The organism is Streptomyces sp. TRM68367, assembly GCF_014495685.1.
Taxonomy (GTDB): Bacteria; Actinomycetota; Actinomycetes; order Streptomycetales; family Streptomycetaceae; genus Streptomyces.
On sequence record NZ_JACTVI010000019.1, the window covers coordinates 1 to 57,671 of the forward strand.

46 protein-coding genes and 4 pseudogenes (1 of these 50 running past the window's edge) are annotated in these 57,671 nt (G+C 72.9%); 25 read left to right on the forward strand and 25 right to left on the reverse strand.

The window, feature by feature from the left end:
- Positions 1 to 62 precede the first annotated feature (62 nt).
- Positions 63 to 1,865 carry a S8 family serine peptidase gene (locus H8R17_RS15265; RefSeq protein ID WP_187823807.1) on the reverse strand — a complete coding sequence of 601 codons (1,803 nt, stop codon included), beginning with the start codon at positions 1,863 to 1,865 and terminating at the stop codon, positions 63 to 65.
- Positions 1,866 to 2,427: 562 nt separating this feature from the next.
- On the opposite strand from H8R17_RS15265, the pseudogene H8R17_RS49210 reads away from it, so the two are divergent.
- Positions 2,428 to 2,878: pseudogene (locus H8R17_RS49210) on the forward strand (lytic polysaccharide monooxygenase); the annotation flags it as partial.
- Here H8R17_RS49210 and H8R17_RS15275 read toward each other — a convergent pair.
- Positions 2,871 to 3,518 carry a Tat pathway signal sequence domain protein gene (locus H8R17_RS15275; protein ID WP_187823735.1) on the reverse strand — a complete coding sequence of 216 codons (648 nt, stop codon included), beginning with the start codon at positions 3,516 to 3,518 and terminating at the stop codon, positions 2,871 to 2,873. The pseudogene H8R17_RS49210 and the gene H8R17_RS15275 sit on opposite strands and share 8 nt — an antisense overlap.
- 658 nt (positions 3,519 to 4,176) lie before the next feature.
- On the opposite strand from H8R17_RS15275, the gene H8R17_RS15280 reads away from it, so the two are divergent.
- Together H8R17_RS15280 and H8R17_RS15285 are read left to right on the forward strand one after the other, a co-directional pair.
- On the forward strand, positions 4,177 to 4,896 hold the full coding sequence (locus H8R17_RS15280) for a DUF6230 family protein (protein ID WP_187823736.1): 720 nt from the start codon (positions 4,177 to 4,179) through the stop codon (positions 4,894 to 4,896).
- Complete coding sequence (locus H8R17_RS15285) at positions 4,896 to 5,381, forward strand: DUF6114 domain-containing protein (protein ID WP_223125068.1); 486 nt, start codon at positions 4,896 to 4,898, stop codon at positions 5,379 to 5,381. The genes H8R17_RS15280 and H8R17_RS15285 overlap by 1 nt, the downstream gene beginning before the upstream one ends.
- A 66-nt stretch (positions 5,382 to 5,447) precedes the next feature.
- Here the strand turns inward: H8R17_RS15285 and tatA are convergent, their stop codons facing one another.
- Positions 5,448 to 5,660: a Sec-independent protein translocase subunit TatA gene (tatA, locus tag H8R17_RS15290; RefSeq protein WP_187823737.1), complete on the reverse strand. Its 213-nt coding sequence runs from the start codon at positions 5,658 to 5,660 to the stop codon at positions 5,448 to 5,450.
- A gap of 76 nt (positions 5,661 to 5,736) precedes the next feature.
- Between tatA and H8R17_RS15295 the strand changes: the two genes are divergently transcribed.
- Positions 5,737 to 7,272: an LCP family protein gene (locus tag H8R17_RS15295; RefSeq protein WP_187823738.1), complete on the forward strand. Its 1,536-nt coding sequence runs from the start codon at positions 5,737 to 5,739 to the stop codon at positions 7,270 to 7,272.
- Here the strand turns inward: H8R17_RS15295 and H8R17_RS15300 are convergent.
- Positions 7,259 to 9,940: an HAD-IC family P-type ATPase gene (locus H8R17_RS15300; protein ID WP_187823739.1), complete on the reverse strand. Its 2,682-nt coding sequence runs from the start codon at positions 9,938 to 9,940 to the stop codon at positions 7,259 to 7,261. The genes H8R17_RS15295 and H8R17_RS15300 overlap by 14 nt on opposite strands.
- Positions 9,930 to 10,283, reverse strand: coding sequence for a metalloregulator ArsR/SmtB family transcription factor (locus H8R17_RS15305; protein ID WP_187823740.1), 354 nt, complete (start codon positions 10,281 to 10,283; stop codon positions 9,930 to 9,932). Before H8R17_RS15305 ends, H8R17_RS15300 begins: the two co-directional genes overlap by 11 nt.
- Positions 10,284 to 10,911: 628 nt before the next feature.
- Between H8R17_RS15305 and H8R17_RS15310 the strand changes: the two genes are divergently transcribed.
- The 5 genes from H8R17_RS15310 (at position 10,912) to H8R17_RS15330 (ending at position 15,953) form a co-directional block, all read left to right on the forward strand.
- A complete protein-coding gene (locus H8R17_RS15310; RefSeq protein WP_187823741.1) occupies positions 10,912 to 11,922 on the forward strand; it encodes a substrate-binding domain-containing protein in 1,011 nt (336 codons plus the stop codon).
- Positions 11,923 to 12,133: 211 nt separating this feature from the next.
- Entirely contained in the window at positions 12,134 to 14,527 is a 2,394-nt protein-coding gene (locus H8R17_RS15315; protein ID WP_187823742.1) for a nitrate- and nitrite sensing domain-containing protein, read from the forward strand.
- Between the two features lie 14 nt (positions 14,528 to 14,541).
- On the forward strand, positions 14,542 to 14,973 hold the full coding sequence (locus H8R17_RS15320; RefSeq protein WP_187823743.1) for a roadblock/LC7 domain-containing protein: 432 nt from the start codon (positions 14,542 to 14,544) through the stop codon (positions 14,971 to 14,973).
- 1 nt (position 14,974) lies between these two features.
- The gene (locus tag H8R17_RS15325; protein WP_187823744.1) at positions 14,975 to 15,331 is read left to right on the forward strand and encodes a DUF742 domain-containing protein; all 357 of its coding nucleotides are present in this window, start codon (positions 14,975 to 14,977) and stop codon (positions 15,329 to 15,331) included.
- On the forward strand, positions 15,318 to 15,953 hold the full coding sequence (locus tag H8R17_RS15330) for an ATP/GTP-binding protein (RefSeq protein ID WP_187823745.1): 636 nt from the start codon (positions 15,318 to 15,320) through the stop codon (positions 15,951 to 15,953). Before H8R17_RS15325 ends, H8R17_RS15330 begins: the two co-directional genes overlap by 14 nt.
- Before the next feature lie 73 nt (positions 15,954 to 16,026).
- On the opposite strand, the gene H8R17_RS15335 is transcribed toward H8R17_RS15330, so the two are convergent.
- From H8R17_RS15335 to H8R17_RS15360, 6 genes are all read right to left on the reverse strand, one after another.
- The gene (locus H8R17_RS15335; protein ID WP_316959406.1) at positions 16,027 to 17,004 is read right to left on the reverse strand and encodes an ABC transporter substrate-binding protein; all 978 of its coding nucleotides are present in this window, start codon (positions 17,002 to 17,004) and stop codon (positions 16,027 to 16,029) included.
- Positions 17,005 to 17,113: 109 nt separating this feature from the next.
- A complete protein-coding gene (locus H8R17_RS15340) occupies positions 17,114 to 17,779 on the reverse strand; it encodes an ABC transporter permease (RefSeq protein WP_187823746.1) in 666 nt (221 codons plus the stop codon).
- A complete protein-coding gene (locus H8R17_RS15345; RefSeq protein ID WP_187823747.1) occupies positions 17,776 to 18,483 on the reverse strand; it encodes an ABC transporter permease in 708 nt (235 codons plus the stop codon). Before H8R17_RS15345 ends, H8R17_RS15340 begins: the two co-directional genes overlap by 4 nt.
- The gene (locus H8R17_RS15350; protein WP_187823748.1) at positions 18,480 to 19,607 is read right to left on the reverse strand and encodes an ABC transporter ATP-binding protein; all 1,128 of its coding nucleotides are present in this window, start codon (positions 19,605 to 19,607) and stop codon (positions 18,480 to 18,482) included. The genes H8R17_RS15345 and H8R17_RS15350 overlap by 4 nt, the downstream gene beginning before the upstream one ends.
- Positions 19,608 to 20,178: 571 nt before the next feature.
- Positions 20,179 to 21,615: a HAMP domain-containing sensor histidine kinase gene (locus H8R17_RS15355; protein WP_223125077.1), complete on the reverse strand. Its 1,437-nt coding sequence runs from the start codon at positions 21,613 to 21,615 to the stop codon at positions 20,179 to 20,181.
- 29 nt (positions 21,616 to 21,644) lie between these two features.
- Positions 21,645 to 22,343, reverse strand: a complete 699-nt coding sequence (locus H8R17_RS15360; RefSeq protein ID WP_316959407.1) for a response regulator transcription factor — start codon at positions 22,341 to 22,343, stop codon at positions 21,645 to 21,647.
- A gap of 196 nt (positions 22,344 to 22,539) precedes the next feature.
- Between H8R17_RS15360 and H8R17_RS15365 the strand changes: the two genes are divergently transcribed.
- The 3 genes and pseudogenes from H8R17_RS15365 (at position 22,540) to H8R17_RS15375 (ending at position 24,715) form a co-directional block, all read left to right on the forward strand.
- On the forward strand, positions 22,540 to 22,935 hold the full coding sequence (locus tag H8R17_RS15365; protein ID WP_187823809.1) for an FMN-binding protein: 396 nt from the start codon (positions 22,540 to 22,542) through the stop codon (positions 22,933 to 22,935).
- Between the two features lies 1 nt (position 22,936).
- A pseudogene (locus H8R17_RS15370) lies at positions 22,937 to 23,660 on the forward strand (FAD:protein FMN transferase).
- Between the two features lie 53 nt (positions 23,661 to 23,713).
- On the forward strand, positions 23,714 to 24,715 hold the full coding sequence (locus H8R17_RS15375; protein WP_187823751.1) for an NAD(P)-dependent oxidoreductase: 1,002 nt from the start codon (positions 23,714 to 23,716) through the stop codon (positions 24,713 to 24,715).
- A gap of 93 nt (positions 24,716 to 24,808) precedes the next feature.
- Here H8R17_RS15375 and H8R17_RS15380 read toward each other — a convergent pair whose 3' ends face one another.
- Both H8R17_RS15380 and H8R17_RS15385 read right to left on the reverse strand, forming a co-directional pair.
- A complete protein-coding gene (locus tag H8R17_RS15380; RefSeq protein WP_187823752.1) occupies positions 24,809 to 25,921 on the reverse strand; it encodes a sensor histidine kinase KdpD in 1,113 nt (370 codons plus the stop codon).
- Positions 25,922 to 25,926: 5 nt separating this feature from the next.
- Positions 25,927 to 26,646 carry a response regulator transcription factor gene (locus H8R17_RS15385; RefSeq protein ID WP_187823753.1) on the reverse strand — a complete coding sequence of 240 codons (720 nt, stop codon included), beginning with the start codon at positions 26,644 to 26,646 and terminating at the stop codon, positions 25,927 to 25,929.
- 103 nt (positions 26,647 to 26,749) lie between these two features.
- Here H8R17_RS15385 and H8R17_RS15390 point away from each other — a divergent pair.
- The 3 genes and pseudogenes from H8R17_RS15390 to H8R17_RS49215 form a co-directional block, all read left to right on the forward strand.
- A pseudogene (locus tag H8R17_RS15390) lies at positions 26,750 to 27,472 on the forward strand (glycosyltransferase family 2 protein); the annotation flags it as partial.
- Positions 27,473 to 27,681: 209 nt separating this feature from the next.
- A complete protein-coding gene (locus H8R17_RS15395; protein WP_187823754.1) occupies positions 27,682 to 28,302 on the forward strand; it encodes a DUF2064 domain-containing protein in 621 nt (206 codons plus the stop codon).
- Positions 28,299 to 29,030: pseudogene (locus H8R17_RS49215) on the forward strand (methyltransferase domain-containing protein); the annotation flags it as partial. The gene H8R17_RS15395 and the pseudogene H8R17_RS49215, both read left to right, overlap by 4 nt.
- Positions 29,031 to 29,176: 146 nt before the next feature.
- On the opposite strand, the gene H8R17_RS15405 reads toward H8R17_RS49215, so the two are convergent.
- Both H8R17_RS15405 and H8R17_RS15410 read right to left on the reverse strand, forming a co-directional pair.
- Positions 29,177 to 29,719 (reverse strand): hypothetical protein, encoded by a 543-nt coding sequence (locus H8R17_RS15405; protein ID WP_399476757.1) that lies wholly within the window; start codon positions 29,717 to 29,719, stop codon positions 29,177 to 29,179.
- Positions 29,716 to 30,978: a molybdopterin-dependent oxidoreductase gene (locus tag H8R17_RS15410; RefSeq protein ID WP_187823755.1), complete on the reverse strand. Its 1,263-nt coding sequence runs from the start codon at positions 30,976 to 30,978 to the stop codon at positions 29,716 to 29,718. Before H8R17_RS15410 ends, H8R17_RS15405 begins: the two co-directional genes overlap by 4 nt.
- A gap of 113 nt (positions 30,979 to 31,091) precedes the next feature.
- On the opposite strand from H8R17_RS15410, the gene H8R17_RS15415 reads away from it, so the two are divergent.
- The gene (locus tag H8R17_RS15415; RefSeq protein WP_399476759.1) at positions 31,092 to 32,534 is read left to right on the forward strand and encodes a hypothetical protein; all 1,443 of its coding nucleotides are present in this window, start codon (positions 31,092 to 31,094) and stop codon (positions 32,532 to 32,534) included.
- Here the strand turns inward: H8R17_RS15415 and H8R17_RS15420 are convergent.
- The 3 genes from H8R17_RS15420 to H8R17_RS15435 form a co-directional block, all read right to left on the reverse strand.
- A complete protein-coding gene (locus tag H8R17_RS15420) occupies positions 32,415 to 32,810 on the reverse strand; it encodes a Beta-galactosidase C-terminal domain (protein ID WP_187823812.1) in 396 nt (131 codons plus the stop codon). The genes H8R17_RS15415 and H8R17_RS15420 overlap by 120 nt on opposite strands.
- A gap of 120 nt (positions 32,811 to 32,930) precedes the next feature.
- Complete coding sequence (locus H8R17_RS46720; protein ID WP_316959408.1) at positions 32,931 to 36,284, reverse strand: SpoIIE family protein phosphatase; 3,354 nt, start codon at positions 36,282 to 36,284, stop codon at positions 32,931 to 32,933.
- A 354-nt stretch (positions 36,285 to 36,638) separates the two neighbouring features.
- Positions 36,639 to 37,403 (reverse strand): sugar isomerase domain-containing protein, encoded by a 765-nt coding sequence (locus H8R17_RS15435; RefSeq protein ID WP_187823756.1) that lies wholly within the window; start codon positions 37,401 to 37,403, stop codon positions 36,639 to 36,641.
- 173 nt (positions 37,404 to 37,576) lie between these two features.
- On the opposite strand from H8R17_RS15435, the gene H8R17_RS15440 reads away from it, so the two are divergent.
- The 6 genes from H8R17_RS15440 (at position 37,577) to H8R17_RS15465 (ending at position 47,084) form a co-directional block, all read left to right on the forward strand.
- Positions 37,577 to 38,467, forward strand: a complete 891-nt coding sequence (locus H8R17_RS15440; RefSeq protein ID WP_187823757.1) for a MurR/RpiR family transcriptional regulator — start codon at positions 37,577 to 37,579, stop codon at positions 38,465 to 38,467.
- 103 nt (positions 38,468 to 38,570) lie between these two features.
- Positions 38,571 to 42,878 carry an NEW3 domain-containing protein gene (locus H8R17_RS15445; protein ID WP_187823758.1) on the forward strand — a complete coding sequence of 1,436 codons (4,308 nt, stop codon included), beginning with the start codon at positions 38,571 to 38,573 and terminating at the stop codon, positions 42,876 to 42,878.
- Positions 42,875 to 43,642: a peptidyl-prolyl cis-trans isomerase gene (locus tag H8R17_RS15450; protein WP_187823759.1), complete on the forward strand. Its 768-nt coding sequence runs from the start codon at positions 42,875 to 42,877 to the stop codon at positions 43,640 to 43,642. Before H8R17_RS15445 ends, H8R17_RS15450 begins: the two co-directional genes overlap by 4 nt.
- Before the next feature lie 165 nt (positions 43,643 to 43,807).
- Entirely contained in the window at positions 43,808 to 45,184 is a 1,377-nt protein-coding gene (locus tag H8R17_RS15455; RefSeq protein WP_187823760.1) for an extracellular solute-binding protein, read from the forward strand.
- A 26-nt stretch (positions 45,185 to 45,210) separates the two neighbouring features.
- Positions 45,211 to 46,206, forward strand: a complete 996-nt coding sequence (locus tag H8R17_RS15460; protein ID WP_316959415.1) for a sugar ABC transporter permease — start codon at positions 45,211 to 45,213, stop codon at positions 46,204 to 46,206.
- The gene (locus H8R17_RS15465) at positions 46,203 to 47,084 is read left to right on the forward strand and encodes a carbohydrate ABC transporter permease (protein ID WP_187823761.1); all 882 of its coding nucleotides are present in this window, start codon (positions 46,203 to 46,205) and stop codon (positions 47,082 to 47,084) included. The genes H8R17_RS15460 and H8R17_RS15465 overlap by 4 nt, the downstream gene beginning before the upstream one ends.
- Here the strand turns inward: H8R17_RS15465 and H8R17_RS15470 are convergent.
- Positions 47,048 to 49,255, reverse strand: a complete 2,208-nt coding sequence (locus H8R17_RS15470) for a glycoside hydrolase family 3 N-terminal domain-containing protein (RefSeq protein ID WP_187823815.1) — start codon at positions 49,253 to 49,255, stop codon at positions 47,048 to 47,050. The genes H8R17_RS15465 and H8R17_RS15470 overlap by 37 nt on opposite strands.
- A gap of 116 nt (positions 49,256 to 49,371) precedes the next feature.
- Positions 49,372 to 50,361, reverse strand: a complete 990-nt coding sequence (locus H8R17_RS15475; protein ID WP_187823762.1) for an N-acetylglucosamine kinase — start codon at positions 50,359 to 50,361, stop codon at positions 49,372 to 49,374.
- Between the two features lie 54 nt (positions 50,362 to 50,415).
- Between H8R17_RS15475 and H8R17_RS15480 the strand changes: the two genes are divergently transcribed.
- Positions 50,416 to 51,681 (forward strand): glycosyl hydrolase, encoded by a 1,266-nt coding sequence (locus H8R17_RS15480; protein ID WP_187823763.1) that lies wholly within the window; start codon positions 50,416 to 50,418, stop codon positions 51,679 to 51,681.
- A 33-nt stretch (positions 51,682 to 51,714) separates the two neighbouring features.
- Here the strand turns inward: H8R17_RS15480 and H8R17_RS15485 are convergent, their stop codons facing one another.
- A complete protein-coding gene (locus H8R17_RS15485) occupies positions 51,715 to 53,178 on the reverse strand; it encodes a glycoside hydrolase family 3 N-terminal domain-containing protein (RefSeq protein ID WP_316959409.1) in 1,464 nt (487 codons plus the stop codon).
- 437 nt (positions 53,179 to 53,615) lie between these two features.
- Between H8R17_RS15485 and H8R17_RS15490 the strand changes: the two genes are divergently transcribed.
- Positions 53,616 to 54,188, forward strand: coding sequence for a hypothetical protein (locus tag H8R17_RS15490; protein ID WP_316959410.1), 573 nt, complete (start codon positions 53,616 to 53,618; stop codon positions 54,186 to 54,188).
- A 187-nt stretch (positions 54,189 to 54,375) separates the two neighbouring features.
- Here H8R17_RS15490 and H8R17_RS15495 read toward each other — a convergent pair whose 3' ends face one another.
- Both H8R17_RS15495 and H8R17_RS15500 read right to left on the reverse strand, forming a co-directional pair.
- Entirely contained in the window at positions 54,376 to 55,029 is a 654-nt protein-coding gene (locus H8R17_RS15495; RefSeq protein WP_187823765.1) for a DM13 domain-containing protein, read from the reverse strand.
- 339 nt (positions 55,030 to 55,368) lie between these two features.
- Positions 55,369 to 55,923 (reverse strand): hypothetical protein, encoded by a 555-nt coding sequence (locus tag H8R17_RS15500; protein WP_316959411.1) that lies wholly within the window; start codon positions 55,921 to 55,923, stop codon positions 55,369 to 55,371.
- Between the two features lie 238 nt (positions 55,924 to 56,161).
- Between H8R17_RS15500 and H8R17_RS15505 the strand changes: the two genes are divergently transcribed.
- Complete coding sequence (locus tag H8R17_RS15505; protein WP_187823767.1) at positions 56,162 to 56,911, forward strand: DUF4142 domain-containing protein; 750 nt, start codon at positions 56,162 to 56,164, stop codon at positions 56,909 to 56,911.
- Here H8R17_RS15505 and H8R17_RS15510 read toward each other — a convergent pair whose 3' ends face one another.
- Positions 56,912 to 57,082: a hypothetical protein gene (locus H8R17_RS15510; RefSeq protein WP_187823768.1), complete on the reverse strand. Its 171-nt coding sequence runs from the start codon at positions 57,080 to 57,082 to the stop codon at positions 56,912 to 56,914. It abuts the gene before it with no gap.
- Positions 57,083 to 57,112: 30 nt separating this feature from the next.
- Positions 57,113 to 57,671: the 3' portion of a PP2C family serine/threonine-protein phosphatase gene (locus tag H8R17_RS15515; protein ID WP_187823769.1), read on the reverse strand. Its footprint extends 191 nt past the window's final position; the window shows 559 of its 750 coding nt (coding positions 192-750); its start codon lies off the right edge, out of view; it ends in the stop codon at positions 57,113 to 57,115.

The window sequence follows — 57,671 nt, forward strand, 5'->3', positions numbered from 1 at the left end:
CGGCCGGTGCCGATGAGGCACCGGCCGGCCCGCCCGCTGTTGGCCGCTGGAATCCGGTCGGCTCAGAAGGTGAGCTTCCAGCCGTTGAGCGTGCCCGTGTCCTGGGCCGCGGTGTCCTGGACACGCAGCTTCCAGGTGCCGTTCGCACTCTCGCCGGAGGCGTTGACCGTGTAGGTGGTGTTCACGTTGTCCGCGGAGTCCCAGGAGGCGGACTTCAGGCGGTACGCCGAACCGTCCGGCGCGACCAGGTCGATGACCAGGTCACCGCGGTAGGTGTGGGTGATGTCCACGCCGACCTGAAGCGCCGAGGGCGCGTTGCCGCTGCGGCCGCTGACGGTGACCGGGGACTCGACCGCCGGGCCGTCGTCCGGGATGGCGACGGCGGCGGTGCTGGAGAACGTGGTCCCCGTGCTCGCCCCGCCCTTGACGGCCTGGACCGTCTTCGCGGCGTCCGCGAGGCCCGCGCCGCAGCCGCCGGAGCAGGTGCCGGGCAGGGGACGCGCGTTGGACTTGATCGCCGATTCGATCTGGGCCGGGGTCAGGGCAAAGTTCGCCGACTTCGCGAGCGCGGCCAGGCCCGCGATGTGCGGGGCGGCCATGCTGGTGCCCTGGTAGTAGGAGTAGTTCTCGGTGGCCGGGGTCCGGGTGCCGGAGTTCAGCGTGGACAGGATGCCGTTGGAGGTGGTGGTCCGGGTCTCACCGCCCGGGGCGGCGATGTCCACGGCCGAGCCGTAGTTGGAGTAGAACGCGCGGCTGCCGGCACGGTTGGTCGCGGCGACGGTGACGACGTTGTTGCAGTTCGCCGGGGAGGAGTTGGCGGCGTCCTGGTTCGCGTTGCCGGCCGCGACGACGACCGTCGTGCCGCGGTTCACGGCGGCGTTGATGGCGTTCTGGGTCGCGGTGGAGCAGGCGCCGCCCCCGCCGAGGCTCATGTTGATGACCTTGGCGACGTCGGTGTTGGCGGGCACGCCGGAGACTGTGCCGCCGGACGCCCAGGTGATGGCGTCGATGATGTCGGAGTCGTAGCCGCCGCACTTGCCGAGGACGCGCACCGGGGAGATCTTCGCGTTGTACGCGATACCGGCGACGCCCTTGTTGTTGTTGGTGACGGCGGCGATGGTGCCCGCGACGTGGGTGCCGTGCCAGGAGGAGTCGCTGGCGGGGATGCCCGGACCGCACTCGTTGGCGTTGTACCAGTCGCCCGGGTCGGCCGGGTCGCTGTCGCGGCCGTTGCCGTCGACGGCGACGCCGGCGTCGGAGATGAAGTCGTACCCGCCGACAATGTTCGCGGCGAGGTCGGAGTGGGTGACGTAGCCGGTGTCGATGACGGCGACGGTCACGCCGGTGCCGGTGGCGACGTCCCAGGCGCCCGGCACCCGCATACCGGCCGTGGCCTCGGACAGGTCCCACTGCTTGGCGTACTCGGTGTCGTTCGGCGTGGCCAACGGCTTGTTCAGTCGGTCCGGTACGACGTAGGCGACCTGCGGGTCGGCCTCGTACTCGGCGACGACGCCGGCTACAGCCTTCCGGCTGAGGTTCTCGCCGAGGCCGACGAGGGCGGCGCCGGTGCCGAGGCGGCGCTGGAAGTCGACGTTCTCGCCGGCCCCCTTGCCCTTGGTCTCGGCGTCGTCGGCGGCGGCCTTGTTCGACCTGGCCTCGGCGGCACCGGACTTGTAGCCGACGATGAGCCGCTCGGCCGGGGTGCCGGGGGCGGCCTCGGCCTGGGCCGTCGGGACGGCGGCCTCCCGGGTCGCGGTGTCCTGGGCGACGGCGACCTGGGCGGTGGCGGCGGTCAGCAGGGCCGCGGAGACCGCGGCGGCGGATATGAGCTTCCGTCTGGAAGGGGTGCTCGGGGAATTGGAGATACGCAAGGGCTTGCCTTTCGTGCCGTACTCCGGACAGCGGGCAGCGCGGAGTGGCGGGGAAACGCTTCGTCGTCGAAGCGGCGGGGGGTGGTGCGAAAAGCGGCGCGGCGGCCGGCCATGCGCGAGCTGCGACCCGTTCGGGGTTACCTGTGGGTCAGCTGTGCTCGAACAATAGGCAAAGAGGAGGTCATAGGGGTATGGGGGGAAACCCTCTATCTGGTCGGGAACCGCCGCTGCGCGCAGGGCGGTTGACCGGGAATGGTCCGTTTTCGAGCGGGTCGCCGGGCACTGAACGTGCCGCACCGTTCGTCCCTGTGGGACGGGTGCCCACCGTTCCCGTCCCGCCGAGGAGACGTTCCCGATGACCGTGCACCGCGTCGCCCTCGTGGCCGCCCTCGTGACCCCGGCCCTGCTGCCGCTGTGGGCGGCGGCACCGGCGCACGCGCACGGCGCGCTGACCCGGTGAGCCGGGTGTACGCCTGCTCGCCCGAGCGCGGCGCCGGCGCGCTCGGCGGCCTGCCGGGCGGTCGTCGCCGCGAACGGCGCTCCCTTCACGGCGTGGGACAACCTGCGGGTGGCGAACGTGAACGGGCGGGACCGGCGGGTGATCCCCGACGGGCAGCTGCGCGGCGGACGGCTGCCCGCGCACCGGGGCCTCGACGATCCCGCACACTGGCACGTTCCGGATGTACCTGACCAACCCCGGCTACGACCCGCCGCGGCCGCTCACCTGGTCCGACCTGCCGGAGCAGTCGTCCGCCGAGGTGACGGACCCGGCCCTGACGGACCGCGCGTACCGGATGAGGGCGACGGCCCGGCCGCGTACGGCGCAGCAGGCGTCGCCGCCCGGAGACGACAGCACCCCGGAAGCCGCCGCCACGGACGACACCGGCTGGGGACCGTCCGCGCCAGCACCGCGGCGGCGCCGCCGCGGTGCTGGCGCTCACCCGCGGCGCCGCCCTGGTGGTGCATCTGCGTCGGCGATGAACTGCCTTCGTCAGTCGGTCAGTTGACGTTGACGGCCGCGCCCGCGGCGGTCACCGGCGCGTACTTGGCGGTGAAGAAGGCGTTGCTGAAGCACAGCGACGAGCCGGACGTCTTGGTGAACTGCTGGTTGGAGAAGGCGATGCTGTGGTCGGCGTTGCTCGCTGTGCCGGACAGGCTGGGCGCCTGGTAGACGCAGGTGATGGTGCCGAGCAGGGTGCGCAGTCTGACCGTGGACTGGATGGCGGAGCCCGTGGCCGGGGTCACGGTCACGGTGCCGTCGGAGGACACGCTGGTGGTGTAGGGCAGGTTGTCGACCGTGATGCCGCTGACGCCGAGCACCCCGGTGACGTTGGCGGTGCAGCCGCTGGTGTCGAACGTGTGCGAGGCCAGCGACTCGGTCGCGGTGCCGGGAGCGGTGGGGTTGTCGGTGACGGTGGCGGAGAACGCCGACGAGGTGCAGGAGATGCCGCTGGTGCCGGTCGCGCTGGAGTAGAACGTCGCGGCGGTGCCACTGGCCAGGGAGGCGTTGAGGACGTCGCCGACCGCGACGGCGGTGCCGTCGGCGGTGGTCAGCACCGGGGTGTCGGCGGCGGAGGCGGGGACGGCGGCCGGGAGGGTGAGGGCGGCGGCGGAGGCGGCGAGCGTGAGGAGGGTGCGAGTGCGCATGCGGGTGTACCTCTTTCTTTGGGCGTCTTGCGGAGTGGGGCGACGGGCGCGGTGCCCCGGGGGTGGTCGAGTGGATGCCGTTGCCGGCCCGTGACGCCTTCTCCGTACGTGACGGACCGGCAACGGCAGGCCGGTGAGCGGCCGGAGGCCCCGGGGAGAGACCTCCGGCCGGACCGGTCGGGGGTGGCCGGGGCCCGGTTCGAGGGGGAAGCGTCGTGCCGGAGCCGTGGAGGGTCGGGCGTGCGGGGTCGGACTCTGACGGTGAAGAACCCGTGCGGAACGACGGGCGGTCCGGGAGGACGCGGACGGTGCCGCGGGACGGATCCGGCGCCACGGATCCGGTGAGACCAGGGAGAGTTGTAGGCCGGAGAGAGATTCAACGTCAAGGTGTTGCAAGGAAGTTGCTGGTATCAGTGAGGCTTTGGTGAGGCCCGGATGACGGACGGGTCACAGCTGACGCACAACCAACACTTTTTGTTCACACTTCCCTTGACCCTTGGTTGTAACCACCGGTAACTTCCTCGGCGGCTACTGCGGCGTAACGAGAAACCCCTTAAAACCGCCGGGAGTTGCGAGCCGGCGTGCCCGCAGCCGGTGTCCGCGCCAGGACAGCCTGCTATCAGAGCCCGACCAGCGTTTCTATGCACCTGGAGCAGACATGGCTTCATCCTCGGACCTCAGCCCGCCCGCCGGCCACACCCCCGGGCATCCGGAAAGCGATTCCGCGCACGCGGAGACCTCGCAGACCCATGCCACCCCCGAGACCCCCGATGGCTCGCAAAGACGCGGGCGGGTGCGGATGCGGCGGGCCGCGGTGCCGGCGGTGCCGGCCGCCGCGATCACCGCGGGGCTCGCGATCCTCACCGCGCAGGGGGCGCTGGGCGTGCAGTTCGCGATCTCCGGCATGCCCTTCACGGTCACCGCGACCGAGCTCAAGGGCACCGGCTTCGCGCAGTTCGGCGGGCTCGACAACATGGCCGAGGGCAGCCCGAACGCGGGTGACACCGGTGGGCAGGTGCTGGTCGTCACCTCCGTGATCAAGGACGCGACGCTCACCAAGCTGTGCCAGAGCGTGGACCTCGGCGGCACCAACCTGGTGATCAGGGCGGGCGGCGGGGCGCAGAAGGTGAGGGCGAACGACCTGGTCACCGACTCGACGGAGCTGTCCGGCAACGCCGCGTTCACCGACATCGAGATCGGCAACGACGCCAGCGAACTGAACAAGGCCGGGCCGCTGGGCCGCGGCCCGAAGGGCGTGTTCAGCCAGCAGTCCGACACCGTGCGCATCGCCAACCTGCGGCAGACCAACTACGCCACTACGGCTGGCGTGTTCAAGCTTCCGGGTCTGAAACTCCGCTTCAGCGAGTCGGGTTGCTGATGCCGGACCGGCCACGACAAGGAGTGCGGTCCGCCTTCCGCGGGTGGCGGGCCGCCCGGCCGTTCTGGGGCGGGCTGCTGCTCGCGCTGGGCGGGGCGGAGATCCTGCTCACACAGAAGGCGTCGCTGAGGGTGGTGCTGCACGTCGGCATGCAGGGTCTGGCGGGCTATCTGCTGCCGGCCCTGATGGTGCTGTGCGGGCTGCTGGTCCTCTTCAACCCCGCGCAGCGCCTGTTCTACTCGATCACCGGTGTCCTGGTCTCCCTCGGGACCTGGATCACCTCGAACGTGGGCGGCTTCTTCCTCGGCCTCCTCCTGGGCTGCGTCGGCAGCTGCCTGGCCTTCGGCTGGCTCCCGAACCAGGAGCCGCGCGTGAGCCGGCGGCAGCGGCGCAAGCGGGCGCGGGCGGCGCGGGACGTAGCGGGGTCGGTGGAGTCACGGGCCGTACCGGGATCGGTGGAGCGGGGCGCGAGCGGCGCGGCCTGAATCCGGGCGCTGGGCGCCTCCCCTGCATGCCGGTGCGCGTCCACGTCCTGGGCGCGCACTGCGCCGTCATCCCCTTGTGGCGGGCGGCGGCTCCACCGGCGTCGGCGCCGTGTCCTCCGTGCCGGTCTCCTCCTTCATCGCCTTCGCCTCGCTCTTGAGGATGCGCATCGAGCGGCCGAGTGCCCGGGCCGTGTCCGGGAGCTTCTTGGAGCCGAACAGGACGATCACAACGATCGCCAGGACCAGCAGGTGCCAGGGTTCCAGTCCGTTACGCAGCATGCCCGCGCCCTCCTCTTGCCCACAGTTGCTACATTGCGCAACTGTACAACGAAAGCGAGACAGCAAGAGGGCGCCCATGACCGTCACCAGCAGCCGCAGGTCAGCACACCCGCGGCATCGGAGCGGCGGCGAGGGCCGCGGCAGGCGGTCCGCCGCCCGGGACCGTCGGCGGCGGCGCGGTCGCCGGATACGCGTCGGGCTCACCATCTGCCTGGCACTGCTGGTGCTGGCGGGGGCGGGGGCCGGCTGGCTGTACTTCAAGCTCGACGGCAACATCAGCACGTTCGACGCGGGCGGCCTGTCCGACCACCGCCCGGACGCCGGCTCGTCGAAGGGCGAGAACGTCCTGGTCATCGGCTCCGACACGCGCACCGACGGCAACAACAAGCTGGGCGGCGGCGACAAGAACGACGTGGGCCGCTCCGACACGACGTTCCTGCTGCACATCTACGCCGACCACCAACACGCCCTCGCCGTCTCCATCCCGCGCGACACCCTGGTCACGATCCCGCCCTGCAAGCTCCCCGACGGCACCTGGACGAAGGCGCAGCCGCAGACGATGTTCAACGCGGCCTACTCCGTCGGACAGACGGCCAAGGGCAACCCGGCCTGCACGCAGAACACCGTCGAGCAGCTCACCGGGCTGCGGGTCGATCACACCGTCGTCGTCGACTTCAAGGGCTTCGCCCGGCTGACGGAGGTGGTGGGCGGCGTCAAGGTGTGCCTGCCGCAGAACGTGTACGAGAACGATCTCAACCCGCACCTCACCTCGCCGGGCCGGCTGCTGTTCCGCAAGGGCGAGCAGACCGTCTCCGGGCAGCGGGCCCTGGACTACGTCCGCATCCGGCACGGTATCGGCGACGGCTCCGACATCGGCCGTATCAAGCGCCAGCAGGCGTTCGTGGCCAGCCTGTTGAAGGAGGTGAAGAGCAACGGCTTCACCCCGGCGAAGCTGCTGCCGCTGGCCGAGGCCGCCACGAAGTCGCTGACCGTGGACCCGGGCCTCGGTTCGGCCGGGAAGCTCATCTCCTTCGCGATGTCGCTGAAGGACATCGACCTGCACAACACGAAGTTCGTCACGCTGCCGTGGCGGTACGAGGGGTCGCGCGTGGCGGTGGTGCAGCCGGACGCCGACGCGCTCTTCGCCGCGCTGAAGGACGACCGCACGATCGACGGCAAGTACGCCGGGGGCAAGAAGCACGGGACGGCAAAGCCCGCTCCGTCCGCCACGGCCGTCTCCGGTGCCGGCATCGACGTGGCCGTCTACAACGGCACCACCGCCACCGGCCTCGCCGCCCGCGGCGCCGCCCAGCTCACCGCCGACGGCTTCACCGTCACCGGCACGGCGACCGCGAGCGCCCAGGACCACACCACCACGCTCGTCGAGTACGGCCCCGGCCTGGAGGACAAGGCCCGCACGGTCGCCCGGGTGTTCCCCGGCGCCGAACTCCAGCCGGTGACCGGCACCGGGATCAACGTCGTCCTCGGCCAGTCGTACGCCGCCACACCCGCGGCCTCCGCGTCCCCGGCCCCGGCCGCCGTGCCCTCGGCGGTCGCCGAAGGGGCGCGCTCGGCGGACGACAACCCCTGCTCGAACCTCACCTACGGCTGAGCCTGCGGCCGAGCCGGGCGCGTGCCGCCGTCAGGGCGAGCGCGTACAGGCCGAGGACGGCGGCGAGCAGCGCGTAGTACGCGGCGGGCAGGGGCGTCATGCCGAGCGGGGCGCCCAGCGGGCTCGGCGGCAGCAGCAGGCCGACGACGGCGAGGCCGGTGGCAGCCCGGCCGACGGGTCCCGGCCCCCTGCCCTCGGCGAGCCGGCGGCCGCTGCGCAGGAGCAGCATCACCAGGGCCTGGGTGAGCAGGTTCTCGGTGAACCACGCCGCGTGGAACAGGGACTGGTCGCGTACGGCGTCGCCGGCGCCGTCGAGGGCGAGGCCGAGGACGGCGAAGGTGGCGAGGTCGGCGACCGCGTTGAGCAGGCCGAAGCCGGTGATGAAGCGCAGGAAGGAGCGCGGGCGCAGCACGGCCGGGCGGCGCAGCGCCGCCGCGTCGGGGCGGTCGTGGGCGAAGGCGAGCTGGGCCGCGTCGAAGCACAGGTTCTGCACCAGCACCTGGGCCGGGAGCATCGGCAGGAACGGCAGCAGCAGGCCGGCGGCGAGCATGGCGATGACGTTGCCGAGGTTCGAGGAGAGCGTGACCCGCAGGTAGGAGGCGATGTTGCCGCTCGCGTGCCGGCCGGCGGTGACGGCGTGCCCGATCGCCGTGAGGTCCTTGTCGGCGAGCACGACGTCGGCGCTCTCCCGCGCCACGTCCACGGCGGACCGCGGCGCGATCCCGACGTCCGCGGCCCGCAGCGCGGGCACGTCGTTGACCCCGTCCCCAAGAAACCCGACGGTGTGCCCGGCGGCCCGCAGCGCTGCGACGACCCGGGCCTTGTCCTCGGGTGTGCAGCGGGCGACGACGGTGGTGCGGCCGAGGCCGTCACCGGCGGGGGTGGTCCCGGCCGCCGGCGCGCGGCGGCCCCGGGCGCTTTCCGTGCGGCTGTCCAGGACGGCTCCGGTACGACCGTCCCGCGCGGCCTCCGCGAATCCCTCGCCCGCCACCCTTACGTCCCCGAGTTCCAGCCCCAGTTCCCGGCACACGCGGGCCGCCGTCGACGGGTGGTCGCCCGTGAGGACCTTGACGGTGATGCCGCTGGCGGTCAGGGCACGCAGGGCCTCGGTGGCGGTCGGGGTGAGGGTGTCGCGGAAGGTGACCAGGCCGCGGAAGGTCAGGCCGCGTGCGTCGGCGGGGCCGCCGGTGCGGGTGCCGCCGGGGCGGTCGGCGCAGGCGATGGGGGTCCCCCCGCGCGAGTGGGTTCGAGCGTGGGGGAGGTCGGTGGTGGCGACGGCCAGGAGGCGCAGGCCGGTGTCCGCCTCGCGGGCGGCGAGGGAGAGGAGTCGCTCGCGTTCGCCGGGCTCCAGTGCGCAGCGGTCCAGGACGGCCTCGACGGCGCCCTTGACGACGTGGATGTGCCGTCCGAGGGAGCCGCGCAGGACGGCGGTGGCGAGGCGCCGTTCCGGGTCGAAGGGTGCGGCGTCGACGCCGTCGTACTCCTCGCCGACCGAGCCCGCCGCCTCCAGCAGGGCCTCGTCGAGGGCGTCCGGTGCGGGCAGTTCGGCGAGCTGGAGGGTCCACCAGGCGGCGACGGCGGCCCAGTGCAGCGCCTCCGGGTCGTCCCGTCCGGCCGCGTCGAGGGAGCGTTCGACGACGGGCCGGTCCTGGGTGAGGGTGCCGGTCTTGTCGACGCACAGCACGTCGACCGCGCCGAGGTCGTGCAGTGCGGGCAGCCGGGTGACGATCACGCCGTGGGCGCGGGCGAGGAGCGCGGCGCCGCGGGCCAGACAGGTGGTGACGATCACCGGAAGCATCTCGGGGGTCAGCCCGACGGCGACCGCGACGGCGAACGGCAGCGTCTCCAGGCCGCGCCCGCGCAGGGCGGCGCCCGCCATGAGGACCAGCGGCGGCGTCAGCAGCATGAACCGGATGAGCACCCAGGAGATGCCGTGCACGGACCGGTCGAAGGCGCCGGGCTCGCGCCGCGCGGGCGGTCCGTGGGCGGCGGCGAGCCGGGTCCGCACGCCCGTCGCGAGCACCACCGCGCTGGCGCTGCCGGAGGCGACCGCGCTGCCCTGGAAGCAGAGATGGGGCTGGGCGAAGGGGTCCTCGCCGGCCGTGCCGGGTTCCTCGACGGCGTCCTTGGGGACCGGCGTGGACTCACCGGTCAGCGCGGCCTGGTGCACGGTGAGGCCGCGGGCGCGCAGCAGCCGTACGTCCGCGGGTACGAGGTCCCCCGGCCCGAGCCGCAGCACGTCGCCCGGCACCAGCTCGGCGACCGGTACCTCGCGGGCGCGCGGCGGCTCGCCGTCCCCCGCGCGGCGCAGCACGGTCGCCGTGCCCGCGACCAGCTCGCGCAGCGCGGCCATGGACCGGTCGGCGCGGTGCTCCCCGCTCGCGCGCAGCACGCAACTGACGGCGACGAGGGCAAGGATGACGGCGGCCGTGCCCCAGGAGGCGACGGCCGCGGAGACCAGGCCCAGACACAGCAGGACGGCCGTGAACGGGTCCCGCAGCCCCCGCACGCACCGGCGGGCCCAGGAGGGCGTACGGCGCTGCGGCAGCGTGTTCTCGCCCGCCGCCGTCAGCCGCCGCCGGGCCTCGTCCTCGGTGAGTCCGCTCGGGCCGGTGTCCAGCCGCCGCAGCACCTGCAGCCAGGTGCCGTCGGCGGTCTCAGAGGCCATGGAGGCGGCGCGCGGGGGCCGCGCGGTCGCCGAGCCGGTCCACCATCAGCCGCACCACGTCCACCACGGCCGCCTGCTCGTGGGCGTCGACGTAGTACACCTGGCGGCGGCCCTCGCGGCGGGAGCGGACGAGCCCGGCGAGCTTGAGCTTGGTCAGGTGCTGGCTGACCGCGGGCAGCGCGCCGCCGACCCGCTCGGCGAGCCCGGTCACGTCGCTCTCACCGCGGATCAGCGCCCACACAATGTGCAGCCGGGCAGGCGAGGCGAGCAGCCCGAAGGCCGCGGCCGCCTCGGTGAACACCTCGACGGACGGATCCTCGAAGCCACCACCGGCTGCCGCCACCGTCGCCGCCTCCTGTCCAGGGCGCCGCAACGCCGTCCCGCCGCACGCCACGCCGTACGAACCGGACCAGTGTAGGTGTTCCGTCCCGAGTGGTTGCTGAGGCGGTCGGCGGGTGGGGACCGCCGGCGGGCGGTGTGGTCGGGGGATGGTCGCAGCCGGTGCGGCCGGGGGCGGGGTGGCGCGGGAGGGCCGGCCGGGGATCCGCGGGAGGGTGGCGGAGGCTCGATATCTGTTGGGAGGAGCCGGGAGCCTGCCGGAGATACGCGCCCCGCCACTGGCATCCGGACGGCACCGGCACCGAGGTGATCCGGGATGAGGACACCGCGATGTACGGGCGATGGCGCGGAAGCCGTGATCCCCCGGCAGCCGTAACTCCCCCCGGGCAGCCGCAATACCCCGGTCAGCGAGCCGTAACACCGGCGAGCCACCGCTTCGTTCGACCCGTCGGACGGATCATCACGATGCGGCAGCATCAACTCACTGCAGGTGGTCGCTCACTTGACGACCACAGGCAACACGCGATTGGCTCCCGCTCAGCGAGAGTCACCAGGTCGGTGCACGTCACGCGGCTCCGCCCCGCGCTCTCCCCATGCTCTTGCTCGGCCGCTCAGCGAGGTACCGCACCCTCATGACCCCCTCTCCTCCGCCTCACCGCTTCCCAAGACTCCCCCGTGCCGCGGCGCTCGCCGCCGCCGTCTGTCTGCTGATGTCCGGCTGCTCCGCCCTGCGCACGGCCGACGACGCGTCGGGCCCGGAGCCGGCGGGCCGGGCCGGCGGCGGGTTGCGGGTCGCCATGGTCACCCACGGCGGCAAGGGCGACGCGTTCTGGGACCTGGTGAAGAAGGGCGCCGAGGACGCGGCCGCCAAGGACGACATCGCCCTGACGTACACCAGCGACGCCGACGCGACGGGGCAGGCCGACCTGGTGCGGGACGCCGTACGAGACAAGGTGGACGGCCTCGCGGTGACCCTGGCCAAACCGCTGGAGATGAGAGGCCCGGTCGCCCGGGCCCAGGCGGCGGGCATACCGGTGGTCGGCCTGAACTCCGGCATGGACGCCTGGAAGCCCGCGGGGCTCCTGGAGTACTTCGGCCAGGACGAGAGCCTCGCCGGCCAGGCGGTCGGCGACAAGCTCAACGCCCTGCGCGCCAGGCACGCGCTGTGCGTGATCCACGAACGGGGCAACGTCTCCCTGGAGGCCCGCTGCGCCGGGGTGAAGAAGGCCTTCCGCGGCGACACCGACAACCTCTACGTGCGGGGCACCGACATGGACATGGTGAACGCCCAGATCACGTCCCGACTGCGGCAGGACCCGTCCATCGACGAAGTGGTCACACTGGGCGCGCAGTTCGCGCTGGCCGCGGTCAACTCCGTGAAGCAGGCGGGCAGCAAGGCCAAGGTCGCGACGTTCGACCTCAACAAGGACATGGTCGGGGCGGTGGAGCGGGCAGACGTGCAGTTCGCCGTGGACCAGCAGCCCTACCTGCAGGGGTATCTCGCCGTCGACGCGCTGTGGCTGTACAGGACGAACGGCAACATCAGCGGAGGCGGGACGGCTCCCGTGCTGACCGGTCCCGCGTTCGTGACCCGGGAGAACATCGCCTCGGTCGCGAAGCTCGCCGCGAAGGGAACCCGCTGAGCGGACACTTCGTGCGCCGATGTCCTCAAAGATTCCGTTACCCACCGTCCCGTGCGGTCACTTGTCCGGATAGCATCCTCCGCATCCCCTGTGCCGTACCGGACGCGCAGTCACCCCCACCGCTCGTCCCCCGCCCGCCCCCGCCTCTCCGAACCGCCCGTTCGCCCGCTCCCCTCCGCTCAGCTGCCCCGTAGATCGCCCTAGGATGACGATGTCTCCACGGACAGGTGCCCGGCGCCGCCGTTTCGGCTCCATACGTCTCTCCCTGATCCTCCTGGCCCTGGTCACCAGCATCACCCTCGCCGCCATGTGGAGCGTGACGACCATCCAGATGTTCTCGGAGGGGCTGCGGCTGCGCTCCCAGACGGAGCTCAGCCGGTCGACCGGGGCCATGGGCACCGACGCGACGCTCGCGCTGCAACGTGAGCGCAGCCTGTCGGCCGCCTGGCTGGCCTCGCCGAACGGCTCCCGGGCCGCCCTGGACGCGCAGCGCCAGAAGACCGACGTGGAGGTCGCGAAGCTGGTCCGGCAGTCGGACGCGATCCAGAAGGCCCCCGCTCGCATCTCGGACCGGCTGTACTCGGTCCTCGGATCGCTGGGCAGCCTGGAGTACTACCGCGGCCAGGTGGACGACCCTTCCGAGATCACCTCCGAGCAGGCGCTGGGCCAGTACACGTCGATCATCGACGACCAGATCCACGCCTTCCAGGAGCTGTCCCAGGTCGACGACGGTGACCTCACCTCGCAGGCCGGCCCGCTGGTGGCCCTGGAGCACGCGGCGGAGCTGGTCTCCCAGGAGGACGCCCGGCTCACCCTGGCCTGGCCGTCCGGCCGGCTGGACGACAAGGCCTGGACCGAGTTCGCAGAGCTGGTCAACTCCCGCCGCTGGCTCGTGCAGGACCAGGTCCTGCCGATGCTGCGCGGCAGCGCGAAGACCCAGACCGAGCGGATCATGGCGAGCCCTCAGTGGAAGACCCTGGTGTCCATCGAGGACCGGGTGCTCGCGGCCCGCGCCTCGGACAGCGGCGGCACGATCCGCCTGCCGGACGCGCAGAAGCAGTGGAACGCGTCCCTGAACGAGGTGTCCGACCAGTACTCGACGATGATCCGGCAGCAGACCTCGGGACTGCTCGACCAGAGCGGCGCCGAAGCCGACAACCTGCTGTTCAAGGCCGGGTCGCTCAGCGCGGGCGGGCTGGTCGCGCTGCTGCTGTGCGTCGGCATGTCCTGGCGGATCACCCGCTCCCTGTCCCGGCGGCTGCGGGGCCTCAGGGAGGCCACGCTCAGCCTCGCGCAGGAGCGGCTGCCCGAGGTGGTGGCGCAGCTGGACCGGGGCGAGAAGGTCGACGTGGAGTCGGCGACCCCGCCGCTGGACTACGGCCGCGACGAACTGGGCCAGGTGGCCACGGCGTTCAACACCGCGCAGCGCACCGCGGTGCACACGGCGGTCGAACTCGCCGACACCCGGCGCGGCTTCCAGAAGGTGATCCTGGGCATCGCGCGGCAGAGCCAGAACCTGGTCAACCTCCAGCTCAGCAAGCTGGACGCGCTGGAGCGCCAGCACTCCGACCCGGACGTGCTCAAGGGCCTGTACGAACTGGACTCCACGGCCAGCCAGTTGCGCCGCTACGAGGAGAACCTCGTCATCGTCAGCGGTGAGCGGCCCGGTCGCAGCTGGTCCGAGCCGGTCGCGCTGATCGACATCCTGCGCAGCGCCGTCGGCGAGGTCGCCGAGTACCAGCGGGTGGAGGTGCACACCGACGAGGAGGTGTACCTGGCGCCGCCCGCGGTGGCGGACGTGATCCATCTGCTGGCCGAGCTGATCGACAACGCGACCTCGTACTCGCCGGCGCCGAGCCCGGTCGGGGTGCGCGCCGCGATGGTGGCCAAGGGCCTGGCCGTGGAGATCGAGGACCGCGGCCTGGGCATGTCCGAGGAGGACTACCTCGCCTTCAACGCCCAGCTGGGCGTGGACCCGCAGTTCGACGTGGTGGCGCTCGCCGACGACCTGCGGCTCGGCATGTTCGTGGTCGCGCAGCTCGCCCACCGGCACGGCATCGCGGTCACGCTGCGCTCCTCGCCGTACGGCGGGACCACGGCGATCGTGCTGATCCCGCACGACATCGTGGTGCTGGAGGTCCCCGCCACGGGCGACGCGGATCCCAAGGACCCGAAGGACCCGAAGGACGCGGCGAACGCCGGGTGCGCCGAGGGGGCCGGGCAGACCGTGGAGACCGAGCACGCGCGCGGCACCGAGGCCGCGGAGCCCACCCGGCAGCCGCGGCCCGTCGTCCCGGTCCGCTCCGCCGTCGTACCGGCCCCCAAGCCCCGCCGGGACGGGCTCGCCCCGCTGCCCCGCCGGGTGCCGCAGACCAGCCTCGCCGCCGAACTGCGGGAGGAGGCCCCGCCCGCCGAGGACGCCGCCCGCCCCGAGGACTACACCGCAGAGGCCGCCGCCTCCTCGCTGGCCGGATTCCAGCGCGGCACGTTCCGCGCGCGAGACGACGACGCCGAGGCTCCGTACGACCTGGCGGCCGCAGCCGTACCGGAGGGCCCCGCCGACGCGGACACCCCCAAGCTCTCGACTCCGCCCGCCGACCGCTGACGAAGGACACCGCAATGACAGGCCCCATCCCCGCCACGCACACCCAGCTGGACCAGTTGCTGACCGGACTCGTGGAGCGGGTCGCCGACGTGAACCAGGCCGTGGTGCTCTCCGACGACGGTCTGGTCGTCTCCAAGTCCACCGGGTTCCTTCGCGACGACGCCGAACGGCTGGCCGCGACCGCCTCCGGGCTGATGAGCCTCAGCAAGGGCGTCAGCATGGACTTCCGCGGCGGCCCGGTACGGCAGGCGCTGATCGAGATGGCCAACAGCTATCTGATCCTGACCTCGGCGGGGCCCGGCGCCCACCTCGTCGTGCTGACCGGGCCGGGCGCGGACGTCGGCGTGGTGGCGTATCAGATGAACATGCTGGTCAAGAAGATCGGCGAGCATCTGAGCGCCGCGCCGCGGGGCGCCGGCGGTCCGCTGCCCGGCTCCGGCGCGTGAGGTGAGCGGAGGCGACACGGCCGGCCGGCTCGTACGGCCCTTCGCCCTGACCGGCGGACGGACCCGGCCCAGCCGCGCCGACTTCACGCTCATCACGACCGTGACCGCGGTCGATCCGCAGCCCGACGCGGTCACCCGGCCGCAGCCCGAGCAGACCCGGATCCTCCGGCTGTGCACGGAGCCGGTCGCGGTGGCGGAGGTCGCGGCGCACCTCGACCTGCCGGTGAGTGTGGTCGTCATCATGCTGTGCGACCTGCTGGAGGCGGGGCGGATCACCGTCCACCCCCCACACCCCGTCTGCGGAATTGCGGACCTGGACCTGCTGCAGAAAGTGAGGGACGGCCTTGGCCGGCTCTGACACCGCCTCCGAAACGGCTTCCCCCCACGCGGTTTCGGCACCCGACACCGTCAAGATCCTCATCGCCGGTGGTTTCGGCGTCGGCAAGACCACGCTGGTCGGCTCGGTCAGCGAGATCGTCCCGCTGCGCACCGAGGAACCCCTGACCATGGCGAGTCTCGGCGTCGACGACCTCGAGGGCATCGAGGAGAAGCGGGCCACCACGGTGGCCCTGGACTTCGGCCGGATCACCATCAGCCAGGACCTGGTGCTGTATCTGTTCGGCACGCCCGGACAGCAGCGGTTCTGGTTCATGTGGAACGACCTCGCCGTCGGCGCCCTGGGCGCCGTGGTACTGGTCGACGTGCGCAGACCCGAGTCCAGCTTCGCCGCGATCGACTTCTTCGAGCGCCGCCGCATCCCATTCGTCGTCGGCGTCAACGGCTTCTACGGCGAGCATCCCTACCCGGCGGAGGACATCCGGGACGCGCTCGCGCTGCCGGAGGGCGTGCCGGTGCTGCTGTGCGACGCGCGGGAGCGGGAGTCGTGCCGAGACGTACTGATCGCGCTGATCGACCAGTTGATCGCGGAGGTGGCCCAGGCGGGAGGCAAGTCGGCCCGGCTGGCTCGCCCGGGCCGCTGAGTGGCCGGCGCGGCTGTGGCCCGGGCATCAGCCCGGGCCCGTAGTCAGTCGGCCGCGGTCAGGACCGCCGGTTTCAGCCCAGGCCCGCCGACTTCAGCCACGTCCTGGCCACGTCCAGCGGGTCCTTCTTCTCCAGCTGCACCTGGGCGTCCAGGTCGAGCAGCGTCTTCGTGTCCAGCTTGGCGGAGACGGCGTTGAGCGCGTCGACGCCCTTCTGGGGCAGCCCGTCCTTGTGGACCAGGGGCTGGACGTTCTGGAAGCCGAACAGGTTCTTGGTGTCCTTGAGGACGACGAACTTCTCCTGGGCGATGGTCGGATCCGTGGTGAAGACGTCCGCGGCCTGCACGGTGTTCTTCTTCAGCGCCGTCTGGGTCAGCGGGCCGCCCGCGTCGAGAGCCTTGAACGACTTGAACTCCAGCCCGTACAGCGACTTCAGGCCCACCAGGCCCTGCTGCCGGGTCTGGAACTCCGGAGAGCCGCCGAAGACCAGGTCCGGGGCGGCGTCCTTGAGGTCGGCGATGCTGGACTGGGCGGTGAGGCCGTACTTCTTCGCGGTCTCGGCGTTGACGGTGACCGAGTCCTTGTTCTGTGCGGACGACGGTTCGAGCAGCGTCAGCTTGGGATCGAGCTTCGCCTCGATGGCGGTGGTCGTCTCCGCCACCGTCTTCGGCGGCGTGCCCTTGGCGTCCAGGTAGGCCAGCAGCGACCCGTTGTACTCGGGAAGCACGGTGACCGAGCCGTTCTTCATCAGGCCGTACGTCGTCTCGCGGCTGCCGATGTTGGGCTTGTAGGTGACCTTGATGTCCTTGGCCTTGAGAGCCTCGCCGTAGATGTCGGCGAGCAGGATGCTCTCGGCGAAGTTGTTCGAGCCGACGACGACGGTGTCACCGTCCCCGCCGCCCTCCGCGAGCGGGTCGGACGTGTCGCCGCCGGAGCCGCAGCCCGCGAGCAGCGCCGCCATCGCGGCGAACGCGACGGCGGACACGGCCGTACGCCTCGTCTTCGTCCGGCTCGTCCTGGTACGGCTGCTGCTCTTCACGGAAGTAGTCACCCACCGATCCAAGCCAGCCACTTCTCGATCAGTCAAGTGCGACCTGGTCACCAATTGGCGTCGAAGTCGGACCGCTTGCGGTTGCGTGACGGACCGTCAGCCACCGGGCTCACCGCCTGCGTACTCCCGGCGACACCGTGAGCCGCCCCACCGCCCAGAACGCCGCGAGCGTGACCAGCGCCATCACGGCGACCAGCGTGGCGCCGCCCACCACCTTCTCGTAGTTGCGCTGGTAGAGGCCGTCCACGATGTACCGGCCGAGGCCGCCGAGGCTGACGTACGCGGCGATGGTGGCCGTCGACACGATCTGGATCGCCGCCGAGCGCAGGCCGCTCAGGATCAGCGGCAGGGCGACGGGCAGTTCGACCTGGAAGAGGATGCGCGACTCGCGCATGCCCATGCCGCGGGCGGCGTCCACCGGCGAGGGGTCGACGGAGCGCACCGCCTCGTACGTGGTCACCAGGATCGGCGGGATCGCGAGCACCACGAGCGGGATCATCACCGGCAGCAGGCCCAGGTCGAACAGCACGAACATCAGCACCAGCAGGCCGAAGCTGGGCAGCGCGCGGGCCGCCGTGGCGATGAACGCGAGCGCGTTGCCGCCGCGCCCGGTGTGCCCGGTCAGCAGGCCGACCGGCAGCCCGATGGCGGCGGCGACGGCGAGGGCCAGCAGCGAGTACTGGACGTGCTCGAACAGGCGCTGCGGGATCCCGTCGTAGCCCCGCCAGTGCGCGCTGTCGCTGAAGAACGCGTTGATGAAGTGCAGTAAGTTCACCGGGCCGTGTCCTCCAGGGCGAGAGCGGCCGCGTCGGGCTGCTCGGCCTTCGGCGCGCGGCGGGTGCGGCGCGGCACCCACGGGGTCAGCAGGACGCGGACGAGGACCAGCAGCGCGTCGCACAGGATCGCCAGGACCGCCGTGGTGATCACGGAGTTCCAGGCCAGTACGGGCCGATGGTAGATCAGCGCGTCCGTGAGCAGGTTGCCGAGGGCGCCCTGGTTGCCGATCAGCGCGCCGACGCTGACAAGGGAAATGCTCGACACGGTCGCCACCCTGAGCCCGGCGATGATGGCGGGCACCGCGATCGGCAGCTGCACCTGGACGTAGCGCCGTACGGGCCCGAGGCCCATGGCGGTGGCCGCGGCCAGCGTCTCCGGCGGCACCGAGCGGACCCCGTCGACGATCGCCGGGACCAGCACCACCAGGCTGTATACGGCCAGCGGGATCATCACGGTCAGCTCGGTCTGGCCGGTGTAGTCGATCAGGACGACGAAGAACGCCAGCGACGGGATGGCGTACAGCACGGTCGTCACCCCGAGCACGGGCGGGTACAGCCAGCGGAACCGTACGCACAGCTGGGCCAGCGGCAGTGCGAGCACCAGCCCCGCGAGGACGGGCAGCAGGGCCTCCCTCAGGTGGAGCCCGATCAGCCCGAAGTAGGTGTTCTGGAGGTCGCTGGGGATGTCGAAGAAGCCGTTCATGTCGCGACCTTCTGGTCTTCTTCCTCGTGCCCCCGGGCGTGGGCGGCGCGGATCGCCTCGCCGATGGTCTGCTGCGAGACGACGCCGGTGACCGTGCCGGACGCGTCCACGGCGACGGCCCAGCCGGTGGGCGAGAGCACGGCGCCGTCGAGGGCGTCGCGCAGCGAGTCGGTGCCGGGGACGAAGGGCCGCCCGTACGACAGCAGCCCGTCCGGGTCGCTGTCCCCGGCGGTCAGGTCCTGCGGCTCGGCCCAGCCGAGCGGCCTGCCGTCCGCGTCGGTCACCAGCAGGTACGGAGCGTCGGGCGCGGCGATCTGCTCCGCGGTGGCGTCGGCCGCCATCACCGGGGCCATGGTCAGCTCCAGCTCGGTGGACGGGAAGAAGGACAGCCGCCGGATGCCGCGGTCCGCGCCGAGGAAGTCCTCGACGAAGGAGTCCGCGGGGCCGGACAGCAGCTCGGCGGGCGGTGCGTACTGGGCGAGGTGACCGCCCTCGCGCATCACGGCGACCATCGTGCCCAGCTTGATCGCCTCGTCGATGTCGTGCGTGACGAAGACGATGGTCTTGCCCAATTCGGCCTGGATCCGCAGCAGTTCGTCCTGCAGGCCTTTGCGTACCACCGGGTCGACGGCCGAGAACGGCTCGTCCATGAGCAGCACCGGCGGGTCCGCGGCCAGCGCCCGGGCCACGCCGACGCGCTGCTGCTGGCCGCCGGACAGCTGGTAGGGGTACCGCTTGGCGAGGGCGGCGTCGAGCCCCACGCGCTCCATCAGCTCCGCCGCCCGGGCGCGGGCGCGCTGCTTGCCCCAGCCGAGCATGCGGGGCACGGTGGCGATGTTGTCGACGATCGTGCGGTGCTGGAAGAGGCCGGCGTTCTGGATGACGTACCCCATGGACCGGCGCAGGGTGTTGACGGGCTGCTGCTGGATGTCCACGCCGTCGAGCAGGATGGCACCCTCGCTCGGCTCGACCATTCTGTTGATCATGCGCAGGGTGGTGGTCTTGCCGCAGCCGGAGGGGCCGACGAGCACGGTGATCGAGTGGTCGGGTATCTCCAGGGACAGCCGGTCGACCGCCACCGTGCCGTCCGGGTACCGCTTGGTGACTGAATCCATCCGTATCAAGACGCCGAGCACCCTTCGGGTTGGCGGAAGCTTCTGGCCAGGGGTCGTACGGGCTGTTGCCGGTCGAGTCTAGTGCCCCGACAGGCAACGTTTGCCGTCAAGAAGCGGCGTCCAGCCCGTGCGGAGGTCTGTCGCCAGTAGGGCGAGCAGTGCGCGTAGGAGGGGGGCCGTGATCTCCCGGCCCCGGTGGGAGACCGACGCCAGCAGGGTCAACTCCCTGAGGCGAATGCTGTCGGCGGGTTCGGGAGGAGGCCGCTGGGAAAAGGAACAGCTCCGCTGTCACCTCGCCCGGCGGCCCGCCTCACGCTGGAGGGACCGGATCAAGGGGCCGTCGCATCGCAGTTCGACGTAGCCGACGACCCCCGCGATCATGAATGTTTGTGACGACGTACCAGACAGGTCACAACTTATGGCGGCCCCCGTCCCGGTGGGGGACCGGGACGGGCAATGCCCCCAACCGCGAGCCTGACTCTCGCGGTTGGGGGCATTGCCCACCCATCACCCGACTCGGGTCGGCCAAGAAACTGGACTCGAGAAGACCCGGAAAGACCCGTGACTCCCTCGGCCCTGCCTACCGGCCCGCAGCAGCCTCCCGCGCCCGGTCCACCGCCAGCGGAATCGTGACCGTGAACTCCGTCGCCCCCGGCCCGCTGCTCAGCTCGATCTCGCCGCTGTGGGCCCGGATCAGTGACCGTGCGACCGCCAGGCCCAGCCCGCTGCCGCCCCGGTCGCGGCTGCGGGCCTTGTCGACGCGGTAGAAGCGGTCGAAGACCCGCTCGCGGTCGCCGGGCGGGATGCCGGGGCCCGCGTCCGCGACCTGCACCCGGGCCGTGCCGTGCGCGACGGACACCGCCACGGAGACCTTCGTGCCGGCCGGGGTGTGCACGGCCGCGTTGGTGAGCAGGTTGTCCAGGACCTGACGGATGCGCTGCGGGTCCAGGCAAAGCTTCAGGAACCCGGGGCCGGGCGCCACCGTCAGCGGGTGGTCCGGGTGGCTGACCCGGAAGGCGTCCGCCGCCTGCTCGACCAGCTCCACCAGGTCCGCCTCGCTCGCCCGCAGCGGCGCCTCCACCTCGGCCGCGTCCAGGCGGGCGAGCAGCAGCAGGTCGTCCAGGAGCACCCCCATCCGGGCGGCCTCGGCGCGCAGCCGCGCCAGGTGCTTGTCCCGCTCCTCGGGCGCGTTGGCGGCGGCGTACTGGAAGAGGTCCGCGTAGCCCCGTACGGACATCAGCGGCGTGCGCAGTTCGTGCGAGGCATCCGCGACGAACCGGCGCAGCCGCTGTTCCGCCTCCGCGCGCACGGCGAGCGAGTCGTCGATGTGCTCCAGCATGGTGTTGAAGGCCGTACGGAGTTCCTCGACCTCCTGCCCGCCGTCCCGGCCGTCGGCGCGCAGCGGCAGCCGGGACGCCGACTCGGTCAGGTCGTGCGAGGCGATGCCGTTCGCCGTGTACGCCATGTCGCTCAGCGGCTGCAGCCCGCGCCGCAGCATCCTGCGGCCGAAGAACACCAGCGCCGCCAGCGCCAGCACGAACGTGACGGCCTGGATCGTGATCAGCCGCCTGACGGTCTCCTCGATGTCGTCCATGGGCGCGGCGCTCACCAGCACCACCCCCGGTTCGACTTCGCAGGCGCGCAGCCGGTAAGTGCCCGCGCCCTTGAGGTGATCGGTGTGCAGCAGCTCGTCGGGCGACGTGATCTGCGCCCGGGCCAGGGCGGTGAAGTCGTCCACGTCCTTCGGCAGGTCGCCGGGGTCCTCGGGCCTGCGCAGCTCGGCGTCGCCGCCCCTGACGTCGTACACGGCGTAGTACCAGCGGTAGTACTTCTTCCCCTGGAGCGTGCCGTGGTCCGCGATGCTCTTGGACTGGGCGAGCTGGGCGAGCTTCAGCTGATCGTCGAGCTGGTTCGACAGGTAGTCCCGCATGTATGTCGTCAGGGCCGTGCCGACCACCGCGAACACCACCAGCGCCAGCACCCCGAGCCCGAGCGCCAGCCGGGTGCCCAGCCGCATCCGCCGGTACGACGACTTCAGGTGCCGGATCACTCTCCGGCCTGCCGGATCACGTACCCGAACCCGCGCACGGTGTGGATCAGCGGCACCCTGCCGTCATCGGACTCGTCCAGCTTGCGGCGCAGCCGGCTGATGACCAGCTCGACGACGTTGGAGCGGCCCCCGAAGCCGTACTCCCACACGTGGTCCAGGATCTGCGCCTTGGTCAGAACGGTCGGCGACTTGCGCATCAGATAGCGCAGCACCTCGTACTCGGTCGGGGTGAGCGACAGCAGCTTCTCGCCGCGCCGCACCTCGCGGGTGTCCTCGTCCATCGTCAGGTCCGCCACCCGCAGCACCGAGCGCTGGAACCCTGGCCCCGCGCTGCGCCGCAGCACGGTCCGCAGCCGGGCCATCAGCTCCTCCACCGCGAACGGCTTGACCAGGTAGTCGTCGCCGCCCCGGGTCAGCCCCGCCACCCGGTCGGCGACACCGTCCCGGGCGGTGAGGAACACCACCGGCACCATCGTCCCGGACCGCCGCAGCCGGTCCAGCACGCCGAAGCCGTCGATGTCCGGCAGCATCAGGTCGAGCACGACGATGTCCGGGGGGAACTCGGCGGCGCGGCGCAGCGCCTCGTCACCGGAGTACGCCGTGACCGCCTCCCAGCCCTCGTAGCGGGCGACCGTCGCGATGAGGTCGGCGATGGGCGGGTCGTCGTCCACGACGAGAAGTCGTACTTTTTCCACGCCCTCATAGTGCTGCACCGGCCGCGCGGCGCATGGCCGCCCGCCCCCCTGGTCGTAGATCGATAAAAACCTGAAAGATGGGCGACAGGTCTTCGACAGCTCCCTGCGGACAAGCTCGGTGTCCCAGGCGTGACGGCCGTCGTCCCCGAGAGCGACAACGTCGTCTCCGTCTACGTCACCGGCCGCGAAGCGAGCCATACCCGTCCTCGTCCTGAGCGTCGCGGGCCTGATCCCGGTCTTCCGCTACGAGCCCTCGCTGGGCGGCACGCCGTCGGCGGAAGCAGCCGTGCAGCCCGCCCCGACGACCCCGTCCGTCTCCTCCTCCGGCTCCTCCAAGGTGGTGGCGGGCCCCACCGTCGACACCGAGAAGGGCCCCGTGCGGGTGGAGGTCACCTTCGACGGCGACACGATCGCGTCCGTCCGGATGCTCCAGCAGCCGAACCACCCCCAGACGACGGCCGCCGTCCCGAAGCTCATCGAGGAGACCCTCCAGGCGCAGAGCGCCGACATCGACACGGTCTCCGGCGCCACCATCACCAGCGACGGCTACAAGGAGTCCCTCCAGGCCGCCATCGACGCGAAGGGCACCTGACATGCGCCGGGTCGAGCACGTGATGGGCTTCCCGGTGTCCGTCCGCATCGACGACACCGGGGACTACGCCCAAGCCGTGGACGCCCTGTTCGCCTGGCTGCACGAGGTCGACGCCCGCTTCAGCCCCTTCAGACCGGACAGCGAGGTGTCCGCCTGGACCGGGGTGAGATCACCGGCATCAGCGAGGACTTGCGCGAGATCCTGGCCGTCTACGACCACTACCGCGCCTCGACCGGCGGCGCCTTCGACGTACGACTGCCCGGCCGGTGCCTGGACCCCTGTGCGGTCGTGAAGGGCTGGTTCATCCAGAAGGCGGCCGACCTGCTGACGGCGGCCGGCGCCACCCGCTTCTGCCTCAACGCCGGCGGCGACGTCGTGACCGCCGGCGGCCCCTGGCGCGCGGGCATCCGCCACCCCGAACACGCCGACCGCCTCTGCACGGTCCTGGAACTCACCGACACCGCGGTCGCCACCTCCGCGAGCTACGAACGCGGCGCCCACATCCTCGACGCCCGCACCGGCCGCCCGCCGACCGGACTGCTGAGCATGACGATCGTGGCCCCTTTGCTGACGGACGCGGACACCATCGCCACGGCGGCGTTCGCACTGGGCGCGGAGGGCGTCGAGTGGGCGGCGGCGCAGAGGGGTGCGAGGTGTACGCGGTGCTGGAGGACCGACGGTTGTTCCGGACGGCGGGGTTGCCGGTGGGTCTTACGGACCAGTGACATGACCGGCGCCGTACAACCGGAACCCCGGCCGACCGCCCTAGCGTGGACACATGCGCGTACTGGTCACCGGCGGTGCCGGCTTCATCGGGTCCCATGTCGTCGAGGCGCTCACCGCGCACGGTCACGAACCCGTGGTCTATGACGTCCGCACCGACCCGGGCGCGGACGTACGCAACCCGGACGCCGTGCACCGCGCCCTGGACGGCGTGCACGCCGTGTGCCACCAGGCGGCGATGGTCGGCCTGGGCACCGGCTTCGGCGATGCGGCGGAGTACGTCTCCCACAACGACCTGGGCACGGCCGTACTGCTGGCCGCGATGACCGACGCGGGCGTACGGCACCTGGTGCTGGCCGGGTCGATGGTGGTGTACGGCGAGGGCCGGTACACCTGCGCCCGGCACGGAACCGTCCGGCCGGGACCGCGCGCCGTGGCCGACCTGAACGCCGGCCGCTTCGAGCCGACGTGCCCGGACTGCAGGGCGGAACTGGCGCCCGGCCTGGTCGGCGAGGACGCGCCGGCGGATCCGCGCAACGTGTACGCGACGACCAAGCTGGCCCAGGAGCACCTGGCCGCGTCCTGGGCGAGGTCGACGGGCGGCTCTGCGGTGTCGCTGCGCTACCACAACGTCTACGGCCCCCGCATGCCCCGCGACACCCCGTACGCCGGCGTCGCCTCCTTCTTCCGCTCCGCGCTCGCCCGCGGCGAGGCCCCGCGCGTGTTCGAGGACGGCCGCCAGCGGCGGGACTTCGTGCACGTCAGGGACGTGGCCGCGGCCAATGTGGCGGCGCTGGAGGCGGACGCGGCGCGGGGTGGGCTGACCGCGTACAACACCGGCAGCGGCGACCCCCGCACGGTCGGCGAGATGGCCCGCGTCCTCGCCTTCGCGTACGGCGGCCCGGACCCGGTCGTCACCGCCGAGTACCGCCTCGGCGACGTCCGCCACATCACCGCCGACTCGTCCCGTCTGCGGACCGAGCTGAGCTGGAAGCCGGAGGTCGGCTTCGAGGAGGGGATGCGGGAGTTCGCGGGGGCCGGGTTGCGGGAGGAGTGAGCGGGCCGCGTCGGCTCCGGGGCGGCGCCGCGCCCTCGTGACAGCCGCGTGGTCCCTGTCGTACCCGGCCCCGTGCGCTGCGTGGCACCAGGTTCAGATGTCGGCCAGCGGCAGGATCACCTCGAAGCGGCAGCCGCCCGTGACGTTGCGGACGGTGGCGTGCCCGCGGTGGGCCTCGACGATGCCACGGACGATGGCGAGGCCGAGGCCGGCGCCCGCGGGCGGGGTGCGGGCGTGGGTACCGCGCCAGCCGGTGTCGAAGACGCGGGGCAGGTCCTCATCGGGGATGCCGCCGCAGCTGTCGGTCACGGAGAGGACCACGCCCTCGGGCCTGCGCTCGGCGGCCACCGCGACCGTGCCGTCGGCCGGGGTACGGCGGATCGCGTTCACCAGGAGGTTGCCGAGGACCCGGCTCATCTCCTTGCCGTCCACCTCGACCGGCACCGGTTCGACGTGGTCGCCGACGAGCCGTACGCCGTTCTCGCTGGCCAGCGGATAGGCGCCCGCGAGGGCGTCGCCGATCAGGTCGTACAGGGACATCCGGGACAGCGACAGGGTGAGGGTGCCCGCGTGGATGCGGGACAGCTCGAAGAGGTCGCCGACCATGCCGTTGAGGCGTTCCACCTCGGTGCGGATCTGCCGGAGGTAGCGGCCGGGGTCGGCGGCCATGCCGTCCTCCAGCGCCTCGGCCATGGCGCGCAGTCCGGCCAGCGGGGTGCGCAGGTCGTGCGAGATCCAGGCGACGAGTTCGCGCCGGGAGGACTCCAGGGCGCGTTCGCGGTCGCGGGACTCGGCGAGCTTGCTGCTGGTCATCTCCAACTCGCGGCTGAGCGCGGAGAGTTCGGCGGTGGACGGCCCGGCGGGGGCGGAGTAGGCACCGCCGTCGCCGAAGGAGCGGGCGGCGAGGGCGAGGGCACGGCTGCGGGCCACGACCCAGCGGCCCAGCAGGAGTGCGGTGGCCAGGGAGACGACCGCGGCCATGGCGACGACCGTCGTCACCACCGTCAGGTCGTGCGCGGACAGGAACATCGCCTGGGCGACCGCCAGCGTGCCCGCGAGCATCGCGGTGACGGCGACGGCGGCGACCACGGTGAGCGAGGCGACGAGGGACCGGCGCCGGATCAGCAGCAGCACGAGCGCGCCGAGCAGGCCAGCCCCGGTGGCGCCGAGCAAGGCGAACAGGGCGATGAGCAGGGTGTCGCGCACGGCCGTCACTCCTCTCCGGCGCCGGCGGGTTCGAAGCGGTAGCCGACGCCCCACACGGTCTGGATGAGCCGGGGCCGCGCCGGGTCGTCCTCGACCTTGCCGCGCAGCCGGCGGACGTGGACGGTGACGGTCGACAGGTCACCGAAGTCCCAGCCCCACACCTCGCGCATCAGCTCCTCCCGGCTGTAGGCGCGGCCGGGGTTGCGCAGCAGGAAGGCAAGGAGGTCGAACTCGCGGATGGTGAGGGCGAGTTCGGAGCCGCTCTTGGTGGCGCGACGGGCCGCCGGGTCGACCGCGAGACCGGCGGCGTGCAGGAGGCCGGCCGGGGCGCGGGCGGGGCGGGCGCGGCGCAGCACGGACTCGACGCGCAGGACGAGTTCGCGGGGGCTGAAGGGTTTGGTGACGTAGTCGTCGGCGCCGACCTCCAGGCCGAGGATGCGGTCGTCCTCGTCGCCGCGGGCGGTCAGCATGATGACCGGCACGGGTCCGTGCCCGCGCATCCGGCGGCACACCTCCAGGCCGTCCATGCCGGGCAGCATCAGGTCCAGGACGACCAGGTCCGGCCAGTGGGCGGCGGCCCGGGCAAGGGCGTCGGGGCCGTCGCCGGCCCGGTCCACGACGTATCCGGCCCGGTCGAGGTATCCGGTGACGATCTCCGCGACGGTCGGGTCGTCGTCGACGACGAGGACCCGGGTGCCGGCCTGTGCGTGCGGCTGCTGCTCCATGCCGCCAGCCTCGCATCACGCGCGCGCGTACGCCCCCGTCGGCGGCTGATGTCCTTGTTTCGTAAGGAGCGGGAGTCCGTTTTGCCCTTTTCGTGTTCGTAGGGTGAAAGCTGTGACGACCTCTTCCGCAAGCCATGGTGAACCGGACGCGGCGTCCGTGGACGTCGTACTCCCCTGTCTCGACGAGGCCGAGGCGCTGCCCTGGGTGCTGGAGCGCATCCCGCCCGGCTGGCGCGCGCTCGTCGTGGACAACGGCTCCACGGACGGCTCGGCCCGCATCGCCCGCGACCTCGGCGCGACCGTCGTGCACGAGGAGCGGCGCGGTTTCGGCGCCGCCTGCCACGCGGGGCTGACCGCCGCCACGGCCGACATCGTGTGCTTCTGCGACTGCGACGCCTCCCTGGACCCCGGCGAACTGGTGCCGTTCGTCCGGGAGGTCCAAGGCGGCCGGGCCGACCTGGTACTGGGCCGGCGCCGCCCGCAGGGCCGGGGCGCGTGGCCGCCGCACGCCCGGGCGGGCAACCTGGCGCTGGCCCGCATGCTGCGCCGCCGTACGGGCCTTCGCCTGCACGACCTCGGCCCCCTGCGCGCTGCCCGCCGTGCCGGCCTGCTCTCCCTCGACCTGACCGACCGCCGCAGCGGCTACCCGCTCCAGATGGTGGTCCGCGCCGCCGACGCCGGCTGGCGCGTCACCGAACACGACGTCCCGTACCGCCCCCGCACCGGCGCCTCCAAGGTCACCGGCACGTGGCGCGGCACGTGGCATGCGGTACGGGACATGAGCCGGGTGCTGGCCGAGACGAGACCGGATCCCGGCCACGGCGCCGCGGCACCGCCGACCGGGCCGGGCGCGGCTGGGAAGCCGCCGACGGGGCCCGGCAGGGGCGCGAAAAAAACACCGGCCTCGTCCGGCGCAGGCGCGAAATCACCGACCGCCTCCCGCACGGCCCCGAAGCCACCGGACCCGTCCGCGAAGTCCGCTGACGCCCCGTTCGACGCCCCGCTCGACGCCCCCGCCCGGAAGGAAGCACGCCGGTGACGACACCCGGGACCACTCTCCTCGTGATCGCCAAGGAGCCCCGCCCTGGCCGGGTGAAGACCCGGCTGACGCCGCCGTTCACACCGCAGGAAGCGGCCCAGCTGGCGCAGGCCGCGCTCGTGGACACCCTGGACGTGGTGGCGCGGACACCCGGGCGGCGCCGGGTGCTGGTGCTGGACGGCGAGCCCGGGCCCTGGCTGCCGCGCGGCTTCGAGGTCGTACCGCAGTGCGCGGGCGGGCTCGACGAACGGCTGGCGGCGGCCTTCGCGGGCTGCGACGGGCCGGCTCTGCTCATCGGCATGGACACCCCGCAGGTGACGCCGGAGCTGCTCACCGTGGACTTCGCGGACTGCGACGCGTACTTCGGCCCGGCCGAGGACGGCGGCTTCTGGGCGCTGGGCCTGGCCGAGCCCGACCCCGGCCTGCTGCGCGGGGTCCCGATGTCCACGGCGCACACCGGTGCCGCCCAGCGGGCTCGGCTCGCGCATCTGCGGGTACGGGAGCTGCCGCGGCTGCGGGACGTGGACACGGGGTACGACGCCGGCCTGGTCGCCGGCGCGGCGCCCGGCGGGCGGTTCGCCGCACGGCTGGCGTCCCTGACGGCGGCGACCCGATGAGCGGCGGCGTACGGGAGGCGACGGCACGGATCGTGCGCCGGCGGACCACCGACTCCCTGCCCACCGACCTCGACAGCCCGCGCCCGACGACCGGCTCCCTCTCCACAGACGTCGACACCCCGCGCCCGGCCACCGGCACCGACACCCAGCCCCTGGACTCCACCGTCAACCCCGGCCCCCGACCACCGAGCAGCCCTGCCGACCTCGGTACCCACGCCCGGCCCCGAGGCGGCACCGTCGCCCCCGGCGTCCGGTCACCGCACCCCACGGACACCGGCCCCGAGGCGCACGCCTGGTCCGCCGACCCCTACTCCGACGCCCTGCGCACCGGGCAGGGTCCACTGTTCCTGCGGCGCTCCGACGGGTGGCTGCTGCCGTTGGACGTGGAGCGCTGGTGTGCGGGCGCCGACGCGGCGGACCTGGAGGTGCTGCGGCGGTGCGAGGGCGCGGTGCTGGACGTCGGCTGCGGGCCGGGGCGGCTCGTGGCGGCGCTCGCCGCGCAGGGGCGCCGTGTCCTCGGCATCGACGTGAGCGCGGCGGCCGTCGCGCGCACCGAGCGGTACGGCGGGCAGGCCCTGCGCCGCTCCGTCTTCGAGCGGCTGCCCGGCGAGGGCCGCTGGGACACCGCCCTGCTCATGGACGGCAACGTCGGCATCGGCGGCGACCCGCGCGCCCTGCTCGACCGGATGACCCAACTCCTCACCTCCGGAGGGCTGTTGATCGCCGAGACGGTGCCCCACGTGGATGTCGACGAGCGGGTGCTGGTGCATGTCACCGACGCGCGCGGCGCGGCCGGCCACCCCTTCCCGTGGGCGCGGCTCGGCACACCGGCCCTGCTGGGGCACGCGGACCGCGCGGGCTGGCGCGGCGAGGGTCAGTGGTCGGCGGGCGGGCGCTCCTTCGTCGCCCTGCGCAGCCTCCCCCACTCTCGAATTCGCTCGAGCGGGGGGACCCGCAGTACGAACAGCACCGCCGAGCCCCCGAACAGCGCGGCCGTCAGCAGCAGCCAGCGGGCCAGGAAGCCGTCCGCGGACAGGCCGGCGGACCCGGCGTAGCGGTCCGCGACGCGCCCGCTGATCAGCGGGAACCAGACCAGCAGGAGCAGCCCGGACAGGGCGGCGGGCGCCCTGACGTACGCCGCCCACGCGCGGCGGCGGCCCGCGACCCGCACGAGGGCCCGGTCCGCCGCCGCGTACAGCGGCAGCAGCACCAGGTCGTGCAGGAGCGCGGCGCCGACGAACCACAGCGTCACCCCGAACCAGTCCCCGTCCAGCAGCCGCACCCCGGCATAGCCGACGAGGGCGAACGAGCAGGCGAGCAGAAGCAGTTGCGGCGGGCTGCCCATCGCGCTCCGGACGCGCCGCCCGATCGGGGGACGCTTCACAGCCGGGGTACGCTTCACGGCCGGGGTGCTCATGGCAGGTCTCCGAAGGTCAGCCCGGCCACCCACTTGGTGCACAGCACACCGGGCGCGGCCGGCACGATGATCCGTGCCGGGTGGCCGTGGTCGGGGGTCAGTTCCTCGCCGTTGACGAACAGGGCGAGCAGCGAGCGCGGGTCGGCGACCTGGTTGTCCCGCAGGGCGGCCCGCCGGAAGGCGCCGCGGCGTTGCAGCGACTCCACGAACACGTCGGCCGGCTCGTCGTACCCGACGAGCGCCGCGAGATCGCGCAACCGTACACCCCGCCACCACTGGTCGGAGGTCGACCAGCCCTCCACGCACGCGATGGGCAACGCCGCGCTGTGCAGCGGCAGTTCGAGCAGGTCGGCGCGGCTGAGCCGGACGGTTCCGGTGCGTCCGGCGACGGTCAGCCGCCAGGCCTCGTCGCCGGTCTCGGCCGGGCGGATGCCGACGTACGCGGCCGTCTTGTTGATCTGGAAGCCGCCCGGCCCCGAGCCGGGTTCGGGCCCGCCGTGCGGGGTGAGGACGGCGGTCTGCCGCAGCGGTCCGTCGAAGCTGCGCCCGGCCGAGGTGGCGAACAGCAGCAGCGAGCCGCCGCCCACCAGACCGAGGGCCCCGCGCCGCGAGACGGTCGGCTCGGCGGGGCGCGGCGACACCAGCTCGTCCCTCTCCTCGGTGGCACCGACGCCGTCCTCCTCCCGGCCCTTCTCCGCCCGCATCGCCCGCAGGTTCCGCAGCGCCACCGGCATCTTCAGCGCCACGTGCGCCACGAAAGCGGCGAAGAACACCCACGCCCCGTAGAAGTGCAGGGGGTAGAACGAGCCGGGGAAGATGTAGTCCAGCTGGACGTTGAGCACCCCGGTCACGAACTCGAACAGCGCGCCCCCGACCAGGAGCAGCAGCGAGATCCGCTCCAGGGCGTGGGCGAGGGAGCGGGCCGGGGGCAGGGTGAACAGCTTCGGGATCACCGACCACAGCTTGGCGAGCAGGACCGGGACGAGCGTGATGCCGAGGGTGACGTGGACGCCCTGGTTGAGCCGGTACAGCCATTGCGGGTTCGTCGGCCAGGCGAAGAGGTAGAAGCCGAGGATCCCCTTGTCCGGGGTCTTGTCGTTCACCGGCGACAGGTCCGGGTTGTAGGCCGCGTACGAGACGAGCCCGGTGACGAACAGCACCGTGATCCCGCCGAGCAGGACGACGCCGAGCACCGACGTGAACCGGGGTCCGCGCAGAGGGCTGCGCCAGAAGGCGGGTGAGAAGGGAGTCCGTGCCATGCCTCGACGGTAGGCGCGCGGCTGCCCGAAGAGGCTCCGCCAACCATGACGAAACGCTGACATTCACGCACGTCGGGGGCCCGCGGCGGCCTCCCGCGGCCTAGCGTGCGAGCGTGAACCCAGTCCTTCCCCGCGCCGTGTGCCGCGACCGCCCCGATCCCGACTCCGTCCGTTCCCCTTCCTCCGCCTCCCCGTGCCGCCGTGACCGGTGCCGCGACCTGTACGCGGCCGCCTGCGCCGCCCTGCTCGTGGTGGCCGCCATCGTCGTCGGCCAGGTGATCGAACGCCGTGACGGCACGCTCCGCGTCGACTGGCCGCCGCTGCTGGCCAGCTGGGAGCCACACGTCGGCCCCGGTACCCCGGCCGCGCTCGCCGTGGCGGTCGCGGTGGTGGCGTACGGCCCCGCCCTCGCCGCCCGCCTGCCCTGGCGACCACTGCTGGTCACGGCCTGGGCGACGGGCATGGCCTGGACGTTCTCACTCGCCCTCATCGACGGCTGGCACCGCGGCATCGCCGAGCAGTTGACCACCACGCACGAGTATCTGCGGGCCATCGGCCGCTTCCACGACATCCCGGCCGCCCTGCGCGGTTTCACCGGGCACATCCTGCTCGAATCCCCGGACAACTGGGGGGCGCACGTCGCCGGGCACCCCCCGGCGGCCACCGTCACGTTCGTGCTGCTGGACCGGATCGGGCTGGGCGGCGGGGGCTGGGCCGGCGTCTTCTGCATCACCGTCGGCACGACCGCGGCGGTCGCGGCCCTGGTCGCCGTACGGACCCTGGCCGACGAGGCGCTCGCCCGCCGCGCCGCGCCCTTCCTGGTGCTGGCCCCGGCCGCGGTGTGGGTGGGCACGTCGGCCGACGGGTACTTCTCGGCGGTCGCGGCCTGGGCGGTGGCGTTCCTCGCCCTCGCCGTGACGGGACACCGGCCGGCGTGGACGGGCCTCGCGTCAGGGCTGCTGTTCGGGCTGACCTTCTACCTGTCGTACGGCCTGACCCTGATCGCCGTGATCGGCGCCGCCGTCGTCCTGCTGGGCGGCCACCGCACCCGGCCGCTGCCCTTCCTGCTGGCCGGGGTCGCCGTCGTCCCGGCGGTGTTCACGGCGCTCGGCTTCGACTGGTGGGAGGCGTACCGGCTGCTGGTCACCCGCTACCACCAGGGCGCGGGCGGCGTCCGGCCGTACCAGTACTGGGTGTGGGCGAACCTGGCGTGCACAGTCCTGATCGCGGGCCCGGCGACGGTGGCGGGGCTGCGCAGGTGCGGCGCGAGCCTCCCAAGGCCCCGGGTCGCGGGCTTCCCGAGGCTCAAGGGCACCGGCCTTTCCAGCCCCACGGCCCCCGCGCCCCGCCTCGTCCTGCTCGTGGCCTGCGCGCTGCTCGCCCTCCTGATCGCCGACCTGTCCGGGATGAGCAAGGCGGAGACGGAGCGGATCTGGCTACCGTTCGTGGTGTGGCTGCTGCCGGCCTGCGCCTTCCTGACCGGCCCGCGGGCCTGGCTGGCCGGTCAGGCCGGGCTCGCCCTGCTGATCAACCACCTCCTGGTGACCGGCTGGTGAACCGCCACAAGCCCGCTGAGAGCGCAGCACCTTCACGTCCCGCGGCCCGAGCGGGACCGCCTCCTCGTACGCCTCGCCCGACAGCGCGTCCCGCAGCGGCTCGGGCACCGGCACGGTGACCGGCCCCCACGACCAGTTGTGCAGGAAGCGGACCCGGTGGCCGTCCCGGTTGACGGCCGAGGTCGCGGTGACGCCGGGGTGGGCGGGGCGCCAGGTGTCCGCCGGGGCGGCCCAGGTCAGCAGGGCGCGGGCCTCCGGCGGGACTCGGCTACGCAGTCAACGACGGCACGCGCACGAGCTTAACCGCCATGACCACGTAGTCACGCAAGTGACGGGACGTCGGGACCGCGTCTACGCTCTGGACGGCATCGAGAAAGTTGCGAACGCGTACGGACCTCAGGGCAGGGGCTGTTCCGCCCAGATGACTTTGCCGTAGGGGGTGTAACGGGTGCCCCAGCGTTCGGTGAGCTGGGCGACCAGGAACAGTCCGCGGCCGCCCTCGTCCTCGGTGCGGGCGCGGCGCAGCCGGGGCGAGGTGCTGCTGCCGTCGGAGACCTCGCAGATCAGGGCGCGGTCGCGGAGCAGGCGGAGCTGGACCGGGCCGTGGGCGTGGCGGATGGCGTTGGTGACCAGTTCGCTGGCGACGAGTTCGGTGGTGAAGGCCAGTTCGTCCATGCCCCAGGCGGCGAGCTGTTCGGTGACGGCCGCGCGGGAGCGGGAGACGACCGCCGGGTCGCTGGGCAGCTCCCACTGGGCGACGTGCTCGGAGCCCAGCGCGTGCGTACGGGCGACCAGCAGGGCCACGTCGTCGCACGGGCGGGCCGGCAGCAACGCGTCCAGAACCGCCTCGCAGGTCTCCTCCGGCGCCCGGTCGGGGCAGGCCAGCACGGAGCGCAGCACGTCAAGGCCGGTGTCGATGTCCCGCATCCGGTCCTCGATCAGCCCGTCGGTGTACAGCACGAGTTGGCTGCCCTCGGCCAGCTCCAGCTCGGCGGTCTCGTAGGGCATGCCGCCGAGGCCGAGTGGCGGCCCGGAGGGCAGGTCGATGAACTCCACGGTGCCGTTGGGCGCGACGACCGCGGGGCTGGGGTGCCCGGCGCGGGTGAGGGTGCAGCGCCGGGACACCGGATCGTAGACGGCGTAGAGGCACGTGGCTCCGACGATGCCGGAGTCGGGGCTGTTCTCCGCCGCCCAGCCCTCGCCCCGGTCGAGGCGGCCGACCAGGTCGTCGAGGTGGGTCAGGAGGTCGTCGGGGGGCAGGTCCAGGGAGCAGAAGTTGTGTACGGCGGTGCGCAGCCGGCCCATGGTGGCGGCGGCGTGCAGCCCGTGGCCGACGACGTCGCCGACGACCAGCGCCACCCGGGCACCGGACAGCGGGATCACGTCGAACCAGTCACCGCCGACCCCGCCGGACGCCGGCAGGTAGCGGTAGGCGACCTCGACGGCGGACTGCTCGGGGCGGCCCCTGGGCAGCAGGCTGCGCTGGAGGGCGAGGGCGGTGTTGTGCTCGCGCGTGTAGCGGCGGGCGTTGTCGATGCAGATCGCGGCGCGGCCGACCAGCTCCTGGGCCAGGGACAGGTCGTCGTCCTCGAACGGCGTGGGCTTCTCGGAGCGGTAGAAGCTGACCACGCCGAGGGTGGTGCCGCGCGCCCGCAGCGGCACGGTGATCAGGGAGTGGATGCCGACCGCGAGTGCGCGTTCCAGCCGGGGCGGGTCCTGCGCGAGCCAGCCGCCGGCCTCGGCGAGTACGGGTTCGAGCACCGACCGCCGTGTCTCCAGGCAGCGTGCCTGCGGCGTGGACGGCACGTACTGGAGCAGGTCGCCGACGCCGTACAGCTGCGACTCCTCGTGCACGGCGCCCAGGGCGACCCGGCGCATCGGGGTGTCCACGCCGAGCGGTCCCGGCTCCTCGCCCCGCAGCACCGTGTCGGGCAGGTCGACGGCGGCGAAGTCCGCGAACCGGGGGACGGTGACCTCGGCCAGCTCCTCGGCTGTTCGCGTCACGTCGAGGCTGGTGCCGATGCGGACGCCGGCGTCGTGCAGCAGTTCCAGGCGCCGGCGCGCGAGGACGGCGAGCCGCCCGACTCCGGGCTCACCGACGAGCAACAGCCCCTCGCCTGCGGCTTCGCCGTCACCGTCGGCACCGGGGGCCGCGGGCTCCGGCAGCTCGGAGACGGACGCGTCCGGCCCGAACGGCCAGGAAGGCTCGGACGGCTCCGAGGACACCGGCCGCTGCGACGGATCCGAGGGCGCCGCGGGCTCCGCGGCAGGGGGCTCCGGCTGCTGCTCCGACGGCCGGGGTTCCGTGGACTCCGGCGTCTTCGGTCCGTTCTCCGGGGATGCCGGTACGACGGTGCGCAGGGCGGCGGGGGGTGCGTCGGCGGACGAGCCCGGCGCGGTCGTCACGGACGGCGATGCGGTGGCGGGCGGCGCCGGCGGGGGCGCGGGCGGGACGGTGGCAGGCGGCGCGTCGACGACAGCCGTGGCCATCGGCGCGGTGGCGGTCGGGGGGGTCGGCTGTGTGGGGGCAGTTCCGTTCGGTGCCGTTCCCTCCAGTGCCGTTCCCTCCGGTGCCGTTCCCTCCGGTGCGGTCCCGTCCTGCACGGTCCTGTCCGGCACGGTCCCATCCGCGGAACCCGGCGAAGACCCCAGCACCGAACCACCCACGGACCCCGGCAGGGGCCCGCCCACGGAACCACCCGGCTCCGCCCTCGACGTGACCCCACCAGGCACCCGCCTCGCCGCGCCCCCGGCCGAACCGGCCGACGAAAGACCCGACGCCTCCGGCACCGCCGCTCCCGCTCCCGGCCCCGCAGACCGCATGTGCCGCAGCCGCGGGCCGCCCATGATCCGCGCCTCGACCGCCACGCCGAGTTCGCCGTCCGGGCCGATGACCGGGCGGCGCAGCAGCGTGGCGACCCGGCCGCCGGGGAGCGCGACCTCGTCGAGGGTGCGGTGCGGTGAGGCCAGGAGTTCCTCGGCCTTCTCGCGCAGCACGGCCAGGTCGATCCGGCCGAGGCCGCTGCCCTCGCCGACCGCCGGATGCGCGGGCTGGCGCGGCCAGCCGCCCATGCCCGCGCCGCCGGCCCGCCGGTACGCGGACAGCAGCGCCCGCTCCCGCTGCGTGGACTGCTCCAGCAGCCGCGCCTCGATGCTCTGCGCGGCCTCGCGCACCAGCCGCACCATGGCCGGGTCGCCGTCGCCGCGCAGGCAGGTCAGGTCGAGGATGGCCTCGATGCGCCCGCTGAGCGGATCGCGGACCGGCGCTCCGGCGCAGGCGAAGGGCTGCAGGCAGTCGGCGAAGTGCTCGCGCCCGGCGACGTAGACGGGGCCGCGCTCGGCGAGCGCCGTGCCGACGCCGTTGGTGCCCACGGCGCGTTCGGAGGCGTCGAAGCCGGGCGCGAAGTTCACGTCGTCGAGGCTGACGCGCAGGGACCGGCCGCCGCCGAGCCGCTGGACCATACGGCCCTGCGCATCGCACAGCGCGATGGTCATGCCGACGCCGGTGAGGGAGACGGACAGCTGCTTCAGCACGGGGTCGGCCGCGCGCAGGAACCGGTCGTCCAGGGCGAGATCCGGGGTGTAGCGGACCAGCAGCTGGTGCGGCTCCACACCCACCAGCCTGCACCGCTTCCAGGAGTCCAGCACCGGACCCCGTACGTCGGCGTCGACGCGCGCCCCGGCCAGAAAACGTTCGTGGGCAGCGACGAGCCCGCCGATGTCGTCCCAGGCGACGGACAACGGGATCACTTCCCTCACCTGGAGGCGGGCCCGGTAGCGCGCCGCCACTCGGCTCGCCCTCCGGCGGACCCTCCAAGTGATCCCCACAGTAGCCCTCATGTGATGCGAATCACAATATCGGACCTCGGAGGTCCTTCCCGAAGGCGACGGCCGCCACCGCACCGGCGCTGCCCGGGTGTGGCCGGCACCCAAGAACCTGCACACGGGCCCCGCCCGGTTCACGGCCCCGGACCGGGTCGTGGAAGCCGCGGCTACGTCGTGGCATCCGGCCGGCGCGACGGCAGTACCGGTCTCGCCCTGTCCGGCGCCGACACCACCGGCGCCTTCCACGCCGCCTGACGCCCGTACCCGTGGAGTGACCGCTCAGCTCGCGGTGCGGCGGATCCGGCCCTCGTACCGCTTCTCCAGCTCCAGGTTGCCCTCGAAGCCGCCGGGCACGTTGGCCGAGACGTACACCGGCGGGCGCTCACCGGCGGCGACCAGCCGGGCGGCGGCCTCGGCGACGGTCATCTGGACGAGCATGACGCCGGTGAGCGTGGACAGGGCGCACACCGCGCCGCCGCCGGGCAGGTCGAGGAGGGCGTCGCCGCGCGGGGCGGCGTTGTCGAGGACGACGTCGGCGATGTCGGCCAGTTTCTTCCCGCTGGGGTGACCGGCGGGGACGGCGCGGGTGTGGGTGAGGGAGGTGATGGCCAGGACGCGGTGGCCGCGTTCCTTGGCGTGCTGGGCCATCTCGACGATCACGTTGTTGACGCCGGAGTTGGAGATGATGACGAAGAGGTCCTGGGGGCGGGGCGCGGCGAGGTCGTAGATCCGCGCCGCCACCCCGGGCTCGCGCTCCAGCAGCGGGTCGTCCAGGGCGCTTGGGGCGGCGGCGCCGTACAGTACGAGGTCGGCGATGCTGAGCCTGTTGGTGGGCACGAAGCCGCCCGCGCGGCCCGCGAGTTCCAGGACGATGGCCTGGGAGTGACCGGTGCCGAAGGCCTGGACGACACCGTCCGAGCGCACGCATTCGGCGATCAGCTCGGCGGCGCGCGCCACGTCGTCGCGGGCGGACTCGGTGACGCGGTGCAGGACGGCCAGGCTCTCGCGCGCGAATCCCTCGGCGCTCACGGACTCTGCGGACACGGGACACTCCCCACTGGTGGATTGAACCACCTCACATACATCAGTCGGTGAATCAATAAATCATAGGGGGCCGGCCGCGAGCAATGCGCGTGCGGTCTACGGGCCGCTGGCGTGGCGAATTTCGGTCCTGGTATTCACATCGGCCGGTAAAGGGTGGCTGGTACCTTCTTGCCATGCCTCCGACCGACGTGACCACCCTGATCCGCACCGAGCTCCCCCGGCTGGCCGGCTCGCTGCGGAAGGTCGGCGAGCTGATCCTGGAGGATCCGGCCGCCGTCACCCACTGTTCGGCCGCCGAGCTGGGCCGCCGCACCGGTACCTCCCAGGCGACGGTGACCCGTTTCTGCCGCGCGATCGGGCTCGACTCCTACCAGCACCTGCTGATCGAGCTGGCCCAGGAGCGGGGCCGCGGCGAGGCCTCCGACTGGGGCAGCGCCGAGATCGGCCCGGACATCTCCCCGGACGACGACCTCGAGCGGGTCGTCCAGGTCGTGGGCAGCGCCGACCTGCGCGCGGTGCAGCAGACCATCGACCGGATCGACCTCGACGCGATCGAGCGGGCGGCCCAGGCCACGGCCCGCGCCCGGCGCATCGACGTCTACGGCGTCGGCGGCAGCGGTGCGGTGGCCCAGGAGACCGAGACCCGGCTGTTCCGGATCGGCTGCGCGGTGCGCGGCTGGACCGAGGTGCACGGCGCGACCACCTCCGCGGCCCTGCTCACCCCGGCGGACGTCGCCATCGGCATCTCGCACTCGGGCGCCACCCGCGAGACCATCGAGCCGTTCGAGCTCGCCGAGGAACGCGGGGCCACGACGGTGGCGATCACCTCCGATCCGCGCTCGGCGCTCGCCAAGGCCGCCGACATCCGGCTCATCTCCACCTCCTCGGAGACCATCTTCCCCGCCCGCACCGGCAGCATCGGCGGCCGGCACTCGGTGCTGGTACTCCTCGACTGCCTGTACGTCCGGGTAGCCCAGATCTCCTACCAGCGCGCGAGTGCCTCACTGGCCCTCACCGACCACATCACCCCGCAGCACGCGGTGAGGTCGCGCCGCGGACGGTAAGCCCCTGGCAGGGATGGTTGAATCACCCGCATAACGAAGACATGGTTGTTTGAATCATCTCAGCGATGCCAGGATGTGGCTCCCCAGCACTCGTAGGAGCCCCATGCGTGTCACCTCTGTCGAGTCGACCGAGCTGTTCACCGGTACCGAGGCACAGCCGCACCAGGTGGTGGTCGCCGAGATCAGCCATGTCCCCGGCCGGACGGTCCGGCTCACCGCCGAGGGTCCGGGCGTGCGCGGCGGGGCCGTCACGGCCACGGGCGAGGACGGCATCGCGCGCGCCGAGATACCGGTGACCACCGACCTGGCCCCCGGCGACCACACACACGTCCGGGTCACCGCCGAGGACACCGGCGACCCGGCACTCACAGCCGAGCACACCGCCGCGTTCACGGCCGCCGAGCCCGGCTGGACCATGTTCATGGTCAGCCACTTCCACTACGACCCCGTCTGGTGGAACACCCAGGCCGCCTACACCGAGACCTGGGACGTCGCCGACGACCCGGCGTCGACCGGACTGCCCGCCCGCACCTTCGACTCGCGCGGCCAGTCCGGGATGAGCCTGGTGCGGGCCCACTGCGATCTGGCGCGGCGCGACCCGGCGTACACCTTCGTGCTCGCCGAGGTCGACTACCTCAAGCCCTACTGGGACGCCTTCCCGGAGGAGCGCGCCTTCCTGCGCCAGCTGATCCGCACCGGCCGCGTGGAGATCATGGGCGGCACCTACAACGAGCCCAACACCAACCTCACCGGCGCCGAGGCGACCGTCCGCAACGCCCTGTACGGCGACGGCTTCCAGCGCGGGATCATCGGCGCGTCCCCGCAGACCGCCTGGCAGCTGGACGCGTTCGGGCACGACCCGCAGTTCCCCGGTCTGATGGCGGACGCGGGCGTCAGCTCCAGCTCGTGGGCGCGCGGGCCGTTCCACCAGTGGGGGCCGACGCTGTCCGTGTTCGGCGAGGAGCCGCGCGACCCCAAGCGGATGCAGTTCCCGGCGGAGTTCTCGTGGATCGCCCCGTCCGGGCGCGGGCTGCTGACCGCGTACATGGTCAACCACTACGGCGCGGGCTGGGCGATCGACAACGCACCGACCCTGCCCGAGGCGGAGGCCGCCGCCCTCAAGTTGTTCAAGGGCCTCAAGCAGGTCGCGCTCACTCGCAACGTGCTGCTCCCGGTCGGGGGTGACTACGCGCCGCCGTGCCGCTGGGTGATGGACATCCACCGGGACTGGAACGCCCGGTACGTCTGGCCGCGCTTCATCAGTGCGATCCCGCGGGACTTCTTCGCGGCCGTGCGGGCGGAGCTGGCGGCCGAGGGCCGCAAGGCCTCGCCGCAGACGCGGGACATGAACCCGGTCTACACCGGCAAGGACGTCTCCTACATCGACACCAAGCAGGCCCAGCGGTACGGCGAGACGCTGCTCGCCGACGCGGAGGCCTGGGCGACGCTCGCCTCGCTCGTCACGGGGCATCCGTATCCGGACGCCGCGCTCGACAAGGCCTGGCGGCAGCTGGTCTACGGCGCGCACCACGACGCCATCACCGGCTCCGAGTCCGACCAGGTGTACATCGATCTGCTCACCGGCTGGCGGGAGTTGTCCGACCTCGCCGAGACCGTGCACGCGGATGCGACCCAGGCCCTCGCCGACCGGGTCACCCCGCTGCCCGGCGACGGCGCGGACCTGGTCGTCCTCAACTCGGCGACCTGGGCGCGCAGGGATGTCCTGACCCTCGACGGCCAGGGTCTGGTCCCCTTCGACGACACGGGCCTGCCCCTGCCCGCCGTGCGTGAGGACGGCGCGCTGCGGGTGATCGTCCCGGACGTGCCCGGCCTGGGACTGAAGACGCTGTCGCTGGCCGAGGGCACCGTGTCCGGGTGGTCACCGCACGAGGGCACGACGATCCGCAACGAGTTCTACGAGGTGACGGTCGACCCGGCGCGCGGCGGCGGCGTCAGCAGCCTGCGGGCGCTTGCCGAGGACGGCCGGGAGCTGCTGCGCGCCGGCGACATCGGCAACGAGCTCGTCGTGCAGGAGGAGTATCCGAGGCACCCGCGCTTCGGCGAAGGCCCCTGGCACCTGACCCCGACCGGCACGACCGCCGCCCGCAGCCGGGATGGCGGCGCGGACGTCGATGTCGAGGTGTCCCCGGCCGGCTCGCGGATCACCGTCCGCGGCGACCTCGGCCTGTTCCGCTACACGCAGCGCCTGACCCTGTGGCAGGGCGTCGACCGCCTGGACGTCTCCACCACGATCGACGGCTACGACGGCGCCGACCGGCTCATCCGCGTGCGCTGGCCGTCCGCCGTGCAGGGCGGGCTGCCGGTGCACGAGGTGGCCGACGCGGTGATCGGGCGTGGGTTCGGGTTCGTGGAGGTGGACAGCGAGCGGTTCCCGTGGACGCTGGACAACCCGGCCAACACGTGGTTCGGGCTGGGGTCCACGGCGCGGGTCGCGGTGCACGACGAGTCCGGCGGCCTGCTCGGCCACCGGTCCGTCGGCGTCGCCGAGCTGGTGTACGCGGACTGGGACGACGCCGGTGAGCTCGGCACCCCGCTCGCGGCGGCCCTGGTCCGCGCCGGAGTCACCGCGACGTCGACGATCGCTGGCGGCCCCCGCTACGGCGACCTCGAGGTCGACTCCAACCTCCCCGACATCCGCATCGCCGTCGGCGGACCCGACCGCAACGACGTCGTCGCCGAGGCGCTCGGCTGGGACCCGGCGGCCGGCCGGGAGCTGAAGCGCCAGCTGGCCGAGCGGGGCGTGGCCGCCGTCTGGGTCGCGCCGCGCGCATCGCTGCGCGAGGAGTGGGTGCCGGGGGCCGACCTCAAGGACCTCGAACGGCTGCCGCTGCTCGTGGTCGCGGGCGCCCGCCCCGAGGACGACGGCGAGGCGGTCGACGCGCTCGTCGCCGACCTGGCCGACTTCACCGTCACGGCCGTCGCGGCGGGCGGCTGCGAGGTCCTGCCGCCGGGCGACGCCTGGGACGGCCGCGGCTTCGCGATCCTCAACCGGGGCACGCCGGGCTGCGTGGTCACCGCCTCCGGCGACCTGTACATGTCCCTGATGCGCTCGTGCACCGGCTGGCCGTCCGGCATCTGGGTCGACCCGCCGCGCCGCACCGCCCCCGACGGTTCGGCCTTCCAGCTCCAGCGCTGGTCCCACACGTTCGAGTACGCCGTCGTCGCGGGCGAGGGCGACTGGCGGGAGCTGCGGCTGCCGCAGGCCGGGCATGCCTTCAACCATCCGCTGACCGCGCGGCGCAGGGGTGCGGCGGCCGGGCCGCTGCTGCCGAGGAGGGCGACCCTGCTGGGCCTGGAGCCCGCCGGTGACGTCCTGCTCGACGCCCTCAAGCCGCTCGGCTCCCCGCTCGCCCGGGGCAGCGTGGCGCCCGCGGATCCCGGGCGCGGCGTCGTCGTACGGATGCACGAGGTGAACGGGCGTCCGGTGCGGGCACGGATCAGCGGTCCGTCCGCATGGGCGGAGGGCGCCCGCGCGGACGTGCTGGAGACGCCCGGCGAGCCGCTGGCAGGGGGCGACGCGCTCGACGTCCCGCTGACCGGCTTCGAGGTGGCCACGGTCCTGGCGACACCCGCCGAGGGCGCGACGGCAACCGGCCTGGCGACGCCTGCCGAAGGGCCACCGACCGCGAGCGGCCTGGCGACGCCTGCCGAGGATCCGGCGGCGACCGGCCCAGGGGTCGCCGCCCCCGAGCCCGCGCAGCCCGTGCCGACCCGCTACTGGCTGCACAACTCCGGCCCCGCCCCGCGCGGCAACCTGCCCGTCACGGTGTACGTCTCACCCACCGCGCTGACCGTCTCCGGCCCCGTCACCGCGACCGTCCGCGTCGCCTCGGAGCTGACCGACGCGCCCGTGTCCGGCAGCGTGACCTTCGTGGTCCCGCCCGGCTGGTGCGCCGAGCCCGCCGAACTGCCGTACGCCGTGGGCCCCGGCGGGTTCACGCTCGCCGAGGTCACGGTGACCCCGCCGCCGGACGCCGCGCCCGGCCGGCACTGGCTCGCCGCGCGGCTGGCGTACGGCGGACAGACGTACGAGGACGTGGTGGCGCTGGACGTGGGCGACGGGCACCCCGGCCCCACGCTCGTGTCGGACTTGGGAGTTGAGCGGGTCACGGTACGCCGAGGCGAGCGGGCCCGGGTCCCGGTGAGCCTGCGCAACACCACCCGGGGGCCGATCAGCGGCACGCTGTGGGCGGTGTCCTCCTACGGCACCTGGCCCGGCGTCGGACCGGGCAGCCAGGGCTTCACCGTCCCCGGCGGGGAACAGCGGGACTGCGTGATCGAGGTGGACGGCGGGGCGGTACCGCCGGGCTCGTACTGGCTGATGGCAAAGCTGGCCTGGCACGGCTGCGTGGCGTACACGGAGGCGGTTGTGCTGGAGGTGACGCCGTGACGCCGTACGCCGCCCTGGTCCACGGCGACCCCGTCCCCAGGAGCCGGGTCGACGCGCTGCTGGCAGCCGTCCCGACCCGCGACAACGGCTCGCCGTCCAACTCCGTCCGGGCAGCGCCCCGTAGGGACGCGGGCCGTATCGATATGCGGCTCCGCCGCGTGGGCGCGACAAGCCACAACGCACCCGCCGCCGACCGACGACACATCGCGGCACTCCCCCAAGTCGCCGCGCTCTCCCCACACGGCTTGGCCAGAGCCGAGCGACAACGGCGGCGGTGGGCGACGCAAGTCGTCGTCGCCGACGAACTCGCCCGCCGCGCCTGCGCGGACCGCGGACTGAAACCACCGGAGGACGCGACACCGCCCCGACTGCTCCCCGTGGCCGAAACCGACGTCGCCGACCTCGGCAGCATCGTCGCGGCCACCCTCGCCCACTCCCCCGCCGCACGGACCCTCCTGACCGCCCTGGAAGCCGCTCAGGAGGTCCCCGAGACGGCCGTACGGGACTACTACGACCGCAACCCGGACCGCTTCCTCACGCCCGAGGCCCTGCGCCGCGGCGTCGATCCCTTCGGCACCCCCGCACCCGCCGACTTCCTGCCGTACGCGCAGGTCCGCGCCGGCATCGCGGGTGAGTTGCGGCGCGCGGCGGGGCGGCGGGCCTTCTTCGACTGGCTGGACCGGGCCCGCGAGGGCGTCGTCTACGCCGCGGGGCACGAGCACCCCGGCGACCCCTCGCACCCGGATCACGAGCACCGGCACTGAGCGCCGGCACTGAGCACCAGGATCACCGGCAGTGATCGCCGTACGGAACCAAACAGCAACACGGCAAACCATTGACCTCCGATGAATTCTGGTCCACCTTTTCATCAATCGAAGTCCAACTTGGTGATTTGAACCAGCCAACGGACTGGTCCCAGGAGGGCAACAATGCGCGTTAGAAGACTCACCGGATCCCTGACCTGTCTGGTCGTGCTGTCGTTGACAGCGGCCGGCTGCGGACTCTCCGGGGGCGGTTCGGACGGCGGCGACGCCACCGCCGGCGGCTGCAAGGTCGACCAGCAGAACGTCGGATCCGGCAAGCTCTCCGGTGACGTCAAGGGCAACATCACCTTCCAGACCACCAACCTGAAGAAAGACTTCGGGACGTTCTTCAACGGCGTCATCAAGTCGTTCGAGAAGGCCCACCCCGGCGCCAAGGTCAAGTGGATCGACGACCCCGGCGACACGGCGACCTTCACCTCGCGGAACGTCGCCGACGCCCAGGCCTGCACGCTGCCCGACGTCATCAACGTCGACTCCAACACCGCGCAGACCCTCACCAAGGCCGGCTACCTGCTCAACCTGGGCGTGAAGGACCCGGACGCCGGCAAGCCCTTCGTCAAGGCGTTCTGGGACTCCAGCTCCATGAAGGACCCCTCGGGCAAGTCGATACACACCGTGTTCCCCTGGTACACCGGCGGCACCGTGCTGACGTACAACACCGAGATGCTGAAGAAGTCCGGGATCGACCCGGCCAAGCCGCCGAAGACCATCTTCGGGCTCTTCGCCGACTACGAGAAGATCGCCAAGACGGCCAAGGGCAAGTACTACGCGACGATGGCCAACCCGGTCTGGCGGATCCCGGCCGACTGGGACCAGATGAACATCAAGATCCTGTCCGCCGACGGCAAGTCCGCCACCTTCGCCAATGATCCGAGGACCGCCCAGTGGGTCGCGTGGATGGCGAAGCTGTACAAGGAGGGCGCGATGCCGAAGGACTCGCTGTCCTCCAGCAACGACCCCTCGACGCCGTACAGCCAGGGCCAGGTCGCCTACGGTTCGACGAACCCGAGCTTCGTGCGCTTCGTGAAGCAGAACAGCCCGTCGGTCTACGCCAAGACCGGCGTGGGCCAGCAGCCCTTCGACGCGCTCGGTCACACCACCGGCGCCCCGCAGTACATCGCGGCCGCCGCGACCAGCAAGAACGCCCCCACGGCGCTCGCGTTCGCGAAGTTCCTGACCAACGCCGAGAACCAGACGGCCTGGTGCAAGGACCCGAACGTCGTGATCTTCCCGACGACCTCGGCCTCGCTGGACGACCCGTTCTTCCAGAACGCGACCGGTAGCGACCCCTTCTCCGAGGCGCGCAAACTCGTCGCCGAGCAGCTCAAGACCGCCACGGCCTACCAGACCAACCTCTCCCCGGCCGTGCAGAACGCCATCGTGTCCCAGGTGCAGCTGGCCATGCAGGGCAAGAAGAGCCCCGAGCAGGCGGTGAAGGACGCCCAGGCCAAGGCGAACGAGCTGCTGAAGCGGAGCAGCTGACCGTGGTGACCCAGACCGCGAAGCCGGTGTCCGTGTCCGGTGCGGGGGCAGCAGCCTCCGCGCCGGGCACGGACCCGTCCCGTATCCGCCGCCTGGTCCGGGCGCTGCGGCCGGGCCCCTCCCCCGGCGCCAACGGCGCCGCGCTGTACCGCCGTTGGTGGCTGCCGTGGCTGTGGACGGCCCCCGCCGTCTTCTGCGCGGTGGTCTTCGGCGTGTTCCCGTTCTTCAACACCCTCCTGCTGTCGTTCACCGACGCCAAGCCGCTCGGCGGCGTCGCGAACTTCGTCGGCCTGTCCAACTACCGGCAGATGCTGGGCGACTCCGACTTCTGGCTGGCGACCCGCAACAGCCTGCTGTACGCGCTGATCGTCGTACCGCTGATGGTGCTGCTGCCGCTGATGCTCGCCGTCCTGGTGGAGAAGAAGCTGCCCGGCATCGGGTTCTTCCGCTCGGCCTTCTACACGCCGGTGCTGGCCTCCAGCGTGGTCGTGGGCCTGAGCTGGCAGTGGCTGCTGGCCGACCAGGGGCTGGTCAACACCTGGCTGCAGAAGGCCCATCTGATCAGGAGCGCCATCCCGTTCCTGTCCGACTCGTGGCTGATCCTGCTGTCCGCGATGGGCCTGACGCTGTGGAAGGGCCTCGGCTGGTACATGGTGTTCTACCTGGCCGCGCTGGGGAACGTGCCAAAGGAGCTGCACGAGGCGGCGGCCATGGACGGCGCCGGTGCGATCCGGCGCTTCTGGCACATCACGATGCCGGGCGTGCGGCAGGCCATGATGCTGGTCGGCACGCTCACCGGCATCGGCTCGCTGCGGGTGTTCACCGAGATCTACATGCTCGGCAGCTCCACCGGCGGCCCCGGCGGCGCGGACCGCACCCTGCCTTTCTACATCCGGGACGTCGGCCTGGACCCGATGAGCGGCAACGCCGGTTACGGCTCGGCCGTCAGCGTGGCGCTGTTCCTGCTGACGCTGGGGCTGACCCTGCTGGCGCAGCGCCTGACGAAGGAGGACGAGTCATGACGACCGCCGCTGTGGCCAAGCGCCGGCGCCTGATGCCGCGCTGGCGCGACTACGGCCGCCCCCGCGAACTGCTCGTCCGCTACCTGCTGTTGCTGCTCGTCCTCTTCCTCACCGTCGGCCCGCTGCTGTGGCAGTTCCTGGCGTCGCTGAAGAGCACCAGCGAGGACGTCTTCGGGGCGAACGCCTCGCTGCTGCCGGAGCACCCGACGCTGCGCGCCTACCGGGCGATCTTCGACCAGGTGCCCGTGGCCACGTACATCATGAACAGCCTGATCGTGGTCGTCCTGTCCATCACCAGCCAGCTGGTGTTCTCCACGACGGCCGGCTACATGCTCTCCAAGCCCGGCTGGAAGGGCCGCAAGGCGGTCTGGGTCGTGCTGATCGCCTCCATGATGTTCCCCTTCGAGTCGATCATGGTGTCGCTGTTCCTGAGCATCCGCGACCTGGGCCTGGTCGACAGCCTGGCGGGCGTGTGGCTGCCCGGGTTCGTCGGCGCCATCAACGTCCTGCTGATGCGCGGGGCGTTCCTGGCGGTGCCGCGCGAGATCGAGGACTCGGCGATGCTCGACGGGGCGGGCGAGTGGCAGCGCTTCAAATACCTGTACCTGCCGTCCGCGTGGGGCGCGATCATGGTGGTGGTCATCAACACCTTCATCAGCGCCTGGGACGACTTCCTCTGGCCGCTCATCGTGCTGCGCTCGGAGGACCACTTCACGCTGACACTGGGTCTGGCCCGCTTGCAGTCCTCGTCGTTCGGCTACGACCAGCGGCTGGTGATGGCCGGTTCGGTGATCTCGGTGGTCCCGGTGCTCGTGCTGTTCGTGATCACCCAGCGGTGGTTCTACAAGGGTGTCTCGTCGGGTGCCGTGAAGTTCTGACCGAGCACGACGGGCGTGGCGCCGAGCGCCTCCCGGGCGGACCCGGCGACCCGGATCTCCACCGTTTCCGGGAGTACGGCCGTCCCCACGTCGGCGCCGACCAGCGCGAGTTGGTCGGCGCCGAGGTGTATCGCGACCGTCCGGCACTCGCCCGGAGCCAGGTCGACGCCCTGGAAGGTGCGCAGTTCGAGGGTGCGCGGCCAGACGGGGGTGCGCAGGGGACGGATGTAGAGCTGGACGACCGTACGGCCGTGCCGCTTCCCCGTGTTGGTGACGTCGACCTCGACCGTGTGGCCGGCGAGGCGAGGCGGGCCGTAGGCGAAGGTGGTGTACGACAGGCCGTGCCCGAAGGAGTAGAGCGGCTCGGCGCTGTCGTCCACATAGGAGCCGTACTCGGTGTCCTTGTGGTTGTAGTGGACGGGGAGCTGGGCCGCCGAGCGGGGGACGGAGACAGGGAGGCGACCGGTGGGGTCTGTCATCCCGAGCAGCACTTCCGCGATCGCCTCGCCGCCCCACGGGCCCGGGTACCAGGCGGTGAGCAGCGCGGCGGCATGCTCCGCCTCGGGGACGGCGTGCGGGCGGCCCTGGATCAGGACGACGGCCGTGGGCGTGCCGGTCGCGGTGACGGCGTCGAGGAGCGCGTGCTGGGCCCGGCCGAGCCGCAGCCCGGCGAGGTCGGTGCCCTCCCCGCAGGTCATGTCGGAGCGGGTGCCGCGGGCCGCCCCGTTGGCGTCGAACTCGCTCTCGGCGGTACGGGCGCTGCTGCCGCCCAGCACCAGGACGGCCAGGTCGCAGTCGGCGGCCAGCGCGATGGCCTCGGGTATGCCCGCGAGGTCGTCGCCGGTGAGGGCGCAGCCGCGGGCGTGGTGTACGTCGGTGCCGGGCGGGGCCAGCCGCCGCAGTGCGGCGAGCACGCTGCTGCCGGTGCCGGGGCGCTGCGGGGCGGTGTAGTCGCCCAACTGGTGGGCGACGGTGGCCGCGTGGGGCCCGACGACCGCGATGCGGCGCGCCCGTACGGGCAGGACGCCGCCGTTGTTGTGGAGGAGGGTGACGGCTTCCCGCGCGAGGGCGGTGCTCAGCTCGCGGCCGGCCGCGGGAGCCGGCAACGGGCCGGTGCTGTACGGCCGTTCGAACAGGCCGAGCCGGAACTTCAGGCGCAGGACGCGGGCGACGGCGGTGTCGAGGTCGGCCTCGGTGACGAGCCCGCGCTCGACGGCCTCCTCCAGGTGTGTGAAGCCCTCGTCCCACAGGCTCAGGTCGATACCCGCCCTGAGCGCGAGGGCACCCGCGGACACCTTGTCGCCGGTGGTGCGGGCCAGCCGGTCCACAGCCAGGCCGTCCGCCATGACCAGCCCCTGGAAGCCCCAGCGTTCGCGGAGCAGGTCGTGCAGCAGGGCGCGGTTGCCGGAGCAGGGCATGCCGTCGACCTCGTTGTACGCGGCCATGACGGCGGCGGCACCAGCCCGCACACCGGCGCGGGCGGCAGGCAGATGGATCTCGTGCAGCTCCCGGAGCCCGAGTTCGGACTCGGCGGAGTTGCGGCCGCCGACGGTGGCGCCCTGTCCGGCGAAGTGCTTGAGGACGACGGGGGCCTTGTCCTGCGGGAAGGGGCCTGGGGACTCCCCCTGCATGCCGCGTACCAACGCCTCGGTGAGCCGGGCGGCCAGGTACGGATCCTCGCCGAAGCACTCCTCGGTCCGGCCCCAGCGGGGGTCGCGGGCGATGTCGAGGGCCGAGACCAGGGCGACGTGGCAGCCGCGGGCGCGCAGTTCGGCGGCGGCGTGCGCGGCGGCACGCTCGTACAGCTCCGGGTTCCAGGTGGCGCCGACGGCCAGGTTGACGGGGAGGACCGTACCGTCGAGCGCCATGTGCCCGTGCGGCACCTCCTCGACGAACAGCGCCGGTATGCCGAGCCGGCTGCGCTCGACGACGTGCCGCTGGACGAGGCCGGCGAGTGCCGCACCGTCCGCAGCCGTGGAGCCAGTGGTGTGGTCGACACCGGACCAGGCGTCGGCACGCAGCAACCCGTAGAGGGCGCCGAGCCCGGCGAAGCGCTCGGTCTCGGCGTACAGGGCGTCGGTGAGCTCGAAGCCGCCGCCGGGGGTGCGGCGGTAGGCGTCCCACCCGTACATCCGCTGGTTGAGCTGGCCGGCCTTCTCGCGCAGGGTCATCCGGGAGAGCAGGTCGCTCACGCGGGCGTCGACGGGGGCGGTGGGGTTGCGGTAGAGGGGGGTGGGCCGGCCGGGGGCGCCCTGGCCCGGGACGTCACTCCCCTGGTCGGTGGTCGTCACGGGTGGCCTCCGTGGGCGAGGCGGGCGAGGGACACGGCGCCGCGGCAGCCGTCCGGGACCCAGTCGAGGGTCAGGCCGAGGGAGTGGAGCCGGGTGGCCAGGGGTGCGGTGAGGGGGCCGTCGGGACCGAGCAGGCCGCCGGTGGCGACGACGCGTTCGCCCGGGCGGGGCTCCAACGCCCGTACGGCGTCGGTGAGGTGATCAGCCGCCTCGTCGAGGATCGCCCCGGCGACGGCGTCCTTCTCCCCGGCCGCCGCGGCCACCAGCGGGGCCAAGCGCGCGAGGCGGGTCGGGGGGCCGGCCATGACGGCGGGGAGGAGATGGCAGCGGTAGGCCTCGCGGTGGGCGCGGGGCCATGTCTCCGGATCCTCGTACGGCACCACCTCCCCCGGCAGCCCCAGTGCCCGTCCCACCGACGCCGCGAGCACCGTCGCCGGTCCCCGGCCGTCGGCCATGCGCAGTGCGGCCCGTACCGCGGCGCGGCCGAGCCAGAAGCCGCTGCCGTCGTCGCCGAGGAGCCAGCCGTCGCCGTCGACGGTGGTCGTGCCGCGGCGGTCGGTGATGCGCATCGCGACCGCGCCCGTGCCGGCGACCAGGGCGAGGCCGTCGGCGGGGGTGCCGGGGGCGGAGGCGAAGGCGGCCTCGATGTCGCTGCCGACGCCGACCGACGCGGGCGTGATGCCGAGGCGGTGCAGGGCCACGGTGAGGGCGGTGTGCGCGTTGCGGCGGCCGGGGTCGTCGGCGTCGGCCCCCGTGGCGCCCGCGAAACCGCCGGTCGCGGCGACGACCCGGCCGCGCAGCGGCTCCGGTACGGCCTGCCCTACGGCCTCGGCGAGATGGTCGGTGAGCTGGGACACCGGGACGGTGAGGGCGTTGCCCGGTCCGGCGGCGCCCTCGCCGAGCGGGGCGCCGTCCCCGGCGGCCGGGGCCAGGACGGCGCGGGTGCGGGTGCCGCCGGCGTCGAGACCGACCACGAGACCGTCCATGAGACCGCCCGCACCTTCCTGGTTCAATTCATTACCCATCGGCGACTATGGTGATTGAAGCATTCACCCAGGACAAGCCCCGGACCCGAGGAGGATCCCATCCGTACGCTCCGCTTCGGCGTCAACTACACGCCCCGCCGCGGCTGGTTCCACTCCTGGCACGACTTCGACCCGGCGCACGCCCGTGAGGACCTGGCGCAGATCGCCGGGCTCGGTCTCGACCACGTCCGGGTCTTCCACCTGTGGCCGCTCCTCCAGCCCAACCGCACCCTGATCCGCACCGCCGCCGTCGATCAGCTCGCGCAGCTGGCCGACCTGGCGGCCGAGGCGGGGCTCGACGTCGTCGTGGACGGCGTGCAGGGCCACCTGTCGAGCTTCGACTTCTACCCGGAGTGGACCCGCAGCTGGCACCACCGCAACGTGTTCACCGACCCCGGCGCCATCGCCGCCCAGGCCGAGCTGATGCGCACCCTGGGCCGCGCCCTCGCCGGCCGCCCCAACCTGTTCGGCCTCCAGCTCGGCAACGAGCTCAACAACCTGGTCGAGCACAACCCGGTGACCGCCGACGAGGTGGACCACTACCTCGACACCCTGCTGTCCGCCGCCCGCGACGGGCTGGGCAGCGGCGGCGGCCTGGTCACGCACTCCGCGTACGACGCCGCCTGGTACGGCGACGACCACCCCTTCACGCCGGAGGCCTCGGCCCGCAAGGGCGATGTGACCACCGTCCACCCGTGGGTGTTCTCCGGCGACTGCGCCCGCCGCTACGGCCCTCGCTCACCGCAGGTGCGGCACCTCGCCGAGTACGGCACCGAGCTGGCCACGGCCTACGCCGAGGACCCGGCCCGGCCGGTCTGGGTGCAGGAGACGGGCGCACCGGAGCCGCACATCCCGGCCGCCGACGCGCCGGACTTCGCGCGGGCGACCGTACGGAACGCGGCCGAGTGCACGGCGCTGTGGGGCGTGACCTGGTGGTCCTCCCACGACGTGGACCGGCGGCTCGCCGACTACCCGGAGCTGGAGTACACCCTGGGCCTGTTCGACTCGGCGGGCCGCGCCAAGCCGATCGCCGAGGCGCTCGCCGAGACCGTCGCCGCCCTGCGCGCCGGCCCGCCCCTCGCCCACCCCCGCGACACCGCCCTGCTCCTGGACTGCACGCCGGGCACCCGGTCCGTGTCCGGTCCGGGCGGCGCGTACTTCGAGGCGTGGATGCGGCTGCGCGCACAGGGCGTACGACCGGCGGTGATCCTGGCGGAGCGGGCGGACGACGCGGAGTACCTGGCGGCGCGGGGCATCAAGGAGGTCGTACACGTGCGGTGATCGGTACGGGTGCCGTGACCCCCTGAACGCGTCTCAGTGCGCCGGGGCGCCCGCCAGCGCCTCGGCGACCGCCCGCAGGTTCGCCCGGCCGCGCCCGTACGCGCACAGGGCGCCGTCCTCCGGCAGTCCCGTGTCCACGCGGACCGCGTCCGGGCGGCGGGCCAGCAGGGCGTCGCGGAGCCGGGCCTGCCAGGGGTGCAGCCCGGCGTCGCACGTGGCGACGACCAGCGGCGCGGTCCCGGCCGCGGCGAGGATCCCGTCCACGAGGGCGGCCGGGTCGGACGGGTCGCCGGTGACCGCGGTCCCGGTGGCCTTCGGGTCGACCGCGCGCAGCTCCGTGAGCAGGTCCTCGCCGCCCCAGTTGAGCGCGGGGTGCGGCGGCGGGAAGAGGTCGACGACGTGCGCGCCGGGCACGGGCGCGGGCAGGTCACGCCGGCGTACAGCCTGGCGCGCCGCCTCGAGCCCGGCTCCGGTGTCCCAGTCGGCGACCGTGTCCGCGGGGGTCGCGTACCGCTCGGCGAGCCGCCGCACCCGCCGCGCCGCCTCCTCGACCCGCTCCGCCGGCAGGTGCCCGGTGCCCAGCGCGCCGAGCACGGCGTCCCGGCAGGCGAGCGTGACGTCCAGATCGGGCACGGCGACGATCACCTGGTCCGCGCCGGCCGCGAGGGCGATCCGCGCCCCGGCCGCCTCGCCGTAGCGGTCGGCGATCGCCTTCATCTCCAGCGCGTCGCTGACCAGGACGCCGTCGAAGCCCAGCTCGTGGCGGAGCAGATCACCCAGGATGCGGCGGCTCAGGGTGGCGGGGCGGTTGGCGTCCAGCGCGGGGAAGACGACGTGGGCGCTCATCAGCATCGGCACGCCCGCGGCCATGGCCGCCCGGAACGGTTCGAGGTCGGCGTGGAGCGTGTCGTACGGCCGCGGGTCGACGGCGATGCCGTGGTGGCTGTCGGTGTCGGTGCCGCCGTGGCCGGGGAAGTGCTTGGCGCAGGAGGCGATGCCGCGGGCCTCGGTCGCGGTGATCCAGGCGCGCAGGTGGCGGGCGGCGAGTCCGGGGTCGGCGCCGAAGGAGCGGGTGCGCACGATCGGGTTGCGCGGGTCGTGCTGGAGGTCGGCGACGGGGGCGTAGGAGGCGGTGATGCCGAGCGCGGCCAGGTGGCCGGCCAGCGCGTCGGCGCAGCGGGCGGTCAGGCCTGGGTCGTCGGCGACGCCGAGGGCGTAGGAGCCGGGGACGTCCGGGGCGCCGGCGGCAACCAGGTGGCCGATGCCGCCGCCCTCGTTGTCGATGGCCACGAGCAGGTCGGGGCGCAGGGACCGCAGGGCGTCGGTGAGCCGGCGGACCTGGTCGGCGGCGCGGACGTTGCGGGTGAACAGGATGACCCCGCCGAGACCGCGGTCGACGAGCCGCTTCAGCTCGTCGGGGACGGTCGTGGTGCCGTCGAACCCGGCGACAAGCGTTCGGTGCGCGGCCTCGTCCAGGCCGGGGGGAAGGTGGTTCACCCCTGGAATCCTCTGGCTCACTCAGCCGAAAGTCAACCAGTTGACTGGATTGATGATTCCAACTTCGAGGTCTGAAGGCCGCCCGGGCGGTTGGACGGCCGACGGCCGCACCGGTGGGTGGGGGGTGCCCGGCCCGGACATGCGTGACGCCCCGGGAGTCATGGGGACTCCAGGGGCGCCGGACCGCGGTGGCCGCTTCCTTGAACCGCGGCGATGCCCGGTTCGGTAGCGGGCACAACAACCAGAGTGGGGGATGCGGGCGGGCGGTGACGAGGGTTTCCGGGACCGCGTCAGGCTCCCGTAAGAACTCTCCGGCTCGAAGGCCCTCTCGAAGGCCCTGGTGGGCGTGCGAAATTCGGCGGGGCGCGAGGCAACGCGCCGCACGCCGCTGTCGTCCACGAGAATGCGAACGACAAAGCGAGGGGGAAGTGGGGGCCGTGACCGCTCAGGATCCGGGCAGCGACAGAACACCGGACGGAGGCGACAGCGACGGCATGGGGGCCGTGCCGTCCGAACCGTCCGAACCGTCCGAACCGTCCATGCTGTTCATGCCGTCCATGCCGGACGAGGTCTGGCAGAGGTTTCTGCGGGACAGCGAGGCCGCCATCCGTACGTCCGCGCCCAGGGAACCGTCCGCCGAGGAGCGGACGGCACGGCAGCACCGTCAGGCGGCGCCGGACGACCGGGCGACGGACGACCGGCGGGGCGACGGAACGCTGGACGCGGTCGGCGAGCTCTGGCAGCCCGAGGAGCGGTGGAGCGGCCCGGCCTGGCGGAAGATGGACGGCACTGCACGGCGCCGCCGCGTCGCCCGCGTCCTCGGTACGGCCGCCGTGATCGTCGTGATCCTGGGCGCCCTGTCCGCACTGCCCGACGGCTCGGGCACGCCGTACGATGGCCCCGGCGAGGCCACGACCCAGCAGTCGGAGCAGGCCCCCGGCGAGCTCCCCACCGCGGCCCTGCCGTCCGCCCCCGCCGACCGCCCGTCACCGAGCGTCCGCGCGGGGTGAGGCGCGCCACCGCACGGGTCCGGTCCTGGCCCGGCGACGCGGGAGCCGTACACCGCCCGCGGCGACGACGGCGAAGGCCGCCACGCCGGCCGCGGCGGTTCGCCCAGATCCTCGCGCACGGCCCCGCCACCTGCATCACCGGCGGCCGGCGCCCCGTCCCCGTACGGCCGGGCCGGCTGAACGCCGCTCAGGCGCGGGCGAGCTCGGCGGCGCCGAAGGAGACGTCGAAGCGGTCGCACCAGATGCTGACGCTGGTGTAGCCGGCCGGGTCGACGTCGGTGGGCAGCGCGTAGTTCTGGCTGCCCTTGTTGCCCTTGAGCTTGCCGAGGCTGACGTACTTGCCGTCGTCGAAGACGTGCCAGCCGGCCCGGCCCTCCATCACCGGCGCGTCGGTCAGCCAGACGCGGAGGTCGGGGCCGTTGCTGGTGTCGAGGTTCTCCAGCCGGACGACGTGCGTGCCGTCCTCCAGCCGGACGAGCTTGACCGTGCCGGATGTCGCGTGCTCGTGGCTGATCAGCTCACCGCCGGACAGCGTCACCGGGCCGGCCGGAGCAGCGGGGGCCTCGGGGGACGCCTGTGCGGCGGGATCCTCTCGGGACGCCCCTGCCTCGGCGGGCGCCCCGTTCTCGGCGGGTGCACCGTCCCCGGATGGCGTCCGCTGTGCCGCACCGGCGGGCGCCTCGGCGGCGATCCCGGGCAGGGCCTCCTCCACGGTCTCGTCCTGCCAGAGCTTCCACGGCTGGAACCAGTACAGCCCTGCGCCGACCCCGGCCAGGGCCAGCACCAGTGCCCCGGCCACCATCGGCCCGCCCCACGTCCTGTGCACGCGCCTGCGCCCCATCGCTCCTCGTTTCCTCAGACTTTTCGCGGTTACCCATTCAACGGAACGGAGGGCCGTCGCGGCGGCCGGAAACGATGACGGAACTCTTACGGCACCGCACGCGACAGCGGGAACGCCCCCGCACCGTCGGCTGTGGAACATCGGGGCCGCCCCGGTCGTTGTCCCGGTGAACCGGCCGCCGTCCCCACACGTGCGCGCCCCGGCCATCGACTCCGAGTGTCATGCCCCGATCCCGCACCCTCACCGCCGCCGGGCTCGCAGGCCGTGATCCGGCCCCGGAATCTCAGCCCGCCCCCGTCCGGCCCCGGCGTCTCCACATCCTGTCCCGCCCCCGGCGTCTCAGCGAATGTTCCACTCCCGGCCGGTGTCGATGCGCCGCCACTCCGCGGCCCACTGGGCGAGGCGGCGGCGTTCCAGCCCCCAGCGCGCCACGCGTACGGTGCCCAGGGCCGCGGCGCTCGCGCCCGCGCCCGCCAGGACGGCTCCGGAGACCGCGTGCAGCACGGTCTCGCCGGGGGTCAGGGGCTCGGCGGCGATCTGCCCTCTGCCGTCCGTCCAGACGGTGACGGTGCTGCCGGCCGGTGTCCTGGCGGGCACCCTGGCGTCGTCGGTGTGCTGCGCGCCGTCCGGCGCGGCCCACCGCACCGCGGCCCACACCCGGTCGTCGGCCGCCGCGCGTGCGGGCTGGTCCTCCGCGTCCTCGACGAGTACGGCGGCGACCTGGTGCCGCTCCGCCCGCTGCTGCTCTGCGGCACGCTCGACCGCACCCGCCGCGACCAGCCCCGTCAGCAGGCCGGCCAGCACGGCAACCGCCCATCCCACGAGCATGATCCAGGCTTCGATGACGTCGCTGCGCCGCCTGAGCGGGTTGCGCCGCCACCGCCACAGCCGCACGCTCTGACACCGTGACGCAGCCATCGGCCGACACCCCCTAAAGAGCACCGACAGCACACTTCCAGTGTGCGCCCGATGACCGGGCCGTGTCCTGACGTGACAGCGTGCGGTCCCGTCACAGGTGGAGTGTGGCGGACATCACATAAGCAATTGTGCAAAATTCAAGGCTCTTCAATGACGGTTTCGCGTTGGGCGTCCGTAATTCCTGGCGTACGGACCGCTCGTGTCAGGAGGCCCCATGCCCGTCGTCTCGCGCAAGTCGGTGGGAAGCGTCGTCACCTTCGGTGCGCTCACGCTCACCGTCACCGCGCTCGCCTTCCCCGCCATGCTCGGGATCGAGAAGACCAGCGGCGGACAGGACCGCATCATCGCCAATCCCCCCTCCGGCGCGGTCACCGAAGCCGACCGCGACTTCGTCGTCAAGGTCCGCGCCGCCGGCCTGTGGGAGTACCCGCTCGGCGAGATGGTCATGGCCCGCGGCACCACCCCCAAGATGAAGGAGGCCGGCGAACACCTCGTCGTCGGCCACGCCGGCCTCGACGCCCTGTGCCGCAAGATCGCCCCCCAGCTGAACATCACCCTGCCCAACCAGGCCTCCCCGCAGCAGCAGCAGTTCGTCGCCACCGTCGACGCCAAGTCCGGCAAGGCGTTCGACTCCACCGCCGTGAACATCATGCGGGTGACGCACGGGCAGATCTTCCCGACCATCGCCAAGATCCGCGCCTCCACCAGGAACACCCTGGTCCGCCAGCTCGCCGACCTCGCCAACGACACCGTCCTGGACCACATCACCGTCCTGGAGAACACCGGCATGGTCAATCACGAGCAGGTCAACAACGAACAGACCCTCCCCCCGAAGCTCCCCAGGGAACAGCTCACCCCGCCCCCGCCCCAGCCCGGCACCCCCGTCACCGTCCTCAAGCCCCGCCCCGACCTCGACGTCGTCACCAGCTCCCCGAGCCCGGCCCCGTCACCCAACGCCGGCTGATCAGAGGGACGCGGGCCACTCGGTCCGCTCGCGCACGATGGCCCGGGTCAGGCGCCCGCCGGGGGCCAGGAGTGTCACCACCCGGTGCCTCTGCACCTCGCGTACTTCCAGGTGGAGACCAGGAACGGCCGGGCGCCGCGCGCGGGCGACGGCAGCTGGGAGGATGGCCAACTTCCGTGTGGTGCGAGGCGTTTGACCGGCCTACTCCCGGCCGACGCGGACGACCGCCACCGTGATGTTGTCGGGGCCGCCCGCCTCGATGGCGGCCTTCCACAGTTCGAAGGCGGCCCGGCCGTCGTCGTGTTCGCGCAGCACCTTGTCGAGGACGTCCGTGGGGAGCGGGTCCGTGAGGCCGTCGGTGCAGATGAGGTAGCGGTCTCCGGAGGACAGGGACTCGGTGGTCACGTGCGGGCGGACCTCGCGGTGGGTGGGTGAGCCGCCCAGGCACTGGGTGACGACGGACGTGGCGCGCCGGCCGGGCTCCAGTGGCAGGCTGTCGTCAGTGCTGACCTGGCTGAGTCCGTCGGGGGACGCCCGGTAGACCCGGCTGTCGCCGACGTTGAACACCATGAGATTCTCGGGCTGGACGACGACGCCCGCGACGGTCGTGCCCATGGCGGCGAGTTCGCCGCCCTCGTCGCCGCCGGCCGCGTCGTACACGGCGCGGTTGCAGGCGTGCAGGGCGCCGCGGACGGCCTCCTCGCCGCTCAGGGCGGGGCCGATGGCAGCGATCCGGCGGGCGACCAGGGCGCTGGCCACC

What these genes read in the sequence shown, in the direction of transcription:
- H8R17_RS15445 (WP_187823758.1), top strand. Translation starts at nt 38,571, where the DNA reads ATGCGTGTCACCTCTGTCGAGTCGACCGAGCTGTTCACCGGTACCGAG.
- H8R17_RS15355 (WP_223125077.1), bottom strand. Translation starts at nt 21,615, where the DNA reads ATGCGGCTGGGCACCCGGCTGGCGCTCGGGCTCGGGGTGCTGGCGCTG.
- H8R17_RS15455 (WP_187823760.1), top strand. Translation starts at nt 43,808, where the DNA reads ATGCGCGTTAGAAGACTCACCGGATCCCTGACCTGTCTGGTCGTGCTG.
- H8R17_RS15315 (WP_187823742.1), top strand. Translation starts at nt 12,134, where the DNA reads ATGTCTCCACGGACAGGTGCCCGGCGCCGCCGTTTCGGCTCCATACGT.
- H8R17_RS15465 (WP_187823761.1), top strand. Translation starts at nt 46,203, where the DNA reads ATGACGACCGCCGCTGTGGCCAAGCGCCGGCGCCTGATGCCGCGCTGG.
- H8R17_RS15310 (WP_187823741.1), top strand. Translation starts at nt 10,912, where the DNA reads ATGACCCCCTCTCCTCCGCCTCACCGCTTCCCAAGACTCCCCCGTGCC.
- H8R17_RS15345 (WP_187823747.1), bottom strand. Translation starts at nt 18,483, where the DNA reads ATGAACGGCTTCTTCGACATCCCCAGCGACCTCCAGAACACCTACTTC.
- H8R17_RS15470 (WP_187823815.1), bottom strand. Translation starts at nt 49,255, where the DNA reads ATGACCCTGCGCGAGAAGGCCGGCCAGCTCAACCAGCGGATGTACGGG.
- H8R17_RS15385 (WP_187823753.1), bottom strand. Translation starts at nt 26,646, where the DNA reads ATGGAGCAGCAGCCGCACGCACAGGCCGGCACCCGGGTCCTCGTCGTC.
- H8R17_RS15320 (WP_187823743.1), top strand. Translation starts at nt 14,542, where the DNA reads ATGACAGGCCCCATCCCCGCCACGCACACCCAGCTGGACCAGTTGCTG.
- H8R17_RS15410 (WP_187823755.1), bottom strand. Translation starts at nt 30,978, where the DNA reads ATGGCACGGACTCCCTTCTCACCCGCCTTCTGGCGCAGCCCTCTGCGC.
- H8R17_RS15505 (WP_187823767.1), top strand. Translation starts at nt 56,162, where the DNA reads ATGCCCGTCGTCTCGCGCAAGTCGGTGGGAAGCGTCGTCACCTTCGGT.
- H8R17_RS15300 (WP_187823739.1), bottom strand. Translation starts at nt 9,940, where the DNA reads ATGGCCTCTGAGACCGCCGACGGCACCTGGCTGCAGGTGCTGCGGCGG.
- H8R17_RS15495 (WP_187823765.1), bottom strand. Translation starts at nt 55,029, where the DNA reads ATGGGGCGCAGGCGCGTGCACAGGACGTGGGGCGGGCCGATGGTGGCC.
- H8R17_RS15280 (WP_187823736.1), top strand. Translation starts at nt 4,177, where the DNA reads ATGGCTTCATCCTCGGACCTCAGCCCGCCCGCCGGCCACACCCCCGGG.
- H8R17_RS15440 (WP_187823757.1), top strand. Translation starts at nt 37,577, where the DNA reads ATGCCTCCGACCGACGTGACCACCCTGATCCGCACCGAGCTCCCCCGG.
- tatA (WP_187823737.1), bottom strand. Translation starts at nt 5,660, where the DNA reads ATGCTGCGTAACGGACTGGAACCCTGGCACCTGCTGGTCCTGGCGATC.
- H8R17_RS15275 (WP_187823735.1), bottom strand. Translation starts at nt 3,518, where the DNA reads ATGCGCACTCGCACCCTCCTCACGCTCGCCGCCTCCGCCGCCGCCCTC.
- H8R17_RS15475 (WP_187823762.1), bottom strand. Translation starts at nt 50,361, where the DNA reads ATGGACGGTCTCGTGGTCGGTCTCGACGCCGGCGGCACCCGCACCCGC.
- H8R17_RS15285 (WP_223125068.1), top strand. Translation starts at nt 4,896, where the DNA reads ATGCCGGACCGGCCACGACAAGGAGTGCGGTCCGCCTTCCGCGGGTGG.
- H8R17_RS15375 (WP_187823751.1), top strand. Translation starts at nt 23,714, where the DNA reads ATGCGCGTACTGGTCACCGGCGGTGCCGGCTTCATCGGGTCCCATGTC.
- H8R17_RS15405 (WP_399476757.1), bottom strand. Translation starts at nt 29,719, where the DNA reads ATGAGCACCCCGGCCGTGAAGCGTACCCCGGCTGTGAAGCGTCCCCCG.
- H8R17_RS15295 (WP_187823738.1), top strand. Translation starts at nt 5,737, where the DNA reads ATGACCGTCACCAGCAGCCGCAGGTCAGCACACCCGCGGCATCGGAGC.